The sequence below is a fragment of the Baekduia sp. genome (assembly GCF_035685985.1).
Classification (GTDB): Bacteria; Actinomycetota; Thermoleophilia; order Solirubrobacterales; family Solirubrobacteraceae; genus Baekduia.
In genome coordinates this window covers 1-56,097 of record NZ_DASRZV010000033.1, presented here as the reverse complement: position 1 = coordinate 56,097, position 56,097 = coordinate 1, and the positions used below count along the sequence as shown (strand labels likewise).

Annotated in this window: 53 protein-coding genes and 1 tRNA gene (1 of these 54 only partly in view); 42 read left to right on the top strand and 12 right to left on the bottom strand. The window is 72.1% G+C overall.

What is annotated here, in order from left to right:
• The 5 genes in view from VFG42_RS21775 to VFG42_RS21755 are tightly spaced (at most 54 nt apart) and all read left to right on the top strand, a layout consistent with a single transcriptional unit that may run on beyond the window.
• Positions 1–623: the end of an acyl-CoA carboxylase subunit beta gene (locus VFG42_RS21775; RefSeq protein WP_324910917.1), read on the top strand. It extends 949 nt beyond the left edge of the window; 623 of the gene's 1,572 nt are visible here — the last part of the coding sequence; its start codon lies beyond the left edge, outside the window; the stop codon is at positions 621–623.
• Between the two features lie 54 nt (positions 624–677).
• Positions 678–1,895, top strand: coding sequence for an NAD(P)/FAD-dependent oxidoreductase (locus VFG42_RS21770; protein WP_324910916.1), 1,218 nt, complete (start codon positions 678–680; stop codon positions 1,893–1,895).
• Positions 1,892–2,761 carry an alpha/beta fold hydrolase gene (locus VFG42_RS21765; protein WP_324910915.1) on the top strand — a complete coding sequence of 290 codons (870 nt, stop codon included), beginning with the start codon at positions 1,892–1,894 and terminating at the stop codon, positions 2,759–2,761. The genes VFG42_RS21770 and VFG42_RS21765 overlap by 4 nt, the downstream gene beginning before the upstream one ends.
• Positions 2,762–2,771: 10 nt before the next feature.
• On the top strand, positions 2,772–3,062 hold the full coding sequence (locus VFG42_RS21760; protein ID WP_324910914.1) for an NIPSNAP family protein: 291 nt from the start codon (positions 2,772–2,774) through the stop codon (positions 3,060–3,062).
• A 50-nt stretch (positions 3,063–3,112) separates the two neighbouring features.
• A complete protein-coding gene (locus VFG42_RS21755; protein WP_324910913.1) occupies positions 3,113–4,735 on the top strand; it encodes an alkaline phosphatase D family protein in 1,623 nt (540 codons plus the stop codon).
• Between the two features lie 66 nt (positions 4,736–4,801).
• Here VFG42_RS21755 and VFG42_RS21750 read toward each other — a convergent pair whose 3' ends face one another.
• A complete protein-coding gene (locus VFG42_RS21750) occupies positions 4,802–5,749 on the bottom strand; it encodes an ornithine cyclodeaminase family protein (RefSeq protein ID WP_324910912.1) in 948 nt (315 codons plus the stop codon).
• A gap of 80 nt (positions 5,750–5,829) precedes the next feature.
• Between VFG42_RS21750 and VFG42_RS21745 the strand changes: the two genes are divergently transcribed.
• The 11 genes from VFG42_RS21745 to VFG42_RS21695 all read left to right on the top strand — a co-directional run bounded on the left by VFG42_RS21745 (position 5,830) and on the right by VFG42_RS21695 (position 14,903).
• Positions 5,830–6,303: an FCD domain-containing protein gene (locus VFG42_RS21745; RefSeq protein WP_324910911.1), complete on the top strand. Its 474-nt coding sequence runs from the start codon at positions 5,830–5,832 to the stop codon at positions 6,301–6,303.
• Between the two features lie 9 nt (positions 6,304–6,312).
• Positions 6,313–6,540, top strand: a complete 228-nt coding sequence (locus VFG42_RS21740) for a hypothetical protein (protein WP_324910910.1) — start codon at positions 6,313–6,315, stop codon at positions 6,538–6,540.
• Between the two features lie 105 nt (positions 6,541–6,645).
• A complete protein-coding gene (locus VFG42_RS21735; protein ID WP_324910909.1) occupies positions 6,646–7,002 on the top strand; it encodes a YciI family protein in 357 nt (118 codons plus the stop codon).
• Positions 7,003–7,007: 5 nt separating this feature from the next.
• The gene (locus VFG42_RS21730; protein WP_324911205.1) at positions 7,008–7,349 is read left to right on the top strand and encodes a YciI family protein; all 342 of its coding nucleotides are present in this window, start codon (positions 7,008–7,010) and stop codon (positions 7,347–7,349) included.
• Positions 7,346–8,608, top strand: coding sequence for an RNA polymerase sigma factor (locus VFG42_RS21725; protein ID WP_324910908.1), 1,263 nt, complete (start codon positions 7,346–7,348; stop codon positions 8,606–8,608). Before VFG42_RS21730 ends, VFG42_RS21725 begins: the two co-directional genes overlap by 4 nt.
• A 93-nt stretch (positions 8,609–8,701) precedes the next feature.
• On the top strand, positions 8,702–10,522 hold the full coding sequence (locus VFG42_RS21720) for a nitrite/sulfite reductase (RefSeq protein ID WP_324910907.1): 1,821 nt from the start codon (positions 8,702–8,704) through the stop codon (positions 10,520–10,522).
• Positions 10,510–11,121: a phosphoadenylyl-sulfate reductase gene (locus tag VFG42_RS21715; RefSeq protein ID WP_324910906.1), complete on the top strand. Its 612-nt coding sequence runs from the start codon at positions 10,510–10,512 to the stop codon at positions 11,119–11,121. The genes VFG42_RS21720 and VFG42_RS21715 overlap by 13 nt, the downstream gene beginning before the upstream one ends.
• Positions 11,122–11,136: 15 nt before the next feature.
• Positions 11,137–12,042: a sulfite exporter TauE/SafE family protein gene (locus VFG42_RS21710; protein WP_324910905.1), complete on the top strand. Its 906-nt coding sequence runs from the start codon at positions 11,137–11,139 to the stop codon at positions 12,040–12,042.
• Positions 12,039–12,950 (top strand): sulfate adenylyltransferase subunit CysD, encoded by a 912-nt coding sequence (gene cysD / locus VFG42_RS21705; protein ID WP_324910904.1) that lies wholly within the window; start codon positions 12,039–12,041, stop codon positions 12,948–12,950. The genes VFG42_RS21710 and cysD overlap by 4 nt, the downstream gene beginning before the upstream one ends.
• An 18-nt stretch (positions 12,951–12,968) precedes the next feature.
• Complete coding sequence (locus tag VFG42_RS21700) at positions 12,969–14,192, top strand: sulfate adenylyltransferase subunit 1 (protein ID WP_324910903.1); 1,224 nt, start codon at positions 12,969–12,971, stop codon at positions 14,190–14,192.
• The gene (locus VFG42_RS21695) at positions 14,193–14,903 is read left to right on the top strand and encodes a hypothetical protein (RefSeq protein ID WP_324910902.1); all 711 of its coding nucleotides are present in this window, start codon (positions 14,193–14,195) and stop codon (positions 14,901–14,903) included.
• Positions 14,904–15,215: 312 nt separating this feature from the next.
• On the opposite strand, the gene VFG42_RS21690 is transcribed toward VFG42_RS21695, so the two are convergent.
• The gene (locus VFG42_RS21690; protein WP_324910901.1) at positions 15,216–15,377 is read right to left on the bottom strand and encodes a hypothetical protein; all 162 of its coding nucleotides are present in this window, start codon (positions 15,375–15,377) and stop codon (positions 15,216–15,218) included.
• Positions 15,378–15,627: 250 nt separating this feature from the next.
• Here VFG42_RS21690 and VFG42_RS21685 point away from each other — a divergent pair, with 250 nt between their 5' ends.
• The 5 genes from VFG42_RS21685 (at position 15,628) to VFG42_RS21665 (ending at position 20,400) form a co-directional block, all read left to right on the top strand.
• Positions 15,628–17,421 (top strand): acetyl-CoA carboxylase biotin carboxylase subunit, encoded by a 1,794-nt coding sequence (locus VFG42_RS21685; protein ID WP_324910900.1) that lies wholly within the window; start codon positions 15,628–15,630, stop codon positions 17,419–17,421.
• Positions 17,422–17,427: 6 nt separating this feature from the next.
• Positions 17,428–18,186 (top strand): MBL fold metallo-hydrolase, encoded by a 759-nt coding sequence (locus VFG42_RS21680; RefSeq protein ID WP_324910899.1) that lies wholly within the window; start codon positions 17,428–17,430, stop codon positions 18,184–18,186.
• A gap of 18 nt (positions 18,187–18,204) precedes the next feature.
• On the top strand, positions 18,205–18,660 hold the full coding sequence (locus tag VFG42_RS21675) for a DUF4442 domain-containing protein (RefSeq protein ID WP_324910898.1): 456 nt from the start codon (positions 18,205–18,207) through the stop codon (positions 18,658–18,660).
• Positions 18,661–19,137, top strand: a complete 477-nt coding sequence (locus tag VFG42_RS21670) for a GNAT family N-acetyltransferase (protein WP_324910897.1) — start codon at positions 18,661–18,663, stop codon at positions 19,135–19,137.
• 90 nt (positions 19,138–19,227) lie between these two features.
• Entirely contained in the window at positions 19,228–20,400 is a 1,173-nt protein-coding gene (locus VFG42_RS21665) for a Fic family protein (RefSeq protein WP_324910896.1), read from the top strand.
• On the opposite strand, the gene VFG42_RS21660 is transcribed toward VFG42_RS21665, so the two are convergent.
• The 3 genes from VFG42_RS21660 to VFG42_RS21650 are packed head-to-tail and all read right to left on the bottom strand — an operon-like array spanning position 20,397 to position 22,274.
• Positions 20,397–20,789, bottom strand: coding sequence for a VOC family protein (locus tag VFG42_RS21660; RefSeq protein WP_324910895.1), 393 nt, complete (start codon positions 20,787–20,789; stop codon positions 20,397–20,399). The two genes, VFG42_RS21665 and VFG42_RS21660, sit on opposite strands and share 4 nt — an antisense overlap.
• On the bottom strand, positions 20,786–21,565 hold the full coding sequence (locus VFG42_RS21655) for an MBL fold metallo-hydrolase (RefSeq protein ID WP_324910894.1): 780 nt from the start codon (positions 21,563–21,565) through the stop codon (positions 20,786–20,788). The genes VFG42_RS21660 and VFG42_RS21655 overlap by 4 nt, the downstream gene beginning before the upstream one ends.
• Positions 21,566–21,596: 31 nt before the next feature.
• Positions 21,597–22,274: an HAD family hydrolase gene (locus VFG42_RS21650; RefSeq protein WP_324910893.1), complete on the bottom strand. Its 678-nt coding sequence runs from the start codon at positions 22,272–22,274 to the stop codon at positions 21,597–21,599.
• 99 nt (positions 22,275–22,373) lie between these two features.
• Here VFG42_RS21650 and sucC point away from each other — a divergent pair, with 99 nt between their 5' ends.
• The 4 genes from sucC to VFG42_RS21630 are packed head-to-tail and all read left to right on the top strand — an operon-like array spanning position 22,374 to position 25,933.
• Positions 22,374–23,525, top strand: a complete 1,152-nt coding sequence (gene sucC, locus VFG42_RS21645) for an ADP-forming succinate--CoA ligase subunit beta (RefSeq protein WP_324910892.1) — start codon at positions 22,374–22,376, stop codon at positions 23,523–23,525.
• A gap of 1 nt (position 23,526) precedes the next feature.
• On the top strand, positions 23,527–24,399 hold the full coding sequence (gene sucD / locus VFG42_RS21640) for a succinate--CoA ligase subunit alpha (RefSeq protein WP_324910890.1): 873 nt from the start codon (positions 23,527–23,529) through the stop codon (positions 24,397–24,399).
• Positions 24,400–24,447: 48 nt separating this feature from the next.
• On the top strand, positions 24,448–25,194 hold the full coding sequence (locus VFG42_RS21635; RefSeq protein WP_324910889.1) for a hypothetical protein: 747 nt from the start codon (positions 24,448–24,450) through the stop codon (positions 25,192–25,194).
• 25 nt (positions 25,195–25,219) lie between these two features.
• Positions 25,220–25,933, top strand: a complete 714-nt coding sequence (locus tag VFG42_RS21630; RefSeq protein ID WP_324910888.1) for a hypothetical protein — start codon at positions 25,220–25,222, stop codon at positions 25,931–25,933.
• On the opposite strand, the gene VFG42_RS21625 is transcribed toward VFG42_RS21630, so the two are convergent.
• Positions 25,930–27,159: a sensor domain-containing diguanylate cyclase gene (locus VFG42_RS21625; RefSeq protein ID WP_324910887.1), complete on the bottom strand. Its 1,230-nt coding sequence runs from the start codon at positions 27,157–27,159 to the stop codon at positions 25,930–25,932. The two genes, VFG42_RS21630 and VFG42_RS21625, sit on opposite strands and share 4 nt — an antisense overlap.
• 32 nt (positions 27,160–27,191) lie before the next feature.
• On the opposite strand from VFG42_RS21625, the gene VFG42_RS21620 reads away from it, so the two are divergent.
• Positions 27,192–28,298 carry a PLP-dependent aminotransferase family protein gene (locus VFG42_RS21620; protein ID WP_324910886.1) on the top strand — a complete coding sequence of 369 codons (1,107 nt, stop codon included), beginning with the start codon at positions 27,192–27,194 and terminating at the stop codon, positions 28,296–28,298.
• Between the two features lie 3 nt (positions 28,299–28,301).
• Here the strand turns inward: VFG42_RS21620 and VFG42_RS21615 are convergent, their stop codons facing one another.
• Both VFG42_RS21615 and VFG42_RS21610 read right to left on the bottom strand, forming a co-directional pair.
• A complete protein-coding gene (locus VFG42_RS21615; RefSeq protein WP_324910885.1) occupies positions 28,302–29,021 on the bottom strand; it encodes a metal-dependent transcriptional regulator in 720 nt (239 codons plus the stop codon).
• Positions 29,022–29,034: 13 nt separating this feature from the next.
• On the bottom strand, positions 29,035–29,994 hold the full coding sequence (locus VFG42_RS21610) for a LysR family transcriptional regulator (protein WP_324910884.1): 960 nt from the start codon (positions 29,992–29,994) through the stop codon (positions 29,035–29,037).
• A 225-nt stretch (positions 29,995–30,219) separates the two neighbouring features.
• Between VFG42_RS21610 and VFG42_RS21605 the strand changes: the two genes are divergently transcribed.
• Together VFG42_RS21605 and VFG42_RS21600 are read left to right on the top strand one after the other, a co-directional pair.
• A complete protein-coding gene (locus VFG42_RS21605; RefSeq protein ID WP_324910883.1) occupies positions 30,220–31,170 on the top strand; it encodes a DMT family transporter in 951 nt (316 codons plus the stop codon).
• The gene (locus VFG42_RS21600) at positions 31,106–32,038 is read left to right on the top strand and encodes an ATP-dependent DNA ligase (RefSeq protein WP_324910882.1); all 933 of its coding nucleotides are present in this window, start codon (positions 31,106–31,108) and stop codon (positions 32,036–32,038) included. Before VFG42_RS21605 ends, VFG42_RS21600 begins: the two co-directional genes overlap by 65 nt.
• 22 nt (positions 32,039–32,060) lie before the next feature.
• On the opposite strand, the gene VFG42_RS21595 is transcribed toward VFG42_RS21600, so the two are convergent.
• The gene (locus VFG42_RS21595; protein ID WP_324910881.1) at positions 32,061–32,627 is read right to left on the bottom strand and encodes a DUF559 domain-containing protein; all 567 of its coding nucleotides are present in this window, start codon (positions 32,625–32,627) and stop codon (positions 32,061–32,063) included.
• Positions 32,628–33,060: 433 nt separating this feature from the next.
• On the opposite strand from VFG42_RS21595, the gene VFG42_RS21585 reads away from it, so the two are divergent.
• Positions 33,061–34,065 (top strand): glycerate kinase, encoded by a 1,005-nt coding sequence (locus VFG42_RS21585; RefSeq protein ID WP_324910879.1) that lies wholly within the window; start codon positions 33,061–33,063, stop codon positions 34,063–34,065.
• Here the strand turns inward: VFG42_RS21585 and VFG42_RS21580 are convergent.
• Both VFG42_RS21580 and VFG42_RS21575 read right to left on the bottom strand, forming a co-directional pair.
• Complete coding sequence (locus tag VFG42_RS21580; protein ID WP_324910878.1) at positions 34,062–36,395, bottom strand: putative bifunctional diguanylate cyclase/phosphodiesterase; 2,334 nt, start codon at positions 36,393–36,395, stop codon at positions 34,062–34,064. The genes VFG42_RS21585 and VFG42_RS21580 overlap by 4 nt on opposite strands.
• Entirely contained in the window at positions 36,392–37,579 is a 1,188-nt protein-coding gene (locus VFG42_RS21575; protein ID WP_324910877.1) for an FIST signal transduction protein, read from the bottom strand. Before VFG42_RS21575 ends, VFG42_RS21580 begins: the two co-directional genes overlap by 4 nt.
• A 73-nt stretch (positions 37,580–37,652) precedes the next feature.
• On the opposite strand from VFG42_RS21575, the gene VFG42_RS21570 reads away from it, so the two are divergent.
• From VFG42_RS21570 to VFG42_RS21545, 6 genes are all read left to right on the top strand, one after another.
• Entirely contained in the window at positions 37,653–38,771 is a 1,119-nt protein-coding gene (locus VFG42_RS21570; protein WP_324910876.1) for an NAD(P)H-dependent glycerol-3-phosphate dehydrogenase, read from the top strand.
• Positions 38,761–40,572 (top strand): CHASE domain-containing protein, encoded by a 1,812-nt coding sequence (locus VFG42_RS21565; protein ID WP_324910875.1) that lies wholly within the window; start codon positions 38,761–38,763, stop codon positions 40,570–40,572. The genes VFG42_RS21570 and VFG42_RS21565 overlap by 11 nt, the downstream gene beginning before the upstream one ends.
• On the top strand, positions 40,569–41,018 hold the full coding sequence (locus VFG42_RS21560; RefSeq protein WP_324910874.1) for a response regulator: 450 nt from the start codon (positions 40,569–40,571) through the stop codon (positions 41,016–41,018). The genes VFG42_RS21565 and VFG42_RS21560 overlap by 4 nt, the downstream gene beginning before the upstream one ends.
• A complete protein-coding gene (locus VFG42_RS21555; RefSeq protein WP_324910873.1) occupies positions 41,018–43,300 on the top strand; it encodes a DEAD/DEAH box helicase in 2,283 nt (760 codons plus the stop codon). The genes VFG42_RS21560 and VFG42_RS21555 overlap by 1 nt, the downstream gene beginning before the upstream one ends.
• 84 nt (positions 43,301–43,384) lie before the next feature.
• The gene (locus tag VFG42_RS21550) at positions 43,385–44,398 is read left to right on the top strand and encodes a M23 family metallopeptidase (RefSeq protein WP_324910872.1); all 1,014 of its coding nucleotides are present in this window, start codon (positions 43,385–43,387) and stop codon (positions 44,396–44,398) included.
• 146 nt (positions 44,399–44,544) lie between these two features.
• Positions 44,545–47,013, top strand: a complete 2,469-nt coding sequence (locus VFG42_RS21545; protein WP_324910871.1) for a penicillin acylase family protein — start codon at positions 44,545–44,547, stop codon at positions 47,011–47,013.
• Positions 47,014–47,064: 51 nt separating this feature from the next.
• On the opposite strand, the gene VFG42_RS21540 is transcribed toward VFG42_RS21545, so the two are convergent.
• On the bottom strand, positions 47,065–48,636 hold the full coding sequence (locus VFG42_RS21540) for a hypothetical protein (protein ID WP_324910870.1): 1,572 nt from the start codon (positions 48,634–48,636) through the stop codon (positions 47,065–47,067).
• 39 nt (positions 48,637–48,675) lie between these two features.
• On the opposite strand from VFG42_RS21540, the gene VFG42_RS21535 reads away from it, so the two are divergent.
• The 7 genes from VFG42_RS21535 to VFG42_RS21510 all read left to right on the top strand — a co-directional run bounded on the left by VFG42_RS21535 (position 48,676) and on the right by VFG42_RS21510 (position 54,949).
• Positions 48,676–48,748, top strand: a tRNA-Phe gene (locus VFG42_RS21535).
• Between the two features lie 138 nt (positions 48,749–48,886).
• On the top strand, positions 48,887–49,147 hold the full coding sequence (locus tag VFG42_RS21530; RefSeq protein ID WP_324910869.1) for a helix-turn-helix domain-containing protein: 261 nt from the start codon (positions 48,887–48,889) through the stop codon (positions 49,145–49,147).
• A gap of 47 nt (positions 49,148–49,194) precedes the next feature.
• The gene (locus tag VFG42_RS21525) at positions 49,195–50,385 is read left to right on the top strand and encodes a tyrosine-type recombinase/integrase (protein ID WP_324910868.1); all 1,191 of its coding nucleotides are present in this window, start codon (positions 49,195–49,197) and stop codon (positions 50,383–50,385) included.
• A gap of 106 nt (positions 50,386–50,491) precedes the next feature.
• Positions 50,492–50,926 (top strand): hypothetical protein, encoded by a 435-nt coding sequence (locus VFG42_RS21520; RefSeq protein ID WP_324910867.1) that lies wholly within the window; start codon positions 50,492–50,494, stop codon positions 50,924–50,926.
• Positions 50,927–51,319: 393 nt separating this feature from the next.
• Positions 51,320–52,018 (top strand): HIT domain-containing protein, encoded by a 699-nt coding sequence (locus VFG42_RS27565; protein ID WP_414642439.1) that lies wholly within the window; start codon positions 51,320–51,322, stop codon positions 52,016–52,018.
• On the top strand, positions 51,904–52,560 hold the full coding sequence (locus VFG42_RS21515; RefSeq protein ID WP_324910866.1) for a hypothetical protein: 657 nt from the start codon (positions 51,904–51,906) through the stop codon (positions 52,558–52,560). Before VFG42_RS27565 ends, VFG42_RS21515 begins: the two co-directional genes overlap by 115 nt.
• Complete coding sequence (locus tag VFG42_RS21510) at positions 52,538–54,949, top strand: nucleoside triphosphate pyrophosphohydrolase (RefSeq protein ID WP_324910865.1); 2,412 nt, start codon at positions 52,538–52,540, stop codon at positions 54,947–54,949. Before VFG42_RS21515 ends, VFG42_RS21510 begins: the two co-directional genes overlap by 23 nt.
• The last annotated feature ends 1,148 nt before the right edge of the window (positions 54,950–56,097 follow it).

The following is a 56,097-nucleotide window of genomic DNA, read 5'->3' as shown; positions in this document are numbered from 1 at the left end:
TCTGCGGCTTCGCGCGCCTGGACGGCTTCGCGGTCGGCGTCGTCGGCAACCAGCCGGCGCACATGGCGGGCGTGCTCGACATCGACGCGTCGGCCAAGGCCGCGCGCTTCGTCCGCACCTGCGACGCCTACAACATCCCGCTGATCACGCTCACCGACGTCCCGGGCTTCCTGCCCGGCACCTCGCAGGAGTGGGGCGGCATCATCCGCCACGGCGCCAAGCTGCTGTACGCCTACACCGAGGCGACGGTCCCGAAGATCACGGTCATCACCCGCAAGGCCTACGGCGGCGCCTACGACGTCATGGCCTCCAAGCACCTGCTGGCCGACTTCAACTTCGCCTGGCCCCAGGCCGAGGTCGCCGTCATGGGCCCCGAGGGCGCGGTCAACATCATCTACCGCCGCGACCTCGCGTCCTCCCCGACGCCCGACGAGCGCCGCAAGAAGCTCATGGACGACTACAAGGCGCGGTTCGCGAACCCGTACTCCGCCGCCGAGCGCGGGTACATCGACGACGTGATCCTGCCGCACGAGACCCGGCCCAAGCTCATCAACGCGCTGCACACGCTGCAGACCAAGCGCGAGCCGGGGCCGAAGCGCAAGCACGGCAACATCCCGCTGTAGGCCCTTGCGCCGGTGGGTTGCGCCACGCTACTCACAGGAGTAGCGTGGCGGCCCATGCCGGATCGCTCAGAGGTCGTCATCGCCGGGGGCTCGATCGCCGGCTGCACGCTGGCCGCGCTGCTCGGCCGCCAGGGCATCGGCGTCACGGTGCTGGAGAAGAGCCCGAAGCCCGAGCACTACAAGGTCACGTGCACGCACTTCGTCCAGGCGGGCGGAACGCCGGTCTTCGAGCGGCTCGGGATCGCCGAGACGATGGAGGCCGCCGGCGCGGTCCGCAACGGGCTGGAGCTGTGGACCGAGGACAGCGGGTTCTTCGTCATGCCGGACGAGGCCTACGGCTACTCGATCCGGCGCGAGAAGCTCGACCCGATGCTGCGCGAGCTGGCCGCGCGCACGCCGAACGTCACGGTCCGCCAGGGCGTGACGGTCACCGGCGTCGCACGCGACGCGACCGGGCGCCCGTCCGGCCTGCGCGGTCGCACCACCGACGGCGAGACGGTCGCGATCGACGCCGACGTCGTGGTCGGCGCCGACGGCCGCGGCAGCACGCTCGCGCGGCTGGCCGACGTCCCGGGCCGCGTCCTGCCCCACGGGCGGATCGGCTACATGGCCTACTACCGGGACCTGGAGCTGACCGGGGCGAGCCCGACGCACGCGCAGATGTGGCTCGGGGCCGACACCTACTACTGCTTCCCCAACGACGACGGGCTGACGGTCGCCGCCGCGTTCGTGCGCCGCGAGCGGCTGGCGACGTTCAAGGCCGACCCCGAGGCGGCGCTGCGAGCCGCGTTCGCGCGCCTGCCCGGCGCGCCCGACTTCGCGCGCGCCACGCGCGTCTCGCCGATGATCGGCAAGCTCGACATGCCCAACGTCGTGCGGCCCGCGGCGCGGCCCGGCGTCGCGTTCGTCGGCGACGCCGCCCAGGCCAGCGACCCGCTGTGGGGCGTCGGCTGCGGCTTCGCGCTGATGAGCGCGCAGTGGCTGGCCGACGAGCTGGCCGGGCCGCTGACCGCCGGCACCGACCCCGATCCGGCGCTGGAGCGCTACCGCCGCCAGCACCGCCGGATGCTGCGCGGCCACCACATGATGATGTGCGACTTCTCGACCGGCCGCGACTTCAACGTGTTCGAGCGCACGCTGTACCGCGCCGCGGTCCGCGACGGCCGGACCGCGGGCCTGATGGCCGAGGTCGCCGCGCGCTCGCGGCCGCTGGACCGGACGTTCACCCCGCGGCGCTTCGCCCGCGCGATGGCGATGGGAGCCACCCGATGACCGCCACGATCCGCACGACCTCGGTCACCGTCGACGGCGTCCGCTCCCCCGTCCTGGAGGCCGGCCCGGCCGACGCCGCCGAGGCGGTCGTCTTCGTCCACGGCAACCCCGGCGTCGCCGAGGACTGGCGGGCGCTGCTGGAGCCCGCCGGCGCCTTCGCCCGCGCCGTCGCGATCACGATGCCCGGCTACGGCGACGCCGACAAGCCGCGCGACCTGCCCTACACGGTGCCCGGCTACGCTCGCCACCTCGCGGGCGCGCTGGACGCGCTCGGCGTCACGCGCGTCCACCTCGTCCTGCACGACTTCGGCGGGCCGTGGGGCCTGCAGTGGGCGGTCGACCACCCGGAGCGCCACGCGTCGACGACGCTCGTCAACACGGGCGTCATCCTGCGCGAGAAGTGGCACGCGCTGGCGCGCGTCTGGCGCACGCCCGGCCTCGGCGAGCTGTTCTTCATGACCTCGACGCGCGGCGGCACGCGGCAGTTCATGCGGCGGACGAACCCGCCGACCTTCCCCGCGTCGTTCGGCGACCACCTCTACGACCTCTACCAGGACCAGGGCACGCGCCGGGCCGTGCTGCGGCTGTACCGCAACACGCCGATCGGCCCGCACGTCGAGGCGGTCGCGCCGAGGCTGCGCGAGCACCCGCGGCCGACGCTCGTCGTCTGGGGCGCCAAGGACCCGTACCTGAAGGTGCGGCTCGCCGAGCGCCAGCGCGAGGTCTTCCGCGACGCGCGCGTGGAGATCCTGCCCGCCAGCGGGCACTGGCCGCTGGCCGACGCGCCGGACGCGGTGGCCGCCGTCGTCCTGCCGTTCCTGGCCCGGCAGGCCGCGGCGCCGACGCGCGAGCCGGCCGCCACGTAGGCTGCCGGCGATGCTCTGCCAGGTCCGCACCTACACCGTCAAGCCGGGCGCGATGGACGAGTTCGTCGCGCTGTGGCGCGACCACGTCGTCCCCGCCCGCGAGGCCCACGGGTTCACCGTGCTCGGCGCGTGGCGCGACGACGCCGGGGCGACGTTCACGTGGGTCGTCGGCCACGAGGCGCCCGACGGCTGGGAGGCGGTCGACGAGGCCTATTACAACTCGCCCGAGCGCGCCGGCCTGCCGCGCAACCCCGGCGACTACCTCGACGACGTCCAGACGCGGGTCATGCGCCCGGTCTGAGCGCCGAGAACATTCACACGAGCATCACCTCGCGCGGATAGGTTCCGCGCATGCAGACCCGTCGTCAGCTCATCGCGCGCGCCGGTGGCGCCGCCGCCACCGTCCTCGTCCCCACCGGGCTGGCCGGCACGCTGGCCTACGCCAAGCCGTTTCGCGGAGGCCACTTCCCGGACGGCGTGGTCGCCGGAGATCCCACGCCCAAGGGGATCAGCCTGTGGACGCGCTTCGACCCGGCGGGCGGCGGCGGCTCGGGGACGATCGAGCTGGAGGTCGCCAAGGACAGGTCCTTCCGCCACGTCGTCGCGCGCAAAAGCATCAAGACGGGCGCGACGTCCAACCACGCCGTCAAGGCGCGGGTCGGCGGGCTGAAGGCCCACGAGCAGTACTACTACCGGTTCTCCTCCCGGACGGCCGACAGCGCGGTCGGCCGCTTCCGGACCGCGCTGCCCGCGGACTCCAAGGAGCCCGTCAAGTTCGCGTTCTTCTCCTGCCAGGACTACACCCACGGCTACTACAACGCCCTGGACGCCATGGCCGACGGCGACTACGACTTCGTGGTCTGCCTCGGGGACTACATCTACGCCGAGTCCTACCACTCGGTCAAGGGCACCAAGACGGCGGTCCGCGACGACAACATCGGGCGCGAGAACCCGCAGAACCCCGACATCGTGCGCGAGGCGGTGACGCTGGCCGACTACCGCGCCAAGTACCAGCTCTACCGCACCGATCCGCTGCTGCGCGCGGTCCACTCGAAGTTCCCGATGGTGATGCTGTGGGACGACCACGAGGTCCAGGACAACTACGCGGGCGAGCCCGCCGACGGCGGCCTGCCGCCCGGCAAGCACTTCAGCCAGGCCCGCAAGAAGGCCGCGCGCCGTGCCTTCTTCGAGAACATGCCCGCGTTCGCCAACGGCGAGCGGCTGTACCGCAAGCTGTCGTTCGGCTCCAACGTCGACCTGGTGATCATGGACCAGCGCAGCTACCGCGCCAACCAGCCCTGCGACGACGCGGTCGTCGCGCCCTGCGCCGACTACGACCAGCCGCGCGACTTCCTCGGCCGGCCGCAGATGAACTGGGTCAAGTCCACGCTCAGCGCGTCCAAGGCCAAGTGGAAGGTCATGGCCAACGAGGTGACGATCATGCCGACGCGCGTGCTCGGCGGCGCGAACTACACCTACGACAACTGGCTCGGCTACCCGCAGGAGCGCGAGGAGCTGCTGACCCACATCCGCGACAAGAAGATCGGCGACGTGGTGTTCGTCACCGGCGACATCCACACGTTCATCGCGGGCGACGTGCGCACGGGCGACGGCGCGGCGGGCGACACGGTCGCGACCGAGCTGGTCGGCGGGTCGATCACCTCGCAGTCGCTGGGCGAGACGAACCTGGACGCGGGCGGCGGCAACGTCATCAAGGGCAACGACAGCCACCCGGCGACGCCCGCGGCGCTGATCGACGCGCTGCGCGACATCAACCCGCAGGTCGACAACGCGGACTTCGACCACCACGGCTTCGGCGCGGTGACCGCGACGTCGACCGGCTTCACCTGCGAGATGGTGCGGATGCAGACCATCAAGAAGCGCTCGACGGCCAAGCTGCCGGGCGCGGACTGGACCTACAAGGTGGCGCCGGGCTCCCCGAGCATCAAGGGCCAGCACGGCCCTGCGCAATGACTCGCGCAGGACGCTCGCAATGCGGGCGCGAACTCGCCAGGGGCTCCTTCGCGCGGCTGGGGTGTCCTAAAGCGTCACCGTCTGCGCCGCCACGCGGCCGTCGCGCCAGGCGGCGACGGCCGCCGCGGCGATCGCCAGGTCCTGGATCGCCAGCCCGGTGGAGTCGAACATCGTCACCGCCTCCGGCCCCGGCCGGCCGGGCGCCTCGCCCGCCAGCACGGCCCCGAGGTCGGTGACCCGGTCGCGCTCGACCAGGCCCTCCTCGACCGCGCCGGTCAGCTCGCCGCCGTGCGAGGCCTGCGCCCACTCGTCGCAGAACAGCGCGCACGAGGCGACGGCGCCGATCGTCGCCTCGGCCTTGCCCGGGCCGTCGGCGCCGAGCATGTTGTAGTGCTGGCCGGGATGCAGGTCGCCGGCGTCCAGCACGACCTCCGCGCCCGGCGTCACGCAGCAGACGACGTCGGCGTCCAGCGCCTCCTCGCGCGTCCCGGCGCGCCAGCCCAGCTCGCTCGCCAGCGCCTCGGCGGCCTCGGGCCGCGGGTCGAAGCAGACGCCGGGGCCGTAGCCGTCGGCCGCCAGGCAGCGGGCCGCCCAGGCACCGTGCAGGCCGCAGCCGACGAGGCCCACCGACGCCGCGCCCTCGCGCCCCAGCGCCCGCGCGGCCACCGGGGCGACCGCGCCCGTGCGCAGCGCGGTGACCGAGCGCGCGTCGAGCATCGCGACCGGCTGAGAGGTCCGCGCGTCGGAGACCAGCAGCACGCCCATCACCGTCGGCAGCCCGGCGGCCGGGTTGCGCGGGAACGACGAGATCCACTTCAGGATCGCCAGCCCGTCGCCGAGCGCGGGCATCGCGCGGAAGTCCCCGTGCGGCGACGCGTCCAGGTAGACCTTGGCCGGCATCACCCACTCGCCGCGGCGGTGGCGCAGGAACGCCTCGCGCGTGGCGTCGATCGCGGCCCGCGGCGAGACCGCCGCCAGCACCGCGTCATGGTCGAGGACGGCGACTTCCGGCATGGGGCAAGCCTAGTGCTGAGTAGAGTTAGCACCAGTTCCGGGACATTCGCGCCCCATTAGCGTTCTCCATGGAGATGCTGATGTCCACCACCACCGAATTGCTCCCGTTCGACCTGCCGCTCGCCCGCGAGGCGTTCGGCACCGTCGCCCAACTGCACGCCGACGCCACCCGGCGCGCCGCCGACCGTCTCACCGCCGACGACCTCGCCGAGCTCGAGCGGCTGACCGACGCCTCGCTCGCCGCCCTGCGCGAGGGCCGGATCGCCGACGCGATCGACCACGACACCGCCTTCCACCGCCGCTTCTTCGAGGTCGCCGACGACCCCGACCTGACGATCGCGGCCGAGCTGCTCGTGCCGCGCCTGCGCCGGATGGACCTGTGGCTGTTCACGCGCGCGGCCTTCGACCCGACCGAGAGCTCGCACCCGGCGATCCTCGCCGCGCTGCGCGCCGGGGACGCCGAGGCCGCCGCCGAGCTGGTCGAGGCGTCGTTCCTCGACGCGGGCGAGCAGCTCGCGGCGATCGTGGAGCGCGAGCCGGTCCCTCGGCGCTAGGGTTCGCCCGTGCCCAACCGCCGCCCGCAGCTGGAGATCGTCGCGCCCTCGGCCTCCCCGGAGGAGGCGGCGGCGGTTGTCGCCGCGCTGGAGCGGTTCATGCGCGACTTCGCGCCGGTGGTCGTGGCCGAGCAGCCCAAGCCGTCGCCGTGGCTGCGCACGGCGCTGCTGGAGGGCGTGGGCCGCGAGCCCGACGGGCCGTCGCCGTGGGGCGACCCCGTGCCCTGGGGCAACTAAGCTCGGCCGAGCGCCCGCGCGCCAACTCCGCGCGCTCCTGTCGAATCGGCGGACCCCGTCCGTCGACCATGCGAACCGACCCTCACCGACAGGAGGCCACGCGCCATGCAGTACCTGCTGCTCATCTACATGCCGACCGACGCCGAGCCCGACCCGGCGATGCACCCGGTCTGGATGGAGTACACCCGGCAGCTCCAGGAGTCCGGGGCGATGGTCGCCGGCGACGCGCTCCAGGGCCTGGAGACCGCGACGACCGTCCGCGTCCGCGACGGCGAGACGCTCGTCACCGACGGCCCGTTCGCCGAGACCAAGGAGATGCTCGGCGGCTACTACCTGATCGACGTGCCCGACCTCGACGCCGCGCTCGGCTGGGCGGCGCGGATCCCGAGCGTCGGCGCCGGCTCGGTCGAGGTCCGGCCGGTCATGACGTTCGACCGCGAGACCGTGGAGTCGACCTCGTGAAGTTCATGTTCCTGCTGTACTCGCCGCCGGAGGTCCGCGCGTCGCCCGAGATGCGCGCGTCGTTCGACCAGTGGGTGGCCTACGGGCAGTCGCTGCACGACGCGGGCGTGCACGTCGGCGACAACCCGCTGCAGGGCCTGGAGACCGCGACGACCGTCCGCGTCCGCGACGGCGAGACGCTGATCTCCGACGGGCCCTTCGCCGAGACCAAGGAGATGCTCGGCGGCTACTACCTCGTGGACCTCCCCAGCCACGAGGCCGCGGTCGAGTGGGCGGCGCGCGTCCCCAACGCGCCGTACGGCTCGATCGAGATCCGCCCGGTCATGGAGCTCCCGGACGCGCCGTGACCGCGCGCGAGGACGACGACGCCGTCGGCCGGGCCTTCCGCGAGGAGGGCCCGGCGATCCTCGCCACGCTGATCGGCCAGGTCGGCGACTTCGGCCTGGCCGAGGACGCGCTGCAGGACGCGTTCGCCGCGGCGGTGGCGACGTGGGGGCGCGACGGCGTGCCGGAGCGTCCGGGCGCGTGGATCACCACGACCGCGCGGCGCAAGGCGATCGACCGGCTGCGGCGCGAGCGCGCGCTGGCCGACCGCGTCCGGCGGCTGGCGCACCTCAGCGACGCGTGGACGGACGCCGAGGACGACGTCGATCCGGACGACGAGCCCGAGCCGCCCGCGATCGCCGACGACCGCCTGCGGCTGATCTTCACCTGCTGCCATCCGGCGCTGGCGCCGGCGGCGCGCGTCGCGCTGACCGTGAAGTCGCTCGGCGGGCTGACGACGGCCGAGGTCGCGCACGCGTTCCTGGTGAGCGAGGCGACCATGTACCAGCGGTTGACCCGCGCCAAGCGCAAGATCGCGGCCGCCGGGATCCCCTACCGCGTGCCGCCGCCCGAGCTGCTGCCCGAGCGCCTGAGCGGCGTGCTGAGCGTCGTCTACCTGGTGTTCAACGAGGGCTACGCCGCGTCCTCGGGCGATCGGCTGGTGCGCGGCGAGCTGTGCGGCGAGGCGATCCGGCTCGGCCGGCTGCTGGTGAAGCTGATGCCCGACGACCCCGAGGTGCTCGGGCTGCTGTCGCTGATGCTGCTGCAGGACGCCCGCCGCGACGCCCGCGTCGACCCCGCCACCGGCGCCTTCGTCGCGCTCGACGCCCAGGACCGCACGCGCTACGACCGCGGCCGCATCGCCGAGGGCACCCGCGCGCTGGACCAGGCGCTCGCGCTCCGCCGGGCCGGGCCCTACCAGCTGCAGGCGGCCATCGCCGCGCTGCACACCACCGCCGCCGACGCGCGCCAGACCGACTGGGTCGAGATCGCCGCGCTCTACGCCGAGCTGGACCGCCACACGCCCTCGCCGGTCATCCGGATCAACCGCGCCGCCGCCCTCGCCTTCGCCGGCGCGCCCGAGGCCGGCCTGCAGCTCATCGGTCCGCTGCTGGACGACGACCGCCTCCGCGGCTACGCGCCGCTGCACGCCGCCCACGCCGAGCTGCTGCGCCGCACCGGCGCGCCCGACGCGGCCGCCGAGGCCTACGACCGCGCCATCGCCGCGACCGCCAACGCGGTCGAGCGGGCCGAGCTGGAACGCCGCCGGGCGCGGGTCTGACCGGTTTCCGCACCGAATCCGTGCGCAAACCCCTTGCCGACAGGGCAGAGCCAAAAGGTGGATTTGCGATCGGGTTTTGGTACCTTGCCGCCCATGGAGCCCACCACCGTCGGCCGCAAGGGGACCCTCTCGAACCCCGAGGTCTACGAGAACGTCCCCGGTCACATCATCCCGGCGATCGCGCAGGAGTTCGAAGACTTCACCAACGAAGCCGAGAAGTTCCTCGCCGGCGAGACGCCCGAGAACGAGTACATCGGCTTCCGCCTGAAGCAGGGCGTCTACGGCCAGCGCCAGCCCGATGTCCAGATGATCCGGGTCAAGCTGCCCTTCGGCGGCATCACGCCCGACCAGATGGACGCGTTCGCCACCGTCATCGAGAAGTACGTGCCGCTCAACAAGGGGCACATCACGACGCGGCAGAACATCCAGATGCACCACGTGCCGCTGCGCGACGCCGCCAAGCTGATCCAGGAGCTGTCGGCCGCCAACCTGTCCTCCCGCGAGGGCTGCGGCAACACGGTGCGCAACGTCACGGGCGACCCGTGGGCCGGGATCCTCGACGGCGAGGTCTTCGACCCGACCGCCTACGCCGGCGCCTACGTCCGCTACTTCGTGCGCCACCCCACGACGCAGCTGATGCCGCGCAAGATCAAGACCGCGTTCGACGGCACGCCCGCCAAGGACCGCTCGATCACCGGCATCCACGACATCGCGTTCCTGTCGGCGATCGACGCCGACGGCAACAAGGGCTTCCAGGTCGTGGTCGGCGGCGGCACGTCGATCATGCCGCGCATCGCGCCGGTGCTCTACGACTTCGTCCTGGCCGACAACGGCGACTACCTCAAGATCGCCGAGGCGGTCTTCCGGATCTTCGACCGCCAGGACTGGCTGCGCGTCAACCGCGCCCGCGCCCGCATCAAGGTCTTCGTCGACAAGTTCGGCATCGACGAGCTGCGCAACCAGGTCGAGGAGGAGTTGAAGGGCGACTGGGTCGCCGAGCGCGACTTCTCGATCGAGCACCGCCTCTTCCTCCACGACGAGGAGGCCGACGCCCCGGCCATGCCGGAGTCCTACGGCACGCCGACCGACGAGGACCGCGCCGCCTTCGAGCGCTTCCGCGAGTCCAACGTCATCCCGCAGCGCCAGGCCGGCTTCAACGCGGTGGAGATCAAGGTCTACCGCGGCGACCTCACGCCCGACCAGTTCCGCGCGATCGGCCAGATCATGCGCGAGTTCAGCGGCGGCGCCGCGCGCATGACGATCAGCCAGAACGTCGTGCTGCGCTGGGTCCGCGACGAGGCCGTCTACGACCTCTGGAACCGCCTCAAGGACATCAACCTGGGCGACGCGGGCGCCGAGGAGATCACCGACAACGTCTCGTGCCCCGGCACGGACTCCTGCAAGCTCGGCATCACCTCCTCGATGGGCCTCAACGCGGCCATCAACCGCAAGCTGCTGGAGATGGAGATCACCGACCCGCTCACGCGCAAGGTGCACATCAAGAACTCCGGCTGCCCCAACGGCTGCGGCCAGCACCACATCGCCGACATCGGGTTCTACGGCGCGTCGATCAAGGTCGGCGAGCACACGATCCCGGCCTACGTCGCGCACGTCGGCGGCGTCTACGAGGAGGGCGAGGTCATCTACGGCCAGCGCCTCAAGGTGCGCCTGCCCGCCAAGCGCGTCCCCGACGCCGTCGAGCGCTGGCTGCGCATGTACGAGAACGAGCGCGAGGAGGGCGAGACCTTCAAGGCCTACTCCGAGCGCGTCGGCACGACCCGCTTCGAGGACGAGGTCAAGGGCGACCTCGCGATGCCGGTCGAGTTCGGCCTCGACACCATGAACATGTTCATGGACTGGGACCGCAACCAGCCGTACGTGGTGCAGCGGGGCGAGGGCGAGTGCGCGGTCTGAGCGACCAGCTCACCGAGACGCTGAAGGCCGCTTCCCAGCACGAGCGGCTCGTCTTCCTGTGCTCCTTCCAGAAGGAGGAGTCGGTGATCCTCGACGAGCTGCTCGCGGTGGCGCCGCACACCCGTGTCGTGACGATCGACACGGGCGTGCTGTTCCCCGAGACGCTGACCACCTGGAAGGCGTTCGAGGACCACTACCGGGTCCACATCGACGTCGAGGACGCGGCCAACGCCGAGCGCCCCTGGACCGGCCCCGAGCACTGCTGCACGCCGCTGAAGGTCGCGGCGCTGGAGCACGCGCTGGAGGGCGCCGACGCGTGGGTCACCGGCATCCGCCGCGAGCAGGCCGACACGCGCGCGCACACCGAGCTGATCGAGCCCGACGCCAAACGTCCGGGCGTCATGAAGTACAACCCGCTCGCGTTCTGGACCGAGAAGGACGTCTGGACCCGCATCGTCGAGCGCGGCCTGCCCTACCACCCGCTGCACGACCAGGACTACGCGTCGATCGGCTGCGCGACCTGCACGCAGCCGGGCTCCGGCCGTGAGGGCCGCTGGGCGGGCACCGACAAGACCGAGTGCGGTCTCCACGTCGTCTGAAGGCCTGACGCCGCGATGGACCCCGTTGTCATCGTCTTCGGCCTCGGCGTCGGGATCCTCATCGGCATGACGGGGATCGGCGGCGGGTCGTTGATGACCCCGCTGCTGATCCTCTTCGCCGGCATCCACCCGACGGTGGCGATCGGCACCGACCTCGCCTACGGCGCGGTCACCAAGACGCTCGGCGGCTGGCGGCACCTGCGCAAGGGCACCGTCGACCTCGGCGTGTCGAAGTGGCTGGCGTTCGGCTCGGTGCCGGGCTCGGTCCTCGGCGTGGTCGTGCTGGAGCTGTGGCTGAAGCACTCGCCGTCGATCCTGCTGGCCGGCGTGGCGATCGCGTTGTTGGTGGTCTCGCTGTCGATGCTCTTCCGCGCGCTGTTCCTGCGCGCGGCGATCGAGCGCGAGCGCGAGACGGTCTTCCTCGACACTCGCACCAAGGTCCGCGCGACCGCCCTCGGCGCCGTGCTCGGCTTCCTGCTCGGGCTGACGTCGGTCGGCTCCGGCGCGCTGATCGGCCTCGCGCTGATCCTCGTCTTCCGCCTCACGCCGCACCGCGTCGTCGGCACCGACGTCTTCCACGCCGCGATCGTGCTGTGGGCCGCCGGCCTCGCGCAGCTGGTCGCCGGCAACGTCGACTTCGCCCTGATGGGCACCATCTTGATCGGCTCGCTCCCGGGCGTGCTGATCGGCAGCGCGCTGGTCGACAAGGTCCCCGCCGTGGTCCTGCGCCCGGCGCTCGGGTGCGTGCTCCTGGGCTCGGCGCTCGGCGTGCTGACCAAGGCCGGCGTTGACCTGCCGACGTGGACGATCGTCGGCGTCCCCTGCATCGTCGGCGTCGTCGCGGCGCTGATCCACCGCGCGCGGCCGATCGCGCCGCGCGCCCCTTCCGAAGCACCCAAGACGGAGGTCGCTCCCGCATGAGCACCCGCACCCTGTCCCATCTCCAGGCGCTGGAGTCCGAGGCCATCCACGTGATGCGCGAGGTCGCCGCCGAGCGCGAGAAGCCCGTGCTGCTGTTCAGCGGCGGCAAGGACTCGATCGTCCTCGTGCGGCTGGCCGAGAAGGCGTTCCGGCCCGGGAAGTTCCCGTTCCCGCTGATGCACATCGACACGGGGCACAACTTCCCCGAGGTGATCGAGTTCCGCGACAGGATGGTCGAGCGCCTCGGCGAGCGGCTGATCGTCGCCTCGGTGCAGGAGTCGATCGACCAGGGCCGCGCGGTCGAGGAGACCGGGCCGCGGGCGTCGCGCAACCGCCTCCAGACGGTGACGTTGTTGGATGCCCTGGCCGAGCACGGCTTCGACGCGGCGTTCGGCGGCGCGCGCCGCGACGAGGAGCGGGCGCGGGCGAAGGAGCGGATCCTGAGCTTCCGCGACGACTTCGGCGGCTGGGACCCCAAGGCCCAGCGGCCCGAGCTGTGGAACATCTACAACACGCAGGTGCGCCGCGGCGAGAACGTCCGCGCGTTCCCGCTGAGCAACTGGACCGAGCTGGACGTCTGGCAGTACATCCTGCAGGAGGAGATCGAGGTGCCCTCGATCTACCTCGCCCACGAGCGCGAGGTCTTCAAGCGCGACGGCATGCTGTACGCCGAGTCGGAGTTCATCACGCGCGACGAGCGCGACTCCGAGCCGTTCACCGAGAGCGTCCGCTACCGCACGGTCGGCGACATGTCGTGCACGGGCGCGGTCGCGTCGAAGGCCTCCACGCTGGACGCCGTCGTCGCCGAGATCGCGGCCACCAACATCACCGAGCGTGGCGAGACCCGCGCCGACGACCGCGTGTCGGAGTCGGCGATGGAGGACCGCAAGGTCGCCGGCTACTTCTAGGACTTGATCGACGCACCCATGAGCACGCTTCTCCGACTGGCCACCGCCGGCTCCGTGGACGACGGCAAGTCCACGCTGATCGGCCGCCTCCTGCACGACTCCAAGGCGATCCTCGCCGACCAGTACGCCGACCTCAACGGCCGCGACGGCGAGCTGGACCTGTCGCGCCTGACCGACGGCCTGCGCGCCGAGCGCGAGCAGGGCATCACGATCGACGTCGCCTACCGCTACTTCGCGACGCCCGCGCGCGACTTCATCCTGGCCGACACGCCCGGCCACGTGCAGTACACGCGCAACATGGTCACCGGCGCGTCGACGGCCGACGTCGCGATCGTCCTGGTCGACGCGCGCCACGGCGTGGTCGAGCAGACCAAGCGCCACGCGTTCATCGCGTCGCTGCTCGGGATCCCGCACCTGGTGGTCGCGGTCAACAAGATGGACCTGGTCGAGTACTCCGAGGAGCGCTTCGACGAGATCGTCCGCGACTTCTGCGCCTTCCGCGAGAAGCTCACTGCCCGCGACGTGACCTACATCCCGATCAGCGCGCTGGTCGGCGACAACGTGGTCGACCCGTCCGAGCGCATGGCCTGGTACGCCGGGCAGCCGTTGTTGCAGCACCTGGAGGCCATCGACCCGGCCGACGACCGCAACCTGGAGGACCTGCGCTTCCCGGTCCAGCTGGTGATCCGCTCCGAGGGCAACGACTACCGCGGCTACGCGGGCCAGGTCGCCTCGGGCGTCATCCGGCCGGGCGACCGCGTGCGCGTGCTGCCGAGCGGCGTCGAGTCGACGGTGGCGGCGGTCGAGACGCTCGACGGGCCGATGGAGGAGGCGTTCCCGCCGCAGTCGGTGACCGTGCGGCTGGAGGACGACGTGGACGCCTCGCGCGGCGACGTGATCGTCCACGCGTCCGACGAGACCTCGGTGCGCCGCGAGCTGGTCGCCGACGTCTGCTGGTTCTCCGAGCGGCCGCTGCGCCCCGGCGCGCGGTACTTGTTGAAGCACCTGACGCACACGGCCGAGGCGATCGTCGACGGCATCGACGACGTCGTCGACGTCGAGACGCTCGGCCGCGGTCCGGCGCCGGAGGAGCTGGCGCTCAACGACATCGGGCGCGTGCGCCTGCGGACCCGCCGGCCGCTGCTGGCCGACCCCTACGCCCGCAACCGCTCGACGGGCGCGTTCATCCTGATCGACTCCGCGTCCAACGACACGGTCGCCGGTGGCATGATCACCGGCTGAGTGCCGGACGACCGCCCGCTTCCCGACCGACCCGCGTCGCGCGCCGAGCTGGAGGCGCCGTATCGCCATCCGTTCCGGCACGTGACGGTCCAGGTCTGGCGCGCGCAGCCGACGCTGCGACGCTGGACGTATCTCGCGCCGGTCCTGCTGGCGGTCGGCGCCGCGGGCGTCGCCGCCGGCGAGCCGCTGCTCGGGCTGCTCGGCGGCGTCGGCTCGATGCTGAGCTCGTTCGTGGTCATCGCCTGGCTCTGGATGGCCGTGCGCGAGTCGTGGCGGCTGCGACGGTCCTGGGCCCAGAGATCCGAGCTGCGCGCGGTCCGCGAGCGACGGCCGCAGGCGGGCACCGAGGATCCCGAGGTGGCCCACGACCAGTTCGCCGTCACCGCCGAGGACGACGGCTGGCTGCTGACCTGGCGCTTCCGGCCGCTGCGGATCGGCGAGCGGCCCGACGAGCACGAGATCGAGGTCCCGGGTCGTCCGCGCTTCGCCGCGTCGGTGATCGCCGACCGGGCCTTCGATCCCCAGGACGCGGCGCGGGCCGCCGAGCAGCTCGTCGCCGCCCAGGAGGCCGCGGCGGCCAAGGAGGCGCGCGCCGCGTCCGCCGCCCACGGCGGGATCCTGGACGCCGAGCAGCGCGCCGAGTGGGCCCAGGAGGCGCGCACCACCGCGGCGGCGCTGCGCCGCGCGACCGGGCAGGACCGACGGCGCTGATCGGCTAGCGCCTCGCCGTACGCCGTCGTCTGTCGCGCGAGCGCGAGCGCGAGCGCGGGGCGCGCCGCGCCGCTCAGCCCAGGCCCAGCGCGGCCCGCGCCTCGGCGTAGAGGCCGGGCAACTGCTCGGCGACCAGCGCGGCGGCGGCTTCGGCGTCGGCCACGGGCTCGGTCCGCCAGCGCAGCGCGGCACGCGCCAGGCGCGTGGCCGGGCGATCCTCGGCGACGTACCAGGCGACGGCCTCGTCGTTGCTGCCCGCCAGGCCGGCGGCCGCGGTCGCCAGGAAGCGGACCGGGAACAGGACGGTCTTGGTCAGCGGGCGGCGGCCGGCGGCGACCAGCGCGACGGGGTCGGGCGGCGGGCCGGCGCGCCGAACGTCGCCCAGTCGCCCCAGAACAGCGACAGGCGCCCGCCCAGCGCGGCACGGGCCTGGCGCACGGCCTCGTCGAGCACGGCGCGTCCGTCGCGATCCATCACGCGCAGCGTGCCACGAAGCGAGCGCGTCCGCGCCCGCAGAGAGGTGGCGGCGGGAGCGCTCTGACCCGCTCCCGCCGCCTGGCCCAGGTGGTGTCCCTCAGGCCATCTCACGCCTCGCGGCGCAAGTCGTGACCCGGAAAGCCGTCGTCCGGGCAGCCTTCCCAACACCGTGACGCGCGAATCGTCGCGGTGCCGTCATGCACCACACGGCCGTCGGAACGGCATTTGAAATAGCCTTCCGCGCCGCATGTTCTCCAAGGTTTTGGTCGCCAACCGGGGCGAGATCGCCATCCGCGTCATGCGGACGCTGGAAGAGATGGGGATCGCGTCCGTCGCCGTCTACTCGGAGCTCGATCGGGACGCGCTGCACGTCAAGCGCGCCGACGAGGCCTACCTGCTCGGTGGGCCAACCGCCGCCGAGAGCTACCTCAAGATCGACAAGATCATCGAGGTATGCAAGGAGTCCGGCGCCGAAGCCGTACATCCGGGCTACGGCTTCCTCGCCGAGAACGCCGCGTTCGCGCGTGCCTGCGAGGAGGCCGGGATCGTCTTCATCGGCCCGCCCGCGTCGGCCATCGACGCGATGGGCTCCAAGACGAAGGCCCGCGAGCTGATGCAGGCGGCCGGCGTGCCGATCGTGCCGGGCACGACCGAGCCGGTCGACACGCTCGAGGACGCGATGCGCATCGCCAAGGACGAGATCGGCTTCCCGGTCGCCGTCAAGGCGGCGTCGGGCGGCGGCGGCAAGGGCTTCCGCGTCGCGCTGACCGAGGACAAGCTCAAGGACGCCTTCGAGGGCGCCTCCCGCGAGGGCGAGAAGTTCTTCTCCGACGGCACGGTCTACCTCGAGCGCTACCTGCCCGACCCGCGCCACGTCGAGGTCCAGATCCTCGCCGACCGGCACGGCAACGTCATCCACCTCGGCGAGCGTGACTGCTCGGTCCAGCGCCGCCACCAGAAGCTCATCGAGGAGGCGCCGGCCCCGGCCGTCGACGAGGCGCTGCGCGAGAAGATCGGCAAGATCGGCACCGACGCGGCGCGCGCGGTCGACTACGTCGGCGCGGGCACGATCGAGGGCATGCTCCAGGACGGCGAGTACTTCTTCCTGGAGATGAACACGCGCGTCCAGGTCGAGCACTGCGTGACCGAGATGGTCACCGGCATCGACATCGTGCGCGAGGGCATCCTCGCCGCGGCGGGCGAGCCGCTGACGGTCTCCCAGGAGGACGTCGAGCTGCGCGGCCACGCGATCGAGTGCCGCATCAACGCCGAGGACGCGTCCAAGAACTTCGCTCCCGCGCCGGGCAAGATCGGCGACTACAAGGAGCCGACCGGGCCGGGCGTCCGCGTCGACTCGGGCGTCGGCCCCAGCGGCGAGGTCAGCCCGATGTACGACCCGATGGTCGCCAAGCTGATCGTCTGGGACAAGGACCGCGAGCACGCCACCAAGCGCATGCTGCGCGCCCTGAACGAGTACGAGATCGGCGAGCTGCGCACGCTCATCCCGTTCCACAAGGCCTTGCTGGCCACCGACCAGTGGGGCAACGCCGAGACCTGCCGCGACCTCGTCGAGGACAAGGACTGGCTGAAGACGCTCGCGTTCCCGCCGCCGGTCCTGTCGGGCGACGACGAGGACGAGAAGGTCGAGCAGACCTACACCGTCGAGGTCTCCGGCCGGAAGTTCGACGTCAAGGTCATCGGGCCGCCGCCGGTCGGCGGCGTCGTCGTCAACGGCGCGGGCCCCGCCGCCGCGGGCGGCGCGGCCGGCCCGAAGAAGCGCGGCGAGCGCAAGTCCTCGGGCGGCGGTGGCGCCGACGAGTTGGTCTCGCCGCTGCAGGGCAACATGTGGAAGGTGCTGGTCAAGCAGGGCGACGCGGTCGAGGAGGGCCAGCTGCTCTGCATCATCGAGGCGATGAAGATGGAGAACGAGATCACCGCCCACAAGGCGGGCACGATCGCCGCGCTGCCCATCAAGGAGGGCGAGCCGATCCAGGCCGGCGCCCCGATCGCCACGATCACGTCGCCGGCGGCCGCCGAGTAGGCCACCATGCTTGCCGCCGCGACCATCCTGGGCAGCGGCGGCTTCGTGCCCACGGGGCGGCGCGAGACCTCCTCGCTGCTGCTCCGGGGCGCCGGGACGGGCGCGACGCCCGTCGTCGTCGACGCGGGCACCGGCCTGCGGCGCCTGGTCACCGACCGCGAGCGCTGGCTCGGCGACGCGCGGCGGCTGGACATCCTGCTGTCGCACTTCCACATCGACCACGTCTGCGGGCTGGCCTACCTGACCGAGCTGGCCGACGTGGAGGTCGTCATCCACGGGCCGGGCGCGGCGCTGTACGAGACGCCGACCGCGGAGATCCTCGCGCGGATGTTCTTCTCGCCGCCGCTGATGCCCGTCACGCTCGACGTCCTCGGCGTGCGCGTCGAGGAGCTGGCGCCCGGCGAGGTCCGGGCCGGCGGGCTGGACGTCCGGGCGCGCCGCCAGGACCACCACCCCAACCCGACGCTGGGCTTCCGGATCGGCGACGAGCTGGCCTGGTGCACCGACACCGAGGCCGACCCGGGGACCGCGGCGTTCGCCCGCGGCGCCCGCGTCCTCGCGCACGACGCCTGGGGCCCGCCCGCCGCGCCCGGGCACTCGACGCCCGAGGAGGCCGGCGCGCTGGCCCGCGACGCGGGCGCCGAGCGGCTCGTGCTGATCCACGTCCCGCCGCGCGCCGACGAGGACGACCTGCGCGCCCGCGCGGCCACCGCGCACGACCACGTCACGGTCGCGCGCGACGAGCTGGACCTGCTCGCGCTCTGAGCTAGGCTGGCACGCACCATGGCGGACCTCGAGCCCCTCCGCGCCGGCCTGGAGCAGGCCGTGCCCTTCAACCAGCACTTGGGGCTGGTGATCGAGGAGGTGGCGCTCGGCCGCGGCGTGGTCCGGCTCCCGGACGACGAGCAGCTCCGCAACCACACCGGCTCGCAGCACGCCAGCGCGCTCTTTGCCGCCGGCCAGGCCGCGTCGGCCGCCGCGATCGCCGCGGCGTTCGTCGACCAGCTGCCGCACCTGGAGCTGCTCCCCCAGGACTCGCAGATCAACTACAACAAGGTCTCCCGCGGCCCGATCCTCGCCACCGGCGTGCTCGGGTCCGATCCGGAGGCCCTGCTGGACGAGCTGTCCCGCGCGGGCTGCGTGGAGTTCACCGTCGACGTGTCGCTCGTCGACGGCGCCAAGGACACGGTCGCCACGCTCACCGTCCGCTGGCTCGTCCGTCACGCACAGGAGAAGTAGATGCCCGCACACGCTTGGCTCGCCGGCCCTCACGAGGCCGAGATCGTCGCACGCCTGCTCGTCGCGTTCCGCGACCACCTCGGCTACGACTGGCCCTCCGACAACGCCTTCCTCGCCGGCGTCGAGCGCCTCATGGACGACCGCGACACCGACTACGTCCTGGCCGCCGCCGACGAGGACTCCCCGCCGTCCGGCGTCACCCAGCTGCGCTACCGCCAGGGCATCTGGCGCGCCGGCGGCGACTGCCTGGTCGAGGACGTGTACGTCGACGAGTCGGCCCGCGGCCGCGGCGTCGCCCGCGCGCTGCTGGACTTCGCGACCGAGCGCGCGCGGGAGCGCGGCTGCCGCCGCATGGAGCTGGACGTCAACGAGGCCAACGCCCCGGCCCTGGCGCTCTACGAGTCCTTCGGCTTCACCGCCGGCTCGCCCCGCGACCTCTACATGCGCCGCCACCTCGACGCGGGCAAGGACGCCTGAGCCACCGCGACCACGAACCTTGCCTTAGCCAAGCTATTAGATAGACTTCAGGCTCCAAGTCTTCCTTAGCTCGATCCTTAGGCAAGGTTCGTGAACCTCACGCTCACCGCCATCGACGACCGCGCCGGGACGTTCGTCCCGGTCATCACCGGGCCCGACGGCTACGCGGCGTTCCATCCGCGCCCGCTCCCGCCCGCGCCGCCGCTGGAGATCGACCACGCGATCCGGGAGCGGCTGGACCGCGCCAACCACGCGCTCGGCCGCCTCGACGGGATGACGGTGCTGCTGCCCGATCCCGACACGCTGCTCTACACCTACGTCCGCAAGGAGGCCGTCCTCTCCTCGCAGATCGAGGGCACGCAGTCGTCGCTGTCGGACCTGCTGCTGTTCGAGAACGACGCGGTCCCCGGCGTGCCGGTCGAGGACCTCGAGGAGACCTCCAACTACATCGCCGCGATGCGCCACGGCCTGGACTCGACGCTGCCGATCTCCGGTCGCCTGCTGCGCGAGATCCACACCATCTTGATGCACGCCTCGCGCGGCGGCGACAAGGCGCCCGGCGAGTTCCGCCGGATCCAGAACTGGCTCGGCGGGACGCGGCCGCAGGACGCGCGGTTCGTCCCGCCGCCGGCCAACGTCGTGCCCGAGGCGATCGCCGACCTGGAGCGCTTCGTCCACGACGACGACGTCCCGATGCCGGTGCTGGTGAAGGCCGCGCTCGCCCACGCGCAGTTCGAGACGATCCACCCGTTCCTCGACGGCAACGGGCGCGTCGGGCGCCTGCTGATCACGCTGCTGCTGTGCGCCGAGGGCCTGCTGAGCCGCCCGCTGCTGTACCTGAGCCTCTACTTCAAGCGCCATCGCGACCTCTACTACGACCGGCTCCAGCGCGTGCGCACCCACGGCGAGTGGGAGGCGTGGCTGGCGTTCTTCCTCCAGGGCGTGATCGACGTCGCGCACGAGGCGACGCGGACGACCCTCGACGTCGTGCACATGGTCGAGCGCGACCGCCAGGCCGTCGGCGAGCTGGGGCGCGCGGCCGGGACCGCGTCGCAGCTCTACGAGCTGGCGGCGCGGCGTGTCGTGCTCACCCCGAAGCTCGCGCGCGCGAGGACCGGCCTGTCGAGCCCGACGGTGCAGGCCGGCCTGCGGCGGCTGGAGGAGATGGGGATCCTCCAGGAGATCACCGGCCGCCGGCGCGGCACGGTGTACGCCTACCAGGAGTACCTGATGGTCTTGAACGCCGGGACCGAGCGGCCCTAGCCGCCGGCGCGCGCGTCCGTCGGCGCGAAGGCCATCAGCTCGACGCGGTGCCCGCCGGGCGAGCGGACGTAGGCGCGCGCCGCGCCCCAATGGGGCGTCCGCGGCTCCACCGCGAAGCCCGCGTCGCGCAGCGCCGCGGCGGTCTCCTCCAACGCGGGCGCCACGATGGCGACGTGGCCCCGCGGCGGCGCCACCGGGTCGGGCGCGTGGAGCAGGTGGATCTGCGACACGCCGTCGGGCGCCTGCACCCAGGTGGCGCGGTCGCGCAGCGACGACGGCGGCTCGACGACCGAGAACCCCAACAACGCCCAGAAGGCGACCTCGGCCTCGACGGCGTCGCGGCGCGTCTCCAGCGAGACGTGCTGCAGGCCGCCGAGGGCCGGGGTCATGCCGTGACCCGAGAGACGTTCTCGGCGTGGATCTTCTTCTGGGCGCGGTCGCGCCGGGCCAGCGGCAGCGGGGCGTCGGCGCCCGCCTCGCCCAGCGCCTCCAGGTAGGCGACGTCCTCGCGCAGGATCGCCAGCGCGCGCTGCGCATCCAGGTGCTCGCCGTGGCCGGGCACGATCCAGTCGGCCTGCTCGACGTAGGGCGCAAGGCGCGCCAGCGTCGCCAGGTACGCGTCGCGCGAGCCCTTCTCCGAGATCCACGGGATCTCGACCGGCGACAGGTAGTCGCCCACGCACAGCACGCGGTGCGCCGGCGACCAGATCGCCATGCCGTCCTGCGTGTGGCCGTCGGCGGGGATCAGCTCCAGCTCGGAGTCCCCGAGGTCGAGCTTGCCCGGCACCGGCAGCGCCTGGACCTGCCCGAGCGACAGCGGGCGGGGCCGGTGCACGTAGTCGTCCTCGTCGGCCTCGCGCAGCTGTCGCGCCGCCACGCCCGGCTCGGCGCGCAGCCGCGCCGCCGTGGTCTCGGCGACGCCGACCGCCGCCTCCGGGAAGACCAGCCGCGCCAGGACGTGGTCCCAGTCGCCGTGGGTCACCAGCAGCCCGCTCAGCCCCCATCCGGCCTGCGCCAGCAGCCCCGGCAGCAGCTCCAGCTCGCTCGGGTAGATGACCGAGTCCACCAGGAACGTCTCGTCGCCGTGGTGCAGCAGCGTGCACGACGTCTGCCACTTCACGCTGCGCGCGACGATGACCTCGGGATGAAGGGCGACGGCCTGCATAGGCCATCGACCCTAGCGAGCTGCCGGAGCCCTACAGCCCCAGCAGCTTCGCCGCTTCGAGCAGCGTCTTGACCTCGGCCGTCGGCTTCTTGGCGCCGGTGGGGATCTCCTCCTTGCGGCGGTTGACCCAGATCGTCGGCACCTTCAGCTTGGTCGCCGGCTCGATGTCGGCGTGCAGGCCGGACGCGATGTGCACCCAGCCCTTCTTGCCGCCGATGCGCCGCGCGAACTCGTTGAAGTGCGCGGGATCGGGCTTGTAGGAGCGCACCTGCTGCGCGGTCACGACGAGGTCGACGTCGGCCGGGATGTGACGGCGCGTCAGCCCCAGCAGCTTGTCGTCGATGTTCGAGATCAGGCCGGTCTCGTACTTGCCGAGGAACTTCTTGAGCTGCGGGTTGGCCTCCTTGAAGGCGCCCCAGCGCACGACCGAGTCCGGCAGGAAGCCCGACCGCGACGGCTCCAGCGGCCAGCCGATCTCCTTGGCGATCTTGACCGCCGCCTGGCGCAGGACCTCGGCGTACAGCTCGTAGGAACCGCCCTGGATCTCCTGCGTCACCTGCAGGAACAGGTCGACCACCTGCTGGCGGTCGATCGGGAAGCCGTCCTTCTTCGCCTCGCGCTCGAAGGCGTCTGCCACCCCCGATTCCCAATCGATCAACGTGCCGTAGACGTCGAAGGTGACCCACTGGATGTTCTTCGGGAGTGCCATGCGGCTGGGCATTGTGCCATTTCTGCACGAACGAGCGAGGCGCGACCGTTCGGGCAGGAAGCATCAGCGCGGGCTCCTGCAATAGCGTCCGGCCCTCCTATGGACCTGCTCGAATACCAGGGCAAGCAGCTTTTCGCCCGACATGGAATCCCCGTCCCTGACGGACGCCCGGCGCGAACGGTCGACGAGGCCGTCTCCGCCGCGAAGGAGGTCGGCTTCCCGTGCGCCGTGAAGGCGCAGGTGAAGATCGGCGGCCGCGGCAAGGCCGGCGGCATCAAGATCGCCAAGGACGAGGACGAGGCGCGCGCCGCCGCCGACGCCATCCTCGGCATGGACATCAAGGGCTTCACGGTCCACGAGCTGTGGATCGAGGGCGCCTCGCAGATCGAGAGCGAGTACTACGCCTCGATCGTCTTCGATCGTGGCGCGAAGGCGCCCCTGGTCATGCTGTCGACGCAGGGCGGCATGGACATCGAGGAGGTCGCCGAGACCAACCCGAGCGCGATCGCGACGCTGCACGTCGACCCGCTGCTCGGCTTCCAGGACTTCCACGGCCGTCGCCTGGCCTTCGACGCGGGCGTCGACGCCGACCTCGTCCGCCCCGTCGGCGCGTTCCTGCACAAGCTCTACGGCACGTTCGTCTCCGAGGAGGCGATGCTGGTCGAGGTCAACCCGCTGATCGTCACGCCGGAGCGCTCGGTCGCCGCGCTGGACGCCAAGGTCACGCTGGACGACAACGCGCTCTTCCGCCACCCGGACAACGCGGAGCTGCGCGACCCGTCCGACGAGGACCCGCAGGAGCAGATGGCCAAGGAGCGCGGGCTGACGTTCGTCAAGCTCGACGGCGACATCGGCATCCTCGGCAACGGCGCCGGCCTGGTCATGTCCACGCTGGACGTCGTCGCCCAGTTCGGCGGCGCGCCCGCCAACTTCCTGGACGCCGGCGGCGGATCCAAGGCGGAGGCGATCACCTCGGCCGTGGAAGTGATCCTGAGCAACGAGAACGTCAAGGCCGTGTTGTTCAACATCTTCGGCGGCATCACGCGCTGCGACGAGGTCGCCAACGGCCTCATCGAGGCCTTCAAGCAGCTCGACCCGCAGGTCCCGTTCGTGGTCCGCCTCGACGGCACCAACGACGTGCAGGGTCGCGAGATCCTGGCGGCGGCCTCGCTGCCGAACGTGCACACCGCAGCCACGATGGACGAGGCGGCCCAGAAGGTCGTCGCGCTCGCGAAGGGGGAGGAGGTCTGACATGGCCGTCCTGATCGACAACGACACCAAGCTGGTCGTCTCCGGCATCACCGGCCGCGAGGGCACGTTCCACGCGACCAACAACAAGAACTACGGGACGAACGTCGTCGCGGGCGTCACGCCGGGCAAGGCCGGGCAGTCCGTCGAGGGCATCCCGGTGTTCAACACGTTCCGCGACTCCGTGCGGGAGACCGGCGCGAACGTCGCGATGGTCTTCGTGCCGCCGCGCTTCGCCGCCGACTCGATCCTCGAGGCCGCCGACGCCGGCATCCCGCTGGTGATCTGCATCACCGAGGGCATCCCGGCCCACGACGAGCTGCGCGTGTACACGCACCTGCAGCGCACGGGCACGCGCCTGGTCGGCCCGAACTGCCCGGGCATCCTGTCGCCGGGCAAGGCGAACGTCGGCATCATCCCGGCGTCGTTCTTCAAGCCGGGCAACGTCGGCGTCGTCAGCCGCTCGGGAACGCTCACCTACCAGATCGGCAACACGCTGGCCCAGGCCGGCTTCGGCAACTCGTCGATCGTCGGCATCGGCGGCGACCCGGTCCCGGGCACGTCGTTCATCGACGTCATCGAGCTGTTCGAGCAGGACGACGAGACCGAGCTGATCGTGCTGTCGGGCGAGATCGGCGGCGACGCCGAGGAGCGCGCGGCCGACTACATCGCCGAGAACGTGTCCAAGCCGGTCGTGGCCTACATCGCGGGCTTCACGGCGCCTCCGGGCAAGACCATGGGCCACGCGGGCGCGATCGTCTCGGGCTCGAAGGGCACCGCCGCCGCCAAGGCCGAGGCGCTGGAGGCCAAGGGCGTCCGCGTCGGCCGCACGCCCACGCAGGTCGCCGAGCTGGCCATCGAGATCCTCGGCAAGTAGTCCGTCGTCGTTGGCGTCGCTCTCCCATCGCAAGTACGCTCGCGAGCAGTGGAGAGCGACGTGACAACGACGCTGAGCGAGCTGGAGCGCAAGCTCAAGGAGCTCGAGCGCGAGCTGGAGTCCGTCGGCCGCGGCGGCGAGCTGGACGCCGAGCCCGCGCAGGCGGGCTGGACGCCGCCGCCGGACCCGTCGGCCGGACCGCCGCCGCCCGGGGCGACGCCGCTGACCGCGGTCTGGCACGGCGGCGCGACGCCGCCGAGCGGCCCACCGCCGGTCGCCGACGAGCCCGTGCGGGTCGTCCCGCCGCCGGCGCCGCGCATCGTCGCCCAGCCCCATGCGGCCGCTTCGCCGCCTCCGCCCCCACCGCCGCCGCCCGCGTCCGCCGCGGAGCCCGGCGGCCTGCACGAGCAGCTCGACGAGCTGATCGCCTTCCGCGACCGCCTCGTGCGCACGACCGACGAGCTCGTCGGCGAGCTGTCGCGCGTCCTGGACGAGCTCGGCGTCGTCGCGCCGCCGCCCCCGCCGCCGGACCCGGCGCTGACGCCGCTGAGCGGCGACGTCGTCGTCGAGGCCGCGGCGTTCGACCTCGCGACGCTCGCCTCGCTGGAGCAGGCGCTGCGCGCCGTCGGCGGGGCCGCCCACGCGCACGTCCGCGCCCTCGACGACGGCGTCGCGTACCTCGACGTCCGCCTCAGCGCCCCGCTGCCGCTGGGCGCCGCGCTGCGTGCCGCCTGGCCCGTGCCGTTCGCCGTCACCGGCGCCGGCGACGGCCGCCTGGCCATCGCCCCGGCGTAGGTCGCCTCCGGCCGGAGCACCGATCGTGGCCGACGACGACGAACCCACTCGCATCCCGTCCGCCGAGGAGCTCGCGGCGTCGCTGGCCTCGCGCGTCCGCCAGATCCTCGCCGCCGCGGAGGCCGACGCGGCCGACATCCGCGCGGCCGCCGACGCCGACGCGGAGGCGCGCGCCGCGCAGGTCCGCCTCGTCGCCGAGCAGGACGCCGAGCGGCTCCTGCGGCGGGCCGAGCGCGACGCCACCGACTACCTCGACGACGCCCGCCGCCGCGTCGACGCCTTCGCCTCGGGCCGCGCGCGCCGCATCGCCGCGGTCGCCGACCGCCTGCTCGCCCACGCCGAGGCGCTCGCCGACCGGGCGGGCCGCGCCGGCCGCCTGGACCACGGGGTCGAGGACGTCCTGGAGGCGCTGGCCGCCGCCGCGGAGGCCATCGCCGCCGAGGCCGCCCGCGACGCGATCGAGCTGCCCGGCGCCCGCGAGCGCCGCGCCGAGGTCACGCGTCTGACGACCCGTCCGCGCGCCGTGCCGGACCCGCCGGAGGAGCCCGAGCCGCCGGCGCCGACGCCGGCCGCCCCGCCCGTCGCCGCCGTCCCCGATCCGCCGGACCCCGACGACGCCGCGCGCGCCCAGGTCCAGGCGATCGCCGACACGCTGCCGCGTCGTCCCGGCCCCGCGCCCCAGCGGCACGCGCCGCCCCGGGCGGTGCCGCCGGACGAGCCGCCCGACGACGTCGCCTAGCCCACGCTGATCCCGCCGCGGCCCGCGTCCTTGGCCGCGTAGAGCGCCGCGTCGGCGCGCGCGGCCACCGCCGCGGCGTCCTCGCCCGCCCGCCACGCCACCAGACCCGCGGACGCCCCGACGCCCGCCTCGCCGCCCGGCGTCACGCCCTGCAGGCGCTCGACGATCGCCCGCGCGCAATCCAGGTCGCAGTCGGGCAGCAGCACCGCGAACTCGTCGCCGCCCAACCGCGACAGGAGGTCGGCGCCGCGCAGCACGCCGCGCCACGCGGCCGTCGCCTCGCGCAGCAGCTCGTCGCCCGCCTGATGGCCGTAGGTGTCGTTGTAGGGCTTGAAGCGGTCGAGGTCGATCGCCGCCACGCACAGCGGCCGGCCGTGGCGCTCGGCGCGCGCCAGCTCGATCGCCAGGCGCTCGTCCCACAGCCGCCGGTTGGCCAGACCGGTGAGCGGATCAGTGCGCGCGAGGTCGCGCAGCTGCTCCCGCGCCTCGCGGGCCTCGGTCACGTCGACCAGCGTCGCCAGCCACCCGGCCGGGCCGCCCCACGGGTCGCGCAGCAGCGCGCCGGTCACGTGCGCCCAGCGCGCGCCGAAGCCGACCTCCAGCGAGAAGTCGTCGCGCGCGATGTCCGCGAAGGCCGCGGTGGCCTCGGGCCCGAAGACGTCGCGCCACCCGTCGCCCAGCAGCGCGCCGACGTCGCGCCCGGTGATGTCGGTCACCCAGTCGTTGGCGAACACGCAGCGGCCGGCCTCGTCGATCTCGAGGATCCCGACCGGCGCCAGGTGCGTGAGCGTGCGCCAGCGGTCCTCCTTGGCGCGCAGCAGGTCCTCGCTGCGCTCCTGGGCGCGGCGGCGCTCGATCGCGAAGCGGATCGCGCGGACGAAGCGCGACGGCGGCGACTCCTGGCCCTTGACCAGGTAGTCCTGCGCGCCGGCGCGGATCGCGGCGACCGCGAGCTCGTCGTCGTCGTGGCCGCTGAGCACGATCACCGGCACGCCGCCGGCCGCGTTGATGACCATCGCGACGGCCTCCAGCCCGTTGGCGTCGGGCAGGCCGAGGTCGAGCAGGACGCAGTCGGCGTCGCGCTCCAGCAGGTCGGCGACGGCCGTCCCGACGCGCTCGTGGTGGCGCACCTCGACGCCGCCGGGAACGGCGTCGGCCAGGATCAGCTCGACGAGCCGGGCATAGGGGATGGCGTCCTCGACCAGGACCACGGAAGCGGCGGGCACGGTCATGAGACGTACCGCTAGCATCGGACGCGATGCCTGACACGATCTCCTTCGCCCGTGGCGCACCGTCGCTGGACATCGTCGACGTGGAGGGCCTGAAGGCCGCGGCGACCCGCGCCTTCGAGCGCGATCCCGCCGGCACGACGGCCTACGGCACCGCCGTCGGCTACGCCCCGCTGCGCGAGTGGATCGCCAACAAGCACGGCGTCGACACGTCGCAGGTGATCGTCACCAACGGCTCGATGCAGGCCGACGCGTTCCTCTTCGAGACGCTCGTCAAGCCGGGTGACTCGGTCGTCGTCGAGAAGCCGACCTACGACCGCACGCTGCTGAACCTGCGCGGTCGCGGCGCGGACGTCCGCATGGTCTCGCTGGAGACCGACGGCATCGACGTCGGCGAACTGGAGACGCTGCTGCGCGACGAGGGCGTCCGCCCCACGCTGGCGCACATCATCCCCAACTTCCAGAACCCCGCCGGCTACACGATCTCGCAGGCCAAGCGCGAGGCCCTGCTGCGCCTGGCGGGCGAGTTCGGGTTCGTGATCTTCGAGGACGACCCCTACGTCGACATCCGCTTCAGCGGCGAGTCGCTGCCGACGATGCTCTCGCAGGACACGACCGGCAGCGTCGTCTACGCCTCGTCGTTCTCCAAGACGGTCTGCCCGGGCATCCGCGTCGGCTACCTGGTCGGCCCGGCCGAGCGGATCGCCGAGATCCAGCGCCTGGCGACCAACACCTACATCTCGCCCAACATGGTGGCCCAGTCGCTGGTGTACGAGTTCTGCTCGTCGGGCGACATCGACAAGTCGATCGCCACGGTCAAGGCCGCGCTGGCCGCGCGCGTCAAGCGCCTGACCGACGCGCTGTCGCGCGAGCTGCCCGAGGCGAAGTTCCAGGCGCCCGAAGGCGGCTACTTCATGTGGGTGGAGCTGCCCGAGGGCGTCGAGATCGACCGCGTCTTCGACGAGGCCAACGCCCGCGGCGTGGCGATCGTCAAGGGCACCGACTTCCTCCTGGAGGGCGGCGAGAACACGCTGCGCCTCGCCTACTCCGGCGTCACGGAGGACCAGATCGACGAGGGCGTCAAGCGCCTGGCCGAGGCGGTCAAGGCCGCCTCGGGAGCCCCGGCGAGCGCCTGAGGCTCAGCGACCGTAGCGCTGCTCGCCGAGCACGAGCTGCGCGGGCAGCGCGACGCGCGGCGGCGGCGAGGGGTCGGCCACGACGCTGACGGTCTCGGCGACCGAGCGCGTCAGCGCCAGGCGCTCGCCGGCGGCCGTCTCGACGACGACCTCCTCGGCGCCGCCGGGCGCGACGACCGTGCCCTCCAGGCCCGGGTCCAGGCCCACGCCCTTGAGGTAGTGCAGCAGGTCCTCGGCCTCGTTCTCGAAGCGGATGATCGTGACCTTCGCGCCCTCGGCGACGTCGGCCAGCGGGACGCTCGTGATGCGGGAGCCGACGTCGATCGGGTGGCCGTGCGGGCAGGTCTTCGCGTCGCCGATCGCGGCCAGCATGCGCTCCTCGAGGACCGGCGACATCGCGTGCTCCAGCCGCTCGGCCTCCTCGTGGACCTCGTCCCACGGGATCCCCAGGACGTCGGTCAGGAAGCGCTCGATCAGCCGGTGGCGGCGGACGATCGCCTCGGCGTGCTCGCGGCCGGAGTCGGTGAAGCTGATGACCTTGTCGGTCCCGCGGGTGATGTAGCCGTCGCGCTCCAGGCGGCCGACCATCTCGTGGACCGTCGGGGGCGAGAGCTGCATCGCCCGCGCGATGTTGGCGCCGGTCATCGGCAGCCCGGCCTCGTAGAGCCAGAAGAGGGTCTCCAGGTACTCCTGCTCGGCGACGGTGGCCTTCTCCGTGGGCATGCTGTGATCCAGCTTACCCCGGCCGCTGGGCGCCCGGCTTGTGGCGCCGGGGCGGCGTCGTCTTCAGCTCCTGCGCCATCGCGGTCATGCGGTCCTCGGCCAGCGACATGAACTCGCGAGCGGCCGGGGAGAGGCGCGCGCCGCGCCGGTTGATGAAGGCGAACGTGTCGTAGAGCGGCTCGGCGAACGGGACCCAGCCGAGGCGCTTCGGGACCCGGCGGCCGAGGTTGAGCAGGATGCCGCGGGCGATCAGCGTGTCGCCCAGGCCGCGCGCGGTCAGCTCGATCGCGGTCTCGGGGTCCTCGACGTCGATCTGCGGCTCGATCGTCACACCCTCGCGCTGGGCCAGCTCGAACAGCTGGCGGCGCGTCGGGTCCTCCAGGCCGTAGGAGGTGTCGGTGAGGATCAGCGGCGCGACGGCGAGGTCGCGGATCGTCACCGGCTTGCGCACGCGCGCGGCGACCGCCGACACGTACACGATCTCGTCGCGCATGATCGGCCGGACGTCGAGGCCCGCGTCGTCGACCGGCAGCGCGACCAGGCCGGCCTCCAGGTCGCCGTCGCGCACGGCCTCCGCGACCTCTGAGGAGTTCTGACCGACCATCCGGACGCGGACCTTCGGGTGACGGCGCCGGAACGCGGCGACGATCTGCGTGCCCGGGTACCAGCGCGCGGTGCCGAACGTCCCGAACGCCGCGATGCCGCCCTGCAGCTCGCGCTGCTGGACGACCGCCTGGCGCCCCTCGGCGACCGCCGCCAGCGCGGCCTCCGCGTGGGGGCGCAGCGCGTGGGCGGCCTCGGTCGGCTTGATGCCGCGGCCGACGCGCGTGAACAGCGCGACGCCCAGCTCGGCCTCCAGGCGCCGGACCTGCTCGCTCAGCGAGGGCTGGGCGAGCAGCAGGCGCTCGGCGGCGGCGCTGAACGAGCCGGCGTCGAGGGCGGCGAGGAAGTACTCCAGCTGCTGCAGCGTCATGGCAAGGTTGTGACCTCAAGGGGCATCCTATGGAAGTCAGAGGTAACAGAGGCTAGAGGAACCAGAACGTGTGTCCGATCATGGGGACATGATCTCCGTCCTCGCTGTGCTGGGCCTCTTCGGCGTCAACGCCGGGTTGTCGGGCAAGTTCGGGCGCGACTCGCGTCGCCCGAGCGACCGCAACTGGTAGCGCCCTCCCCTCCCCACCTCCCCCTCTTCCCCTACATGTCGTTCTCTCCCCATCACCGCGGGATGCTCCTGTGCGCCCTGTCGGCGGTCGCGTTCGGCGCGATGGCCGTCTTCGCCAAGGAGGCCTACGCGTCGGGCATGACCGTCGTCACGCTCCTGTCGCTGCGCTTCCTGCTGGCGGCCGCCGCCTTCTGGGCGATCGCGGCCGCGCGCGGCGCGCGCCTTCCCGACCGTCGCACGATCGTCAGCGGCCTCGCGCTGGGCGCGGTCGGCTACGCCGCCCAGGGCGGCTGCTACTTCGGCGCGCTGACCCGGCTGGACGCCGGGCTCACCTCGCTGTTGACCTACATCTACCCGATCCTCGTGTTCGCGGGCGCGTTCGCGCTCGGGCGCGAGCAGGCGACGTCGCGCCGCGTGGGCGCCCTCGGCCTGGCCACCGCGGGCACCGTGCTGGTCCTCGCCGGCGGCTCGGTCGGCGCGATCGACGGCCTCGGCGTCGCGCTGGCGCTCGGCTGCGCGGTCGTCTACGCGGCCTACATCTTGATGAGCGACCGGATGGTCGGCAGCGTCGACCCGTTCGTGCTGGCCGGCCTGATCACCACCGGCGCGGCGGTGTCGATGACGACCGTCGGCGCCGCCAGCGGCTCGCTGTCGTTCGGCTTCGACCCCAGCGGCTGGCTGTGGGTGCTGGCGCTCGCGTGGGGTTCGACGGTGCTGGGCATCGCGGCGTTCCTGTCGGGGATGCGCGCCGTGGGCCCGGCGACGGCCTCGATCGTCTCGACCGTCGAGCCGGCCGTGACGGTCGGCCTGGCGATGGCGCTGTACGGCGAGTCGCTGGGCCCGTCGCAGATCGCCGGCGGCGTGCTGGTGCTCGGCGCGGTCGTCGTCCTGCAGTTGCGGCCGGCGGGTAGCGTTGACGCCGATGCCGCTGCCGATCACGCCCCCGCTGTCGCCCCAGCTCGCGCGCTCGCGCACGAGCCTGCCTGAGGGCGACGGCTGGGCCTACGAGCCGAAGTTCGACGGCTTCCGGGCCGTCGTCTTCGCCGACGGCGAAGAGAAGATCATCAAGTCGCGCAACGGCAAGGACCTCGACCGCTACTTCCCGGAGGTGGTCGCGGCCCTGCCGGACGGGCGCTACGTGCTCGACGGCGAGATCGTCGCGTCGTCCTTCGACACGCTCGGCCAGCGGATCCACCCGGCGAAGTCGCGGATCGAGCGGCTGTCGGTCGAGACGCCCGCGCGGCTGATCGCGTTCGACCTGTTGGCCTTGGGGGATGACGCGCTCGTGGCGCTGCCGTACCGCGAGCGCCGGGCCGCGCTCGAGGCCGCCGGCCTGCCGGGCGTCGAGCTGGCGCCCGTGGTCTGGACCGGGGACGAGGCGCGTGGTTGGTTGGAGACCGAGGAGGGCGTGATCGCCAAGGAGGCCGAGGCCCCGTACGCGGCGGGCGAGCGCACCGGGATGGTGAAGATCAAGCGCGTGAGGACGGTCGACGCCGTCGTCGTCGGCTGGCGCCCCGGCAAGCTCGAAGGCACGCTCGGCGCGATCATCTTGGGGTTGTACGACGAGGACGGCGACCTGCGCGTCATCGGCCACTCGTCCGGCTTCAGCGCCAAGGAGAAGCGCGAGCTGCCCGCGCGGCTCGCGCCCTTCGAGACCGGCGAGCGCGGCACCGGCGAGCCGTCGCGCTGGTCCGCCGGCCGCGACCTCGCCTGGGTCGGCCTCCGCCCCGAGCTCGTCGTCGAGGTCACCTTCGACCACGTCTCCGACGGCCGCATCCGCCACGGCGCCAAGGTCCAGCGCTGGCGCGAGGACAAGCGCCCGTCGGAGTGCACGGTCGACCAGCTCGACACCTGAGACCAACGGCGCCTTCGTGTTCCTATCCGACACGAAGACGCCGTTGGTCGAGAAGGCGACCGAGCTCGCGGGCGACCACCCGCGGCGTGCGCAGGACCTCGCCGGCGGGAAAGCGCGCGACACGCCAGCCCGCCGCGAGCGCACGGCGGTCGCGAGCCCGGTCGGCGGCGAAGGCGGCACGACCGCGGTGGAAGGCCCAACCGTCGACCTCGACGACGAGGCCATGCTCCGGCCAGCGGAAGTCGACCTCGACGCCGCCGCTGTGATGGTTGACCTGCGGACGCGGAAGGTCGTGGTCGAGGCAGAGCTGCAGCAGCTTCGCCTCGACGTCGCTGCGCGTGAACGTGATCCCGTGGACCGCCATGTCATCGAGGACCGTGCGCAGCGCCGTGGCCCCGGCCCGCCGCGGGGACGCCGCCAGCGCCCGGTCGATCGCACCGGCGTCGAGGAGCTCCAGACGATCCGCCGCCTCCACCGCCCGCCGGAGCAGGTGCGGACGGACCACGGCGGCGAGGTCGAGCAGCGTCCAGGCGACGGTCGTCACCGGGATGCCGTGCTCCACGGTCCGGAACGCCTCGGGCGCGATCACGGAGCGGTGGGTTCTGACGCTCCCGTCCGGCGTGCGCCGGCCGCCGGAGCGGATCGTGACGTGGATCGCCGCGCCTCCGGGCGGCCGCAGCCCCCACAGAGCCGCCGCGCTTCCGTGGCTGAGCAGCGCTCCTTCTCCGCACGCCAGGACCGCGGCCAACCAGCGTCCCTCCTGCGTGAGGCGCGCATGGCCGACGGCGTAGACCCCGCGGCGCAGGTCGACCAAGCGCCCGCTCTCTCGCCAGCGACGGACACGTTCGGCGTCGAGGCCGGCGGCGAGCATCTGCCGGCGAGCGACCACACCATGTTGACGCTCGGCGAGCGCCCGGACCAGACGGACGGCGTCTTCGTGTTCCATGCCGACACGTAGGCGCCGTCGGTGCGGAACTCGCCCCCCGAGGCGGCGCCGGCGACCCCGGGTAGAGTCCGGCGCCGTGTCCGCTCCGCCGGTTCTCGTCGCCCCCGACTCGTTCAAGGGCACCCTGCGCGCGTCGCGGGTCGCCGCGGCGATCGGCGCCGGGCTGGAGCGCGGAGGGCTCGTCCCGCCGGATCTGTGCCCGGTCGCCGATGGCGGCGAGGGGACGTTGGAGGTGCTGCTGACCGCGCTGGGTGGCGAGACGGCGGGCGCCCCCGCCACCGACCCGCTCGGGCGACCGATCGCGTCCGCGGGGTTCGCGCTGATCGAGGACGGTGGGACCGCGATCGTCGAGGTCGCCGAGGCGTCGGGGCTGCACCGCGTCGCCGACGACGAGCGCGATGCCTACAACTCGACCACGCGCGGCACCGGCGAGCTGATCGTCGCGGCGTGCGCCGCGGGCGCGGAGGTCGTGCTGGTCGCCGCGGGCGGCAGCGCGACGACCGACGGCGGCGCGGGCGCGATCGAGGCGATCGAGGAGGCGGGCGGCCTGCGGGGCACGGCGCTCGTCGTCCTCTCCGACGTCCGCGCCCCGTTCGAGCAGGCGCCGAGCGTGTTCGGCCCGCAGAAGGGCGCGGACGCGCGAACGGTCGAGCGCCTGGCCAAGCGGCTCGCGAAGCAGGCGGCGACCATGCCCAAGGATCCCCGCGGCGTCCCGATGACCGGCGCCGCCGGCGGCCTCGCCGGCGGCCTGTGGGCGACGTACGGCGCCAAGCTCGAGCCCGGCGCCGCGTTCGTCCTGCGGGCCCTGGACTTCGACCGCCGCATGCGCGCCGCCCACGCCGTGATCGTCGGCGAGGGCCGCCTCGACGAGACGACGCTCCAGGGCAAGATCGCCGGCGAGATCGCGACGCGGGCGCGACAGGCCGGCGTCCCCTCCCACGCGATCGTCGGGCAGCACGCGCTCGACCCCTTCGGCGCGCGCATCCTCGACCTTCAGGTCATCGCCGAGGCGTCGACGACGGCCGAGATCGAAGCGGCGGCGGAGCGGCTGGGCCGAGCGATCGCCGAGCGCCGGGTCTAGTCGAGCGCCGGCATCGCGAACCCGCGCCCGGCGGGCTCGGCGATCAGCGCGGTCATCGCCGCGGCCTCCATCGGCCGCGCGAAGTGGTAGCCCTGCCCCAGCCCGCAGCCCAGCTCGTGCAGGACCGCGGCCTGCGCGCCCGCCTCGATGCCCTCGGCGATGCACGCGAGCTTCAAAGACGTCGCCAGCTCGACGATCGCCCGCGCCAGCGCGCGGCCCTCGTCGTCGCCGGCGTCGAGGCCGTCGACGAACGGCTTGGCCATCTTGAGGATGTCGATCGGGAACCGCCGCAGGTAGCGCAGCGACGAGTAGCCGGTCCCGAAGTCGTCGACCGCCAGCCGGACGCCGAGCGCCTTCAGCGCGGTCAGCCGCGCGATCGTCGCCTCGGTGTCCTGCATCAGCACGGTCTCGGTGATCTCCAGCACCAGCGCGGAGGCCGGCAGCCCGGAGTCGGCCAGCGCCGCGGCGACGTCGGCGACGATGTTGGGGTCCTCGAGCTGGCGTCCGCTCAAGTTCACCGACATGATCCGCGGCGCCCCCGAGGCGGCCGGGAACTCCTCCAGCCACCGCGCCGCCTGGCGGCACGCGGCGCGCAGGATCTGCCGGCCCAGCGCCACGATCGACCCGTTCTCCTCGGCCAGCGGGATGAACTGCGGCGGCGGGACGAGACCACGCGACGGGTGCGTCCAGCGCGCCAGCGCCTCGAAGCCCGCCAGCGTCTGGCCGTCCAGCGCGATCACCGGCTGGTAGTGCACGTCGATCTCGTCGCGCTCGATCGCGCGCAGCAGCTCGCCCTCCAGCTCCAGGCGCTCCAGCACCTCGGCCTGCATGGCCTCCTCGAAGACGCGCGCGCGGCCCTTGCCCTCGGCCTTGGCGCGGTACATCGCGACGTCGGCCTGGCGCAGCAGCTCCGGCGCGCCCGCGCGGCCCACGGCGATGCCGACCGACGCCTTCACGAACACCTCGCGCCCCTGGACGACCACCGGCGCGCTCAGCGCCGCGCCGATCCGATCGGCGACCAGCACGGCCTCCTCGACGCCCGCCAGGTCCTCCAACAACACCGCGAACTCGTCGCCGCCCAGCCGCGCCGCGGTGTCGGCGCTGCGCAGCGACTCGTCGACCCGCCGCGCCACGGCGACCAGCAGCTCGTCGCCCGCCGCGTGGCCGAGCGAGTCGTTGACGGTCTTGAAGCGGTCGAGGTCCAGGAAGATCACGCCGCACGCCGTGCCGCGCCGGCGCCCCTGGGTCAGCGCGTGCCGCAGGCGATCCGTGAACAGCGCGCGGTTCGGCAGACCGGTCAGCGCATCGTGCAGCGCTTGGTGCAACATGGTGTCCACGCGCCGCGCGTCGGTCAGCGCCAGCGACGCGTGCTCGGCGAAGGACGACAACATGTCCTGCTCGGCCCGCGAGAACACGCGGCCCGCCTTGAAGGACGACAGGACCAGCGCCCCGCTCACGCGCCCGTCCTCGTGGACCGGCGCGGCCATCGCGGCCGACATCCCGGACGCCACGAACGCGGGCAGCGCGTCCGGCGCCGACAGGTAGTCCTCGACGACGATCAGCCGGTCCTCGGCGACCGCGCGCCCCGCGACGCCAACGCCGACCGGTCGCCGCCGCATCCCGCGGTCGACGAGCCCGTCCGCGTACCCGCGCGAGGCCGCGACCACGAGCCAGCTCGGGTCCTCCTCGTCGCGCAGCACCAGCGCCGGGGCGTCGTCGCCCAGCAGCTCGCCCGCCGCGCCGACGATCGTCTCCAGCACGCCCTGCAGCGGCTCGCGCCGGGAGATCGCGCGCTGGATCCGCGCCATCGCCTCCAGCACGCGCTGGCGCTTGCGCAAGGTGTCCAACAACCGCACGTTCTCGGCGGCGGCCAGGTCGGCCCGCGTGCGCAGCGCGCGCTCGCCGGCGATCGTCTCCAGCAGCCGCATCGTCAGCCCCAGGCCGCGCGCCATCGCGCGCAGCAGCGTGCGCTCCTCGCCGGTGAACGGCTCGCCCGTGCGGGCGAGCACCAGCCGCGGCGCGTAGCCGTCGTCGCTCAGCGGCGCGCTGACCGCCGGGCACGACCCCGCGCCCGGCACCGGCAGCACGTCGCCGTACGCGCCCGGCGCGATCTCGGCCAGGCGCCGCTCGGGCACCTCGAAGCGCGGCCAGCCGACCGACGCGACGACGGTCCCGCGCGGGTCCAGCAGCGCGGCGCACTCGGCCTCCAACGCCTCGGCGGCGCGCTCGACGCCCTCGCGGGCGGCCTCGCGCTCGTCGGCGCACTCCGACACCACGCCGAGGAACTCGGCGAGCTGCTGCGGGCCCCAGCCGGCGAACGCCTCGTTCATGCGAGCGCCAGGACCACGAGGGTCTGCTGGTGGACGCCCGCGGTGCCGCGCGTGCGCGCGATCTCGCCGAAGGTGTACCAGCCGGTCAGGGCGGCGTCGCCGGCGTGGGCCGCCATCCGGGCGACCTCGTCGCGCGCGCCGTCGTCGCCGAGGATCATCAGGCGCGCGTTGCAGTCGAAGGCCACGACCGCCAGCGGCGGATCGTCGCCGAGCGCGCCGAGCGCCTCGCCGCAGGCGGCGTCGGTCGCGTCGATCACGCCGTCGGCGTCGCTGTCCATCAGCCAGACCAGCGCGCCCGCGGGGACGACGCCGCGCAGCGACCCGTCCTCGGCGCCGTCGTCGTCGACCCAGCGCGCGTGCGCCTCGCCGACCCGGCGCCGCATCCCGAGCGGGTGCGTCAGCGTCGCCGCGACCGTGACCGGCACGTCCGGATCGCCGCCCAGGCGCTCGCGGTAGACCGTGGCCGCCGGGCGGCCGTCGAGCTCCAGCACGCGGCCCGCCGCCACGCGCGTGACCAGCATCGGCTCGCCGACGGGGTGCCATCCGTGGCGGACGCCGACGCCGATCGGCGCGTCGCTGCCGATCGCCACGCCGACCACGGCGCCCTTGAGGACCGCGTTCCCGTACAACAGCTCCGGCTCGCCGCCGTCGTCCGGCGCGCGGTGGCCGGCCAGGCCGCCGACGAGCGGCACGCCCGCGCCGGCGACCGAGTAGGCGCCGCGCACGATGTCGGGCTGGGTCTCGTTGGAGCCGTCGCTGAGCAGCAGCAGGACGCGATGCGGCGCGTCGGCGACGTCGCCGACGCAGGCGGCCGCGCGGGCGCCCGCGTCGCGCGGGTCGGCGGCCGCGCTGACCGCGGTCGCCGAGAAGGAGAAGCCGTCGCCGCCGAGCGCCAGCGCCTGCACGCTGCCTTGCACCGGACCGGCCGCGTCGAGCTCGCCGGCCGTGGTCGTGCCCACGACCGGGACGCCCGGGGCCGCCTCGGCGATGCCGTCGGCGACCGCGCGCAGGTCGTGGTCGGAGGAGGCGAAGACGATCAGCAGGCGCGCGTCGTCGTGCGCGGCCAGGGCGGAGCGCGCGGCTTCGCGCCCCGCGGATGCCGCGTCCGGATGTGCCGAGCGACCGACGACTGCCCAACGGCAGCGACGGGCGCGCTCGAGCCGCCCTGCCTCAGCGCGCTCCATATGCCTGGGTCATCGGCCGGACGGCGCGGCCTTTGAGGACGGTCGGAACGCCCGAACCCTTACTCTCGCGTCCGTGCCCGACCGTCCGCGGCCGACCCTCTCGCTGCCCACGCCCGGCGCGCGCCGCGCCGTGGTCGTCGGCGCGGGGTCGTTCGGCACCGCGATCGCCGTCCTGCTGGCGCGCGGCGGCGTGCGCACGACGCTCCAGGCGCGCACCGCGACCCAGGCCGAGCGTCTGAACGCCGACCGCGAGAACCAGGCCTACCTGCCGGGCGTGAAGCTCCCCGCCGCGCTGAAGGTCGAGGCCGTCGGCGCCGGGTTGGCGCGCGCGGACTACGTCCTGCTGGCGGTCCCCTCGCGCGGGCTGGACGCGGTCATCGCCGGGCTGCCGGCCGCCGGCCTGCCCAAGCGCGCCGCGGTCGTCTCGCTGGCCAAGGGCCTGGTGCCGCCGCTGGGCACGCCGCCCACGATCCTCCTGGCCACGGGTTTCGGCGCGCACCGCGTCGCCTGCGTCGGCGGGCCCGCGCACGCGGCGGAGATGGTCCACGAGGGCGCGGGCCTGGTCGCCGCGTCGGCCGACGAGCAGCTGGCGCTGTCGCTGTCCTCGTTCTTCCAGAAGGCCGGCGTGGTCTGCGAGGCCTCCAACGACCCCGTCGGCGTCGAGCTGGCGGGCGCGGCCAAGAACGCGGCCGCGCTGGCGGCGGGCGCGACCGAGCGCCAGGGCCTCAACGCAGCGGGCGCCGCGGCCGGCCACATCTTCGCCGAGGTCTGGCGCTTCGCCGAGGGCCTCGGCGCGCGGCCGGAGTCGCTGATCGGCCTGGCTGGGACCGGCGACCTCGTCGCCACCGCGCTGGCGCCGCAGTCGCGCAACCGGCGCGCGGGCGAGCTGCTGGCCGACGGCGTCCCCGCGCACGAGATCCCGGAGCGCATCGGCCAGGCGGTCGAGGCGATGGAGAGCGTGGGGCTGCTGGCGCAGGCGCTGCGCCACGCGGGCGTCGAGGCGCCGGTGACCACCGGCCTCTCGCGGCTGATCGGCGGCGAGCTGCCGCTGGACGAGTGGGTCGCGCTGGTGCGCACGACGGTCCCGCCGCCCGCGCGCTGGCGGCCGCCGCGCGTCGAGCGCGGGTTCTGGCAGCGCCTGTGGGCGCGCCGACGCCCCGGCGCGGCGGGCCCGGAGGCCGATGGCACCTGAGCGCGAGAGCGACGGCGGCGGCCTCGCGCGATGGGGGCCGGCGATCCTGCTGGCCACGCTGCTGACGCTGACCGCCGTCGCCGTCTACGCGACGGCGGTCCGGCTGCACGACCGCCAGCGCGACGAGCTCAGCGAGGACGCGCGCGACACCACCGCGGCGATCGGCCGCCGCATGGACGACTACGAGCAGATCCTGCGCGGCGCGGCGGGCCTGTACAACGCGTCGGCCGACGTCAGCTACCGCGACTTCCACAACTACTTCGCCGACCAGGACGTCATGCGCCGCTTCCCGGGCGTGCAGGTGATCGGCTTCGCCAGCTACGTCCCGCGCGCGGGGCTGGCCGCGCACACGCGCGAGGTCAACCGCCAGACCGCCGCCAGCGGGCTGGACTATCCGCGCTTCGAGGCCCACCCCGAGCCGTCGGCCGACACCCAGGAGCTGCTGGTCATCGACCACCTCGAGCCGCCGCCGGGCAACAGCGCCGCGTTCGGGCTGGACTTCCTCTCGGAGGCCAACCGCCGCCGCGCCGCGCTGCTGGCGCGCCGGACCGGCGAGCCGGCCGCGACCGCGCCGATCAGCCTCATCCAGTCGCGCGGCTCGTCGCTGGGCATCGACCTGATGGTCCCGGTCTACGGCAGCCCGCCGTCCCAGACCGGGGCGCCGCGCCAGTGGACCGGCGTCGTCTACGCCGCGTTCCGCCTCGACAACCTGCTGCGCGGCGTGCTCGGCCCGTCGGCCGCGGGCACCGAGTTGGAGGTCTACGACGTCGGCCCGTCGGCGACCACGCCCGCCGACGCGCCCATCACTCGCGACGCGGTCGCCTTCGACCTCCGGCCGGGGCGCGCGCAGGCCGCGCTGACCGGTGGCGGCGCGCACACGCGGATCCGCTCGCTGGCGGTCGCCGGCCGGCGCTGGGCGATCGTCTACCACCGCTCGGGCACGACGCTGTCGGCCGGCGAGCGCGCGGTGCCGTGGGTGATCGGCATCGCGGGCGTGCTCGTGTCGCTGCTGGCCGCCGCGCTGCTGGCGTCGATGGCCTCGGCGCGGCGGCGCGCCGTCCGCCTGGCCGACGCGATGACGGTCGAGCTGCGCGAGCGCGAAGCCCAGCTGCGCGAGTCCAACGCCGAGCTCGAGCACTTCGCCTACCTCGCCTCGCACGACCTGCAGGAGCCGCTGCGGACGATCACGTCCTACGTCGGACTGCTGGAGAGCCGCGTCGGCGACCAGCTCGACGACCGCGCGCGGTCGTGGCTGGGGTTCGTCAGCGAGGGCGCCGGGCGCATGTCGCAGCTGATCGCCGACCTGCTGGAGTACTCGCGCACGGGCCGCGGCCGCGACGACACCGAGACCGTCGACCTCGAGCAGGCCTGGGACCTGGCGGTCGCCAACCTCCAGCACGCGATCGCCGACGCCGGCGCGACCGTGCGGCGCGAGCCGCTGCCCGCGGTCCGCGCGCACCCGCGCGAGATGACCTCCATGTTGCAGAACCTGATCGGCAACGGGTTGAAGTACCGCCGCGACGGCGTGGCGCCCGTCGTACGTGCGTCCGCCCGACGCGACGGCGACGGCCGCTGGGAGATCGCGATCGCCGACAACGGCATCGGGATCGAGCCGCGCTTCCATGATCGAGTGTTCGGGCTCTTCCAGCGACTGCACACCGCCGAGGAGTACCCTGGCACCGGGATGGGCCTGGCCATCGTCAAGAAGATCGCCGAGAGCAACGGCGGCAGCATCCGGGTCGAGTCCGAGCCGGGCGCCGGCGCCACCTTCATCGTCACGCTGCAAGGGGAAGAGGGATGACCCGCGCGTCGGGGCCGCGACGGCTCCTGGTGGTCGAGGACTCGGAGTCCGACGTCGAGCTGCTGCGCGAGGCGCTGGCCGACAGCGACCCCGCGGTCGCGCTGGACGTCGTGCGCCACGGCGAGGACGCGCTGGCGTTCCTGCGCCGCGAAGGGTCGTTCAGCGGTGCCGCCCGTCCCGACCTGGTGGTGTTGGACCTCAACCTCCCGCGCATGGGCGGCTTCGAGGTCCTGCGCGCGATGCGCGAGGACGTCGACCCGCGTCTGCGGCGCCTGCCGGTGATCGTGTTCACGACCTCCCAGACGGTCACCGACGTCGAGCGCGCCTACGACCTGCACGCGTCGAGCTTCGTCACCAAGCCCACGGCCTTCGACCACTACCTCGAGACCGTGCGCGCCTTCCGCGAGTTCTGGCTGCGGGTGGCGACGCTGCCCACGAGCGCCTAGTGGCCCCGGCGGCCGCCGCCGAGCCCTGGCGCGCGCTCCTGGAGGAGGGTCGCGAGGACGAGCGCCTGGTCCGGCAGGCCTTCGAGGGCGCGCGGCGTCCGGTGTTCGCGCCGCTGCCCGACGACCTGCATCCGACCTTGTTGAAGGGGTTGCAGGGCGCGGGCGTCGAGTCGCTGTACCGCCATCAGGCGATCGCGTGGGAGACCTTCCCGGAGGCGCCGTTCGTCGTGACGACCGGCACCGCGTCGGGCAAGTCCATGTGCTTCAACCTACCGACGCTGGACGTGCTGTGCACCGACGCCAAGGCGCGCGCGCTGTACCTGTACCCGACCAAGGCGCTGGCCCAGGACCAGGCGCGGGCGATCGCGTCGTTCCGGCTCGGGCGCTCCGTGCGCCCGGCGATCTACGACGGGGACACCAAGCGCGAGGAGCGCACCGCGATCCGCAAGCGCTCCAACCTGATCCTCACCAACCCCGACATGTTGCACATGGGGATCCTCCCCAACCACGCGGCGTGGGGGGACTTCTTCTCCAACTTGGCCGTCGTCGTGATCGACGAGGCGCACGTCTACCGCGGGGTCTTCGGCTCGCACGTCGGCAACGTGCTGCGACGGCTGCGGCGGGTCTGCGCGGCCTACGGCGTGGCGCCGCGGTTCCTGCTGGCCAGCGCCACGATCGCCAACCCGGTCGAGCTGGCCGAGGGCCTGACCGGGCTGGAGGACATCGCGCACATCGACGAGGACGGCTCGCCGGGCGCGGCGCGGCAGATCGCGATGTGGAACCCGCCGCTGACCGACGAGGCGCTGCAGACGCGGCGCTCCGCCCTGGGCGAGGCCGCGGACATGGTGCGCGACCTGGTGGTCAACGGCTCGCGAACGATCTGCTTCGTCAAGTCGCGCAAGGGCGTCGAGCTGGTGGCCAAGCTCGTCGCCGACCAGCTGGCCGACGCGCATCCGGCGCTGCGCGATCGCGTCGCGCCCTACCGCGCGGGCTACACGCCGCAGCAGCGGCGGGAGCTGGAGGCGCGGCTGGTGTCCGGGGACCTCCTGGCGGTCGTCACCACCGACGCGCTGGAGCTGGGCATCGACATCGGCGCGCTGGACGCCGCGGTCGTCGTGACGTTCCCGGGGACCGTGGCCTCGTTGAAGCAGATGTGGGGCCGCGCCGGCCGCCGCGGCCGGGGCTTCGCCGTGTACATCGCCGGCGAGGACGCGTTGGACCAGTTCTTCTGCCGCCACCCCGACGAGTTCCTGGAGCGGCCGGTCGAGGCGGCGATCGTCAACTACGAGAACGAGCAGATCCACGACCCGCACCTGCTGTGCGCGGCGCACGAGTTCCCGATCGCGCCCGAGCGCGACGCCGAGACGCTCGGGCCGCGCGTGCGCGCGCACTGCGAGCATCTCGAAGGCCTCGGCGAGCTGGTCCAGCGCCAGGGCCAGTTCTGGCTGAAGCGGCCCGAGGACTACCCGGCCGGCCGCGTGTCGCTGCGCTCCGGCTCGCCGGACGCGTTCGGGGTCGTGGACCTCTCCAGCGGCGAGCTGCTGGGATCGGTCGACAGCGCCCGCGCGTTCTCGACCGTGCACGACGGCGCGGTCTACCTGCACCTCGGGCGCTCCTACGCGGTCCGCGAGCTGGACGTCCACGGGCGGCGCGCGCTGGTCGAGCCGTTCAACGGCGACTACTACACGCAGCCCAAGAAGGAGACCGACACCTACATCGAGCGCCTGCTGGACCGGCGCGAGACGATGGGCGTGACGTTGTCCTTCGGGATGGTCAGCGTGAGCGAGACCGTGATCGCCTACCAGCGCAAGCGGCTGCCCGACCACGAGCCGATCGATCTCAATGGCCTCGACCTGCCCGAGACGACGTTCACCACGCAGGCGCTGTGGTACGAGCCGGACGCCTCGCTGCTGGAGGAGGAGTTCCCGCTGGAGATCCTGCTCGGGACCCTGCACGCGGTCGAGCACGCCCAGATCGCCGTGCTCCCGCTGCTGGCGATGTGCGACCGCTGGGACATCGGCGGATTGTCCACCAACATCCACCCGCAGACCGGCGGGCCGACGATCTTCATCTACGACGGCCACCCCGGCGGCGTGGGCATCACCCACCAGGGGTTCATCGGCTTCGAGCGGCTGGTGGCCGACGCCTACCGGCTGATCAGCGAGTGCCGCTGCGAGCGCGGCTGCCCGTCCTGCGTGCAGTCGCCGAAGTGCGGCAACCTCAACGATCCGCTGGCCAAGGACGGGGCGGCAGAGATGTTGCGGCGCATGCTGGATCGCTGAGGAACCTGCAGCCGAGCGCGCGAAACCTGCGCAAGAACCGGTGCACGCCGGCAGATCGTTCGGGACCGGTCGACCGTCTGTGGTGTGCGCGGTCCCTCCCGACGCCACCTCCCGCTCTTCCTGCTCGCCTGCGCGCTGGCCCTTCCGGCCGGTGGACTCGCGGCGTCCTCGCCCTCCGTGGGCGCGGCGGAGGCCGCGACCGGCCCGCGCTCCGGCGGCGCCGAGTTCGGCCAGCCCAACGGCCGACCGAGCGCCACGCACCCGATCGCGACGACGTTCCGCATCGGGCGCCACACGATCACCGAGGGCAGCGCGCCCCGGCTCGCCGTGCGCATCGACCAGCGCGGTGTCAGCAGGGTGACGGCGCGCGTGGCCTTCCGGCCGCTGAAGGGGTCGGGCGGCACCGCCGTGTCGATCCCGCTGGGCGCCGTGCGCACCGGCCGGCTGCTGCATCCGACGTGGCCGTCGGGCGTGGCGCTGAAGCCCGGGCGCTACGAGGTCTCGCTGCACGCCGCGGGCCCCGCGGGCGGCCAGCTGCTGCGCCGCGCGTCGGCGTCGGGCAAGGCGCCGCTGACGGTCAAGGCCAAGCCGGCGCCGGTGGCGCCCGCGCCGGCGCCGTCGACGCCCGCGCCCGCGCCCGCCACGTCGCCCGCCGCCGACCCCGGCGTCACCGCCGACGGCGTCTTCCCGGTCGCCGGCGCCCACACCTACGGCGGCGCCGACGCCCGCTTCGGCTCCGGCCGCACCGGCCACGAGCACCAGGGCCAGGACGTCCTGGCCGCCGAGGGCACGCCCGTGCTCGCGCCGCTGGCCGGGACGATCATCGCCCGCGACTACCAGGCCTCGGGCGCCGGCTTCTACGTCGCGATGGACGCCGTCGACGGCCGCTCGTTCTTCTTCGCCCACTGCCAGCAGGACACGTTCGCGGTCACGGTCGGCCAGGCCGTCGCCGCCGGCCAGCAGCTCTGCCGCGTCGGCCACACCGGCGACGCGACCGGCCCGCACCTGCACTTCGAGATCTGGATCGGAGGCTGGCGCCGCGACGCTTCCAGCCATCCCGTCGATCCGCTCGCGCAGCTCCAGGCATGGGACAAGTAGACACCCTGTGAAGTAACGTCTTCCCACGTCCCTCGCGCCGAACCCGATGGTCGGGCTCGGCGTGTGATTGAAGGAGGAGGGTCCACGTGCTTTCACGGCGCGCCATTCTGGCGACGGCGGCAGCAGCCGCTGCGCTGGTCTCAGCCGTGCCGGCCTCGGCCGACACGGAGCTCAACATCGTCCCCCATGGCAACGAGGCGCCCGGCGTCCCGTGGGCCACGGCCCCCGGCATCCTGCCCGCGGACACGCAGGCGGCGATGTACGACCGCATCACCCCACTGTTCCGCGACATCACCGACGACGTGCTCAAGCCGAGCACCGACGGGACCGGGTACTACAAGTCGGCGGCGCTGCTGCCCGAGAACGACCCGTCGTTCGTGACGTCCGACACGGTCAGCGGCACCTCGCCGAGCGCCGGGCCGGTCAGCGCGCGCATCAAGCGCGACCGCTACGGCGTCCCGCACATCTACAGCGACACCGACGCGGGCGCGATCTTCGGCGCCGGCTACGCCGTGGCGACCGACCAGTCGCTGCTGCTCAACCAGGCGCGCTACAACGGCGTCGCGGGCCTGATCGACATGCCGGGCGTCCCGGCCATCAACCTGGTCCTCGGGTTGTACAACTACACGCCCAACGCGAAGGTCACCAAGCAGGCCGAGGCGATGCAGACCAAGGCCATCGAGAAGCAGGGCGCGCAGGGCAAGCAGCTGCTGAACGACATCGACACCTACCTGGCGGGCATCAACGCGCGCATGCAGGTGTCGCAGCCGACGTCCAAGCCGTTCGCGCGGATCGACATCTACGCCTTGAACGCGATCAAGTCCCAGTTCCTGGGTCAGGGCGGCGGCTCCGAGGTCAGCAACGCGCTGTTCCTCGACCAGCTGCGCCAGAAGCTCGGCGCCAAGAAGGGCGACGAGGCCTACGAGGACCTGCGGGCGCGCAACGACCCGGAGGCGACCTACACGACGTCCAAGAAGGCGGCGGTCGACACCAACGTGTCGGTGTCCAAGCCCAAGGGCATGGTCCGCCTGAAGTCCGGGTCGTTCAAGAACTCGTTCATCAAGCTGCCGGGCCAGTCGGCCAAGGCGTCGGCCGCCCGCGCCGCGGCGGTCAGCGCCGGCAAGCGCCACGAGGCCTCCAACATCCTGATCGTCTCGGGGTCGAAGTCGGCCACGGGCAAGCCGCTGTTCGTCGGCGGCCCGCAGATCGGCTACAACTACCCCGGCCTGACGATGGAGATGCAGCTGACGTCGCCGTCGATCAACGTCGAGGGCGTCACGTCCGCGCCGTTCCCGGGCTACATGCTGATCGGCCACGGCGTCGGCTACGCGTGGTCGCTGACCTCGGCGGGCGCCGACATCATCGACACCTACGCCGAGAAGCTCTGCGGCGGCTCGAAGACCAAGTACGTGTACAAGGGCAAGTGCCGCTCGATGGAGAAGATCGAGGCCGGCACGATCGAGAAGGGCGGCAAGACGACGAAGGCCGTCTTCTACCGCACGATCCACGGGCCGGTCGAGGGCTACGCCACCAACCGCTCGACGGGCAAGAAGGTGGCGCTGACGACCAAGCGCTCGTCCTACGGGCGTGAGACGGTCGACCAGCTGTTCAACCAGCAGATGACGTTCTCGCGCGTCCACAGCGCGAAGGACTTCATCAACGCCGCCGCCAAGTCGCCGCAGACGTTCAACTCGTTCTACGCGAGCGCGACCGAGTCGGCGTTCTACACCTCCGGCGCGCTGCCGATCCGCCCCAAGGGCGTCAACGACGACCTCCCGGTCGACGGCACGGGCAAGTACGAGTGGAAGGGCGAGCTCGCGAAGTCCAAGCACCCGCAGGTGGTCGACCCGTCGTCGGGCTACATCGTCAACTGGAACAACAAGCCGGCCAAGGACTTCCCGGCCGGTGACGACCGCTTCGGCAACGAGGGCGGGATCCAGCGTGTCGACATGCTCAACTCGGAGCTGGCGCGCTACCCGAAGGCGACGCTGGCCAACGTGCTGGCGGCGGCCAACGCGGCGGCGACCGAGGACGTCCGGATCACGCAGTTCTGGCCGGTGCTGAAGGCGATGCTGGCCAAGGGGAAGGCGCCCGACGCGCTGTCCTCGGCGCTGGTCGCGCAGCTGGACGACTGGTACGCGGCCGGCGGCTCGCGGGCCGACCGCAACGGCGACGGCAACATCGACGCCCCGGGCGCGATCATCCTGGACACGGCGTGGAAGGCCATCACGAACGCCGGCCTGTGCGACCGCCTCGGCTCGACGCTGTGCAAGTCGCTGGAGGGTCAGATCTCCCGCTTCGACCAGCCGCCCGGAGGCCAGTACAGCGGGTGGCACCAGTACATGGGCAAGGACTTCCGGACCATGTTGAAGCGGAAGGTCGTCGGCAAGTACCACCTGAAGTACTGCGGCGACGGTTCGGTGTCGCGCTGCTCGTCGGAGCTGTGGAAGGCGCTCAGCGCCGCGGGCAAGACGCTGGCGAGCAAGCAGGGCGACGATCCGTCGAAGTGGACGGAGCCGGTGACGAAGGTCGGCTTCACGCCGCTGCCGCTCTACACGATGCAGTACACCAACAAGCCGACGGGCATCCACCAGGTGATGGCCTTCGGCCAGTAGGTGACGTGACGCTCCTCCCTCGCGCGTGCCGCGCGCGGGAGGGGCGGCTCGTCAGTTGAGCGCGAGGGTGGCGTCGAGGTCGGCGCCGCCCCGCTCGACCCTCAGCCCGCCGTCGACGTCGCCGAAGCCGTCGAGCACGAGGCGGGCGAGGTCCGGCAGGTTGAAGCGGCGGACCAGCTCGTCCTGGACCGCCTTGGCGCCGAGGTGGAGGTTGAGGGCGCCGGTCGTCGTGGCGGTCGCCGGCCGCCGGCTCGCGATCGCGCGCAGCGACGCCTTCATGTCGTTCGTCACGACGAGGACGTCGTCGTCCAGCACCGCGAGCTTGGCGATGCCCTTGCCGTCCCGGGTGATCACGTACGCGTCGCCGTCGCGCTTGACGTTCAGCTTCACGTTGGCGAGGCGCAGCGCGAAGTCCGGCACCGCCGCCAGGCGGTTGAGCGCGGTCTCGAGGTCCCCGCCGGTCGTGGTCTCGGTGCGCAGCGCGAACTTGCCCGGCGACTCCGGCGTGATCGTCGCCGTGCCCGTCAGCCCGTTGATGATGTGGTCGACGTCGATGCGGCCGAAGGTGTGCAGCGGGCCCTTGACGGAGTCGAGGGTGGTGAGCGCGCTCTCGACGCCGGCGAGGAACGGCAGGTCGAGCGCGTTCTTGTTGTCGTCGATGAAGCGGATCGCCTGGGCGGGGTCGCGGAGGGCGGCGTGGATCTGGCGGGCCCCGGGGGCCGGCCGCGGCGGCTGGGCGCCGGGCGCGAGCGGGAGCCGGCCGTCGGTCAGGGCCGTGGGATCGGTCGCGAGGTGCACGCGCAGGCGGACGCCCGGCTTCTCGAGCGACACCGCGAGGCTGCCGTCGCGCAGCGCGTCGACCCACGGGACGTTCTTGGCGCGCGGCGCGAGGAGCGGCCGCGCCGGGCCGGCGGCGCGAATCAGCGCGGGCACGCGCGCCAGCGGGCCCAGGCGCTCGTCGAAGGTGCGCGGCGTCAGGCCGGCCTGGGCGTCGCGGGTGGCGAACGCCTTCCGCACCGCCGCCGCATCCGCGCCCAGGACCACCTCCACGCCGCGGCGGCCGAACGTCGCGGTGCCGTCCGGAAGCGCGTAGCCGCTGACGCCGGGCGCCGGCGCCGACGTCGTGTTCAGGCGCCCGTCGTCGACCGCCCGGCGGAACACCGCCTCGACGTCGTCGGCGTTCGTCCCGATCGTGGCCGCGGTGACGCCCGCGCGCGCCAGCGCCGGGAGGTTCAGCGCGAGCCCCTGGATCGTGGCGGACAGGCCCTTGATCGCGTTGGCGGGTCCGAACGCGATCAGCGGCCCGCCGAGCAGCGACGAGAGATCCCGGCCCGCGTCCAGCCCGACGCCGCGAACCGAGGCGCTGACGCCATCCGCCGCGAACCGCGCCGCCACGAACGTCCGGGCGAGCGTCCTGAGCCGGGCGCCCTGTTGCGAGCCCCGCTGCACGTCGAACTCGACCACGACCTCCGAGCTGGTCGGCGCGAACGCCAACGCCGCCGCCCGGCGATCGCCGACATCGGCGGTGCGACCGCCATGGCTCCCACCTCGCAGCAGCAGCGCGGCCACGACGACCCCGACGACGACCGCCACCCCACACCCAACGACCACCCACCGCCTCACGGCGGCGACCCTACCCATCGCGGTACCCTTCCGCGTCACGGCGAGTTAGCTCAGTTGGTAGAGCACACGACTGAAAATCGTGGTGTCCCCGGTTCGAGTCCGGGACTCGCCATCGTCCGGGAGCCCTGCGTTTGCAGGGCTTTCGTCGTTCTGGCGGAGGGTTGCGGTGGCGGCCTTCGGGGCGGGGTGCAAACGGATCTGCAAACAGCAGGTCGCCGGAGGCGGCGCGCTGCCGCGCCGTCCGTGGTCGATGGACGACCTCTCGATCCCGCTTCCGGCCGACGTGCTCGACCTCCTGGTCGAGCGCACGGCCGCTTGCCTGCGTGCTTCGGCGTTCGTCGCCGAGCCGTGGGTCGGGGTCGACACAGCCGCCGCGCACCTCGCGTGCAAGCGCCAGCGCATCTACGACCTGGTGAGCCGCCGGACCATCCCGCACCGCAAGGAGGGATCCCGGCTGCTGTTCAAGCTCTCGCACCTCGACGCCTGGATTGAAGGCGGCGGCGCCAAGTGAGCGCGCCCGTCCTCCGGCTCGTCTCGGTCCCGACCACGGGAGCCGAGATGGCAGCGAAGAAGTCATCGCTGGAGAAGACCAAGACGCCCGGCGTCTACCGCCGGGGCAAGAAGTACGTGTACGCCTACCGGATCCGCGGCGTGCAGCGCTGGAAGACCGTCGACACCTACGACGAAGCCCGACGCTGCAAGCTCGCCGCCGAAGTCGACATTGAACGAGGCGAACTCCGCGACCTGTCGCGCGTCTCCTTCGGCGACTACGCCCGAGAGTGGATCATCAACTACCAGGGCCGCACGTCGAACGGCTTCCGTGGGTCGACACGTCGCGCCTACGCGCAAGTGCTCGAGGCACGGGTCATCCCCTATTTCGACAGCCGCGTTCGCCTCCGCCTCGCCGAGATCGAGCCGCGCGACGTCAAGGCGTTCGTCCGTTGGATGAACGAGCAAGAGGACCCGCGCCGCCCCGGCCGACTGCTCGGCAAGTCCTGGATCCGCCAGCACATCGCCGTCCTCCGAGCGCTCCTCGGGGACGCGATGGAAGAGGGCGTCATCCGCCACAACCCCGCGGCCAGCGTCCGCGTCACCGTGCCGGAAGGCGACGGCACCGCCCGCCCACGCGCAATCGAGAAGCGCGCCATGACGATCGACGAGCTGCGGCGCGTCGTGGCAGAGGTCCCGCCGCGCTGGCAGCTGTTGTTCGAGTTCATGGCTCACACCGGCCTGCGCATCGGGGAGGTCAGCGAACTGCGCTGGGGTCGCGACGTCATCCTCACCGGCCGCCCCTACGTGAAGTTGCGTTGGCAATTCGCCGACAACCGCGTCTGCGAACCGAAGACCCGCTACGGCAAGCGCGACATTCCGCTCTCCCCTGGCCTGGTCCGCAAGCTCACCGCGATCCAGCCGGTGGACTCCGACGGCCAGCTGGTCTTCGTCTCAAACGCGCGGAACACGCCTCGACCGCCACAACCTGCAGGCGAAGGTCCTCGCGCCCGCCGCACGCCGGGCCGGCGTACCGTGGGTCACGCTGCACACGTTTCGCCACACCTGTGCCTCGCTCCTCTTCGCACCCGTCGAGCACGGCGGCGGAGGCAAGAACGCCAAGCAGGTCCAGGAATGGCTCGGCCACCACTCGCCCGCCTACACGTTGAAGGAGTACGTGCATCTCATCGACGCAGGCGTGGGCGATGCGACCTTCTTCGACGCGGTGCTAGGCGGCTAGCTATCGCGCTAGCACCTTGACAACGCAGCCGTCCCATCAGCTAGCATCACGGCTCAACATCCTTAACAAATCGCCCCCGCGCCGCTACCAACGACCGGGGGCACGGCCCAAGGAGCCTTAACCTCCATGAGCACCCAGCAGCGTAACCACGCCTGCCTTGTTCCCGTCGACCCGTCCACCGTCGACGTCCTCCGCCGCCAGACCCTCGTGGTCCTGGAGGCCAACCACTACTTCTTCGAGGAGCTTCTGAACTTCGGCCCCGAAGCCCAGATCGCGCTCTCGCAGATCTACCGCGACGCCTTCGCCGTCCTCGACGCCATCGGCTGGTCCCAGGACCCCGCCGCCGGCCACCTCGACGTCCCCCTCACCGACGGCCACATCGACCAACTCCGCCGCTGCAGCTACGACCTCCGCGTCACCAACATCAACCGCAGCGACCAGTTCGACACGGCCACCGCCCAAGAAGCCGCCGCCATCCGCGACGACCTCGCCGCCAACCTCGCCGCCGTCCACACTCTCGATCACCTCTTCTCCGACTACACCCGAGCCACCTCCGACTAACCCATCCCCCGCTCCACCCAGGGCCTCCGCTGCCGCTCGCCCAGCCCTTCAGGAACTCAGGCCCTCCGTGAGGCCGACCACCCGCTCTCACGATCGCTACGAAGTACATCGTGTGAGTGGGTGGTCGGGCTCGCGGAGGGCCTAAGAAACCGTCGATTTGCAGGGCGAGCGGCAGCGCTATCCCTTCAACGGCTGAAGGGGGTGGTGAAGGGCGAGAGAGCCACTGCCGCCGAGCCACACCGCAACGGACGGCGTCGCCTCCACGCCCTTCCCCTCGATGCCCCGGACCACGCCCTCCGGCCGATCACGCGAGAGCTGGGCGCTACAGCCTCTGGCCCCGAAGACTCCCGCAGCCCCTCAGAACAGATCCGAGCGCCACGTTAAGCTAGGCACATGGCTGTGCTGTCCGATCCCACCCGCTCCGAGCCACTCGCCCGTTCTGGCTGTGAGTTCTGTGATCGCATCGCAACCTCACAGGAAGTGTCGCTAGTCGCCGATCGAGACTTCCTCACCTGGGCGTCGGTCGGCGCACTCGTCGAGGGCCATGTCCTAGTACTTCCACGGGCCCACGCGCTCAGCGCAGCGCGCTTGGACGACGACGACCTGTCAGAACTCGTTCGCTACACCGATCAGGTGTCTGAGCAGTTGCGTCGACACTACGGCCCAATCTGCGTCTTCGAGCATGGTCCGAACGAACCGGGGACGGCCGTCGGCTGCTCCATCGATCATGTACACCTTCACCTCGTTCCGTGGTCATCCTCGTTGGTTGACCTCGCGAGGGCACATCATCCGGACCTACTTTGGCGTGACTTCGCGCGTGACGACTTGCGAGATGGACTGCGTCCCGCTCCCGACGAGTCGTACCTTCTTGTCCAAGACGCTGACGGACGGGGGGCCATCGGAGTTGGCGCCACGATCCCCAGCCAGGCGCTTCGCCGGATCATCGCCGCCGAACTCGGCCGAGCGGAGGAATGGGATTGGAAGAGCTACCCACAGGCCAGGAATCAGACAAGGACCGTCATGACACTGGCGCAGATGACTCATCCGTCGGAAACGTCGGGTCGCGGCGCGGGGGCGAATTCGCCTCGGTAGCTGGGACCTCTGACGATCGAGCGCTGTTCGACTGGGAGTCGCGCTGGCCGAAGCGCGCGCGTTGGCATATTCGGTTCGAGTTGTTGTACCTCGTGGCTCTCTTCGCGGCAAGCCCGGTCGGGCTGTTCTGTCTCAGCGCCGGCAAGCTCGATGAACCTCTGGACCTGACGACCGAGGAGAGCCGATCGCTCGCCCTGTACGGCGCCGCCTGGTTTGGCGGCCTTCTCGGGGGTTGCCTGTTCTCAATGAAGTGGCTCTACCACTCGGTAGCCCGAGGCAAGTGGCATCTCGACAGGCGTCCGTGGCGGTTTCTCACGCCTCTGGTTTCCGCCGGACTCGCCTTTGGCACCATGGCGCTCTTCATCTCAGGCGCGCTGCCTATTTTCAGCGACCAGATCACCGGGACACTCTCAGGGGTGGCGGGTGTGAGCTTCTTGGTGGGCTACTTCTCAGACGACACGGTCGCCGCGCTCGCAGCGGCTGCGTCCAAGCTCCTTCGGGGCGCAGAGGAGCAATCAGATGGCAGCGACAGTCGGAACTAAGGCCGAAGGGCTTGCGGACCTTCCGGCGGCATGGACGCCGGACTTCGTCGTCATCACCTCGGAGATGGCCACCCAGTTGACGCAGGACATGGTTAGTGCCGAAGTTGTTGCATCCCGCCTGAAGAACTGCAGCGCAACCTCAGCGCTTGAACGCTTGTTCCTTGATGCCTCGGAAGGCGTCATCGTCCGGAGTAGTTCGACCGACGAGGGAATGGACGAAAGAGGCCTATTCAAGTCCCGGCACGTGAAGTTCGCAGGCTTTGTAACCGTCGCTGAAGCAGCTATTGAAGTGTGGAACCACGCGGCCGCGACACGTGTCGCGGATCCGATCCCGCTTGTGGTGCAGCGGTACGTACAGCCTCGCCTGCTGGGGCATTTGTCGAACGAAGTCCGGCTCCGCGCCGATCGCCGCGACTGGGTTGTCGAGTTTCAGGGGGAGGCCACAGCCGCTCGCGTGACCGGAATGCGCGCCCGGAAGAGCGACCGGATTCCGCTGGACAGGGTCGATGCAAGCTGCGACACGTCGGAGCAGCTCTCCGGCGTGCTTCGCAAGGTGGCCGGCACCTTCACGCGCCCTGGATCTCGTCATCACCTGGAGTGGGTCTGGGACGGTGCCCGCCTTTGGCTGGTGCAACACGACTTGATGCGAGAGCTGCGCTCGGAGGAGCCACGTGCGATCGGCTGGGCAAAGGAGTTCCCGGCTCTGGAGTGCTTCCGGCCTGCAACCGGATCGGACGTTTCGTTCCCAAAGGTGCGGTGCATCGCCGACTACACCGCCGCCGGACTTCCCCACCAAGATCTGCGGCTCCTTGCCGACCCAGATCTGTTTGCTGGACTGGCGGACTCTCCAGCACCTGAGGCGCTGCTACGCGACCTCGCTCTACTCGCCGATAGAAGGGCCGTAATCAGGACCGACGTCCGACGCGGAGAAGACCGCGACTTCGATGTCCTGCGAGCCCGTACCGACGCGGGGTACAGCAGTGAGCAGCTACTGGACTTTATCCGCTCCACCCTTGAAGGGCTGGCGGCCTTGGACATTAAGTTGGAGGACATCGTCTTCCTAGTCCATCCCTTCGTCCCGGCCGACGCATCAGCTTGGAGTCTGGCGGCCCCCAGTACGAGCCAGGTCCAGATCGACGCAACCTACGGACTACCGGACGGACTCCTCTACTACCCGCATGACTCGTATGTCGTTGACGCCCGCGGCGGCACCGTACGCCGACAGGTCCGATGCAAGAGCCAGATCCTCGTGTCAGGGGAGGACGGGGTCTGGCGTGACCAACCGCTCGGCAGCCCCTGGGACTGGCGCCCGGCACTGAGCGACGACGAGGCGCGCACAATCGCCTCCATGTCTAAGCGTCTCGCGGACCACTTGGGTCAACCAGTGGAGATCATGTTCTTCGTTCGCACCCACATCGTCGATCAAGGCCGCACGATCTTGCCGTGGGTCCATCGTGACGGGAGCCACCGGCCAGCGAGGCCCGCCGCCACCGGCTCGTTCTTTCCATCTCAGGAGGCGCTAGTCCGAAACGTCCGAGACCTCCAGACTCTCTCGGCGGAAATGAAGGAGGCCAACTCATCGGGCGATCGCGTTCTTATTCATCTTCGCCCCGAGGCGGACGTTCTGCACGACGCTGGCTTTCTCGAGCAGCTAGTCAACGTTTGCAGGTCAAGCAGCTGCACTATCGAACTCGAAGGCAGCACGTTGTCGCACATCTACTATGAGCTGGTCCGAAATGGACTCAACGTGCAGGCGCAAGATCTCATCTCCACGTCGGGTGGAGAGCCGGTGTCCTTCGGCAAGTTGGTCCGGGACCTGATCCCGGAAAACATCGCTGCCCGCGGCGAACACGTGGTGCGTTACCAGGCGACCGGCGACGAACTCCAACTGCTCTTGCGCGCCAAGGTAGTCGAGGAAGCGCTTGAGATCGCGCGTTCGGGCTCCAGCGACGAGTTACTAGAAGAGATCGGCGACGCGCTAGATGTGCTCGCTTCGCTCTGCACCCTCGCCGGAACAGATCTCGCAAGCGTCAGTGACCGAGCAGAACAGAAGCGGCGTACCCGTGGAGGATTCAACGCGGGACAGGTGCTGGTCGAGACCCGCGAGCCCACACTCGAAGAAGCCACAGCAGGCGACGGCCCCCGGTACGCCATCACCGAAGAAGTTCGACGTGAGGTCGAGCGACATCATTCGGAGGCACCGGAGATCGTGGTAGCAGGAGACAACGAGGTCCGGATCCCCTACGAACTCCAATTACAGCCGGGAACTGGAACGAGAATCCTCGTTGAGGGTGTTGAAATTGAGTTTGAGCTTCGCAACGACGGCGCAGTCATTCGCCGAGCCGTGCCGGCTTTGGAGCATCCAGATCAGTTGGACCTGGGCATCTGACGCCTCGGCTGCAAATATCGCGCAAACAAGCCCGACCGAAACGAGCCGAAACGGCCAGTCGGGTGCGTGAGCAGAATCACCGCAGATGCAGGCCAATCACCCACTCAGCCGATTCACCACTAAGACCTTCAGCGCAGCTGAAAATCGTGGTGTCCCCGGTTCGAGTCCGGGACTCGCCATCTTGCAAAGGCGCCGCAAAGCGGCGTCTTTTTCTTTGCCGTCGCCGCGCCGAAATTGGGCGTCTACGCGCCATCGGCGCGTTCCATGGCCTACTCATGGCCTATTGGGACCGTTTCACGGCCCCGCTGGCGCTCAGGCCAGGGGTCAGGGCGGGCGCATACGATCCCTTGCGTGACTCCGACGACCCTCGCCTACGTCACCCCGGCGGTCCTCCGCTGAGCACGGGAGTCGATCGGCTACGACCTCACAGACGCCGCTCACCGGTTGCACCTCCCGGCGTGGCAGCTGGAGGCCGCCAAGGAGGATGTAGACCTCCTCACCCTTCGGCAGGCCGAGAACGCGGCCAAGCTCTACGAGCGACCGCTCGCCGCCCTCTACCGGCCCGAACCACCGACCGAGGAGCTGGACCGGCTCCGGCGAGCACGGGACCGCGTGCGCCACCGCTATCGACTGGGCGGGGAGCAACATCGACGCCACCGCCGCGCAGCGGGCGGCAGACCGTCTCTATGGCGCGCTCGACGCCGCGATCGGGCGTCGCGGCATCGCCGCCGCGACGCGCGATCGACAGCCGCGCTAGTCGCGGCTGTACAGGCGCCGGATGACGGCCAGGCGCTTGCGCCAGGGCGTCGATCCGCCCAAGGCCCGCAGCAGGCTGCGCTCCTGGCGCGGCGGCTGAGGTCCACGCGCAGGTGTCCAGGCCGTAGTCGGCGGCGCGGCGCAGGATGGGCAGGACGTCGTCGGGGATCTCGAACGAGGTCGAGCAGGTACGGTCCGTCGTGTCCATGGAGTCTTGTCTCCTTGGGCCATGCCCCCGGCCGTTGACGCGGCGCGGGGTTGCTCCTATGTCAAGTCGTGGCGGTCTGGGTGTGGTGCCAGATGGTGCGGGCGAGGTGGCGTTTGAGGGAGCGGAGTGCTTCTTTGCGGGTCTTGCCGTCGGCTTGTTTGCGGGCGAGGTAGGCGATGGCGGG

What these genes read in the sequence shown, in the direction of transcription:
- VFG42_RS21510 (WP_324910865.1), top strand. Translation starts at nt 52,538, where the DNA reads ATGGCAGCGACAGTCGGAACTAAGGCCGAAGGGCTTGCGGACCTTCCG.
- VFG42_RS21755 (WP_324910913.1), top strand. Translation starts at nt 3,113, where the DNA reads ATGCAGACCCGTCGTCAGCTCATCGCGCGCGCCGGTGGCGCCGCCGCC.
- VFG42_RS21525 (WP_324910868.1), top strand. Translation starts at nt 49,195, where the DNA reads ATGGCAGCGAAGAAGTCATCGCTGGAGAAGACCAAGACGCCCGGCGTC.
- VFG42_RS21700 (WP_324910903.1), top strand. Translation starts at nt 12,969, where the DNA reads ATGAGCACGCTTCTCCGACTGGCCACCGCCGGCTCCGTGGACGACGGC.
- VFG42_RS21610 (WP_324910884.1), bottom strand. Translation starts at nt 29,994, where the DNA reads ATGACGCTGCAGCAGCTGGAGTACTTCCTCGCCGCCCTCGACGCCGGC.
- VFG42_RS21520 (WP_324910867.1), top strand. Translation starts at nt 50,492, where the DNA reads ATGAGCACCCAGCAGCGTAACCACGCCTGCCTTGTTCCCGTCGACCCG.
- VFG42_RS21685 (WP_324910900.1), top strand. Translation starts at nt 15,628, where the DNA reads ATGTTCTCCAAGGTTTTGGTCGCCAACCGGGGCGAGATCGCCATCCGC.
- VFG42_RS27565 (WP_414642439.1), top strand. Translation starts at nt 51,320, where the DNA reads ATGGCTGTGCTGTCCGATCCCACCCGCTCCGAGCCACTCGCCCGTTCT.
- sucD (WP_324910890.1), top strand. Translation starts at nt 23,527, where the DNA reads ATGGCCGTCCTGATCGACAACGACACCAAGCTGGTCGTCTCCGGCATC.
- sucC (WP_324910892.1), top strand. Translation starts at nt 22,374, where the DNA reads ATGGACCTGCTCGAATACCAGGGCAAGCAGCTTTTCGCCCGACATGGA.
- VFG42_RS21650 (WP_324910893.1), bottom strand. Translation starts at nt 22,274, where the DNA reads ATGGCACTCCCGAAGAACATCCAGTGGGTCACCTTCGACGTCTACGGC.
- VFG42_RS21720 (WP_324910907.1), top strand. Translation starts at nt 8,702, where the DNA reads ATGGAGCCCACCACCGTCGGCCGCAAGGGGACCCTCTCGAACCCCGAG.
- VFG42_RS21750 (WP_324910912.1), bottom strand. Translation starts at nt 5,749, where the DNA reads ATGCCGGAAGTCGCCGTCCTCGACCATGACGCGGTGCTGGCGGCGGTC.
- VFG42_RS21605 (WP_324910883.1), top strand. Translation starts at nt 30,220, where the DNA reads ATGTCGTTCTCTCCCCATCACCGCGGGATGCTCCTGTGCGCCCTGTCG.
- VFG42_RS21660 (WP_324910895.1), bottom strand. Translation starts at nt 20,789, where the DNA reads ATGACCCCGGCCCTCGGCGGCCTGCAGCACGTCTCGCTGGAGACGCGC.
- VFG42_RS21580 (WP_324910878.1), bottom strand. Translation starts at nt 36,395, where the DNA reads ATGAACGAGGCGTTCGCCGGCTGGGGCCCGCAGCAGCTCGCCGAGTTC.
- VFG42_RS21680 (WP_324910899.1), top strand. Translation starts at nt 17,428, where the DNA reads ATGCTTGCCGCCGCGACCATCCTGGGCAGCGGCGGCTTCGTGCCCACG.
- VFG42_RS21770 (WP_324910916.1), top strand. Translation starts at nt 678, where the DNA reads ATGCCGGATCGCTCAGAGGTCGTCATCGCCGGGGGCTCGATCGCCGGC.
- VFG42_RS21670 (WP_324910897.1), top strand. Translation starts at nt 18,661, where the DNA reads ATGCCCGCACACGCTTGGCTCGCCGGCCCTCACGAGGCCGAGATCGTC.
- VFG42_RS21565 (WP_324910875.1), top strand. Translation starts at nt 38,761, where the DNA reads ATGGCACCTGAGCGCGAGAGCGACGGCGGCGGCCTCGCGCGATGGGGG.
- VFG42_RS21620 (WP_324910886.1), top strand. Translation starts at nt 27,192, where the DNA reads ATGCCTGACACGATCTCCTTCGCCCGTGGCGCACCGTCGCTGGACATC.
- VFG42_RS21600 (WP_324910882.1), top strand. Translation starts at nt 31,106, where the DNA reads ATGCCGCTGCCGATCACGCCCCCGCTGTCGCCCCAGCTCGCGCGCTCG.
- VFG42_RS21530 (WP_324910869.1), top strand. Translation starts at nt 48,887, where the DNA reads ATGGACGACCTCTCGATCCCGCTTCCGGCCGACGTGCTCGACCTCCTG.
- VFG42_RS21765 (WP_324910915.1), top strand. Translation starts at nt 1,892, where the DNA reads ATGACCGCCACGATCCGCACGACCTCGGTCACCGTCGACGGCGTCCGC.
- VFG42_RS21745 (WP_324910911.1), top strand. Translation starts at nt 5,830, where the DNA reads ATGTCCACCACCACCGAATTGCTCCCGTTCGACCTGCCGCTCGCCCGC.
- VFG42_RS21615 (WP_324910885.1), bottom strand. Translation starts at nt 29,021, where the DNA reads ATGCCCACGGAGAAGGCCACCGTCGCCGAGCAGGAGTACCTGGAGACC.
- VFG42_RS21760 (WP_324910914.1), top strand. Translation starts at nt 2,772, where the DNA reads ATGCTCTGCCAGGTCCGCACCTACACCGTCAAGCCGGGCGCGATGGAC.
- VFG42_RS21560 (WP_324910874.1), top strand. Translation starts at nt 40,569, where the DNA reads ATGACCCGCGCGTCGGGGCCGCGACGGCTCCTGGTGGTCGAGGACTCG.
- VFG42_RS21730 (WP_324911205.1), top strand. Translation starts at nt 7,008, where the DNA reads ATGTTCCTGCTGTACTCGCCGCCGGAGGTCCGCGCGTCGCCCGAGATG.
- VFG42_RS21655 (WP_324910894.1), bottom strand. Translation starts at nt 21,565, where the DNA reads ATGCAGGCCGTCGCCCTTCATCCCGAGGTCATCGTCGCGCGCAGCGTG.
- VFG42_RS21675 (WP_324910898.1), top strand. Translation starts at nt 18,205, where the DNA reads ATGGCGGACCTCGAGCCCCTCCGCGCCGGCCTGGAGCAGGCCGTGCCC.
- VFG42_RS21690 (WP_324910901.1), bottom strand. Translation starts at nt 15,377, where the DNA reads ATGGATCGCGACGGACGCGCCGTGCTCGACGAGGCCGTGCGCCAGGCC.
- cysD (WP_324910904.1), top strand. Translation starts at nt 12,039, where the DNA reads ATGAGCACCCGCACCCTGTCCCATCTCCAGGCGCTGGAGTCCGAGGCC.
- VFG42_RS21575 (WP_324910877.1), bottom strand. Translation starts at nt 37,579, where the DNA reads ATGGAGCGCGCTGAGGCAGGGCGGCTCGAGCGCGCCCGTCGCTGCCGT.
- VFG42_RS21710 (WP_324910905.1), top strand. Translation starts at nt 11,137, where the DNA reads ATGGACCCCGTTGTCATCGTCTTCGGCCTCGGCGTCGGGATCCTCATC.
- VFG42_RS21735 (WP_324910909.1), top strand. Translation starts at nt 6,646, where the DNA reads ATGCAGTACCTGCTGCTCATCTACATGCCGACCGACGCCGAGCCCGAC.